The following is a 55,625-nucleotide window of genomic DNA, read 5'->3' as shown; positions in this document are numbered from 1 at the left end:
GCGGGATGGCAATCGCCGTCTCGATGCGATATCCACCGCTCACATTCATTCGGCCATTCATGACGGTTAATTCATGTCACGCGACACATTCTACATCACAACACCGATTTTCTATCCGAACGGCAAGCCGCATATCGGCCACGCCTATACAGTCATTGCAACCGACGCGCTGGCCCGCTTCCAGCGCCTGGACGGCAAGGACGTGCTCTTCCTCACCGGCACCGACGAACATGGCCTCAAGATGCAGCAGACGGCCGAGAAGGAAGGCATAACGCCACTCGCGCTTGCCGACCGCAACTCGGCGATCTTCCGTTCGATGACAGAGGTCCTGGGCGGCTCGAATGATGACTACATCCGCACGACGGAACCACGCCACTACGAGTCGTGCCAGGCGATCTGGAAGGCTATGGCGGCCAATGGCGACATCTATCTTGACCGCTATAGCGGCTGGTATTCGGTCCGCCAGGAAGCCTATTTCGAAGAGAGCGAAACCACGCTCGGCGACGACGGCGTGCGCCGCGAGCCACTTGGCTCGCCGGTCGAATGGAATGAGGAGGAAAGCTACTTCTTCAGGCTTTCCGCCTATCAGGACAAATTGCTTGCGCTGTACGAAAGCCAGCCCGATTTCGTCGGTCCGGCCGAGCGTCGCAACGAGGTGATGAGCTTCGTCAGGTCCGGCCTCAAGGATATCTCGATCTCGCGCACGACCTTCAATTGGGGCGTGCCGGTGCCGGGCGACGACAAGCATGTGATGTATGTCTGGGTCGATGCCCTGACCAACTACATCACCGCTGCCGGCTATCCCGACACCAAGGCCGAGCAATGGCGCTACTGGCCGGCCACGCACATTATCGGCAAGGACATCGTCCGCTTCCATGCCGTCTACTGGCCGGCTTTCCTGATGTCGGCCGGCATCGAACTGCCGAAGCGCGTCTTCGCGCATGGCTTCCTGTTCAACCGCGGCGAGAAAATGTCGAAGTCGGTCGGCAATGTCGTAGACCCCTTCACCATGGTCGAGCACTACGGCCTCGACCAGGTGCGCTATTTCTTCTTGCGTGAGGTGCCATTCGGCCAGGACGGCAGCTACAGCCATGACGCGATCGTCAACCGCACCAATGCCGATCTCGCCAACGGGCTCGGCAATCTGGCGCAGCGCTCGCTGTCGATGATCGCCAAGAACTGCGGCGGCGTGGTGCCGCATCGCGGCGAGCTGACCGAAGCCGACAGCGCGATCCTCGACCAGGCGGTGGAAGCGCTGGGTACCGCGCGCCAGGCGATGGCGGAACAGGGCATCCATCTCGCGTTGGCGGCGATCTTCGGCGTTGTGGCGGAAGCGGATCGCTACTTCGCCTCGCAGGCACCCTGGGCGCTGAAGAAGACCGATCCGGCGCGCATGGAAACGGTGCTGTGGACGACCGCCGAACTGGTGCGGCGCGTGGCATTGCTGTGCCAGCCCTACATTCCGGGGTCGGCCGGCAAGCTGCTCGATCTGCTGGCGGTGCCGGCGGACACGCGCGACTTCGCGCATGTCCATGCCGACTATGCGCTGGTGCCCGGCACGGCGCTGCCCGCGCCGGAGGGCGTGTTTCCGCGTTATGTCGAAAACCCTGAGGCGAGCGCCTGATGCTGGTCGACAGCCATTGCCATCTCGAGTTTCCGGATTTCACCGAGGAGCGGGCGGCCATCGTCGCCCGCGCCAAGGCTGCCGGTATAGGTCACATGGTGACCATCTCGACACGCGTGAAGCGGTTTGCGCAAGTGCTTGAGATTGCCGAGAGTTTCGACGAAATCTATTGCTCGGTCGGCACTCATCCTCACAATGCCGGCGAAGAGCTGGATGTGACGGCTGAGGACCTTGTGCGCCTGTCCGCGCACCCGAAGGTGGTGGCGATCGGCGAGGCCGGGCTCGACTATTTTTACGACAAGGCGCCACGCGATGCGCAGGCGCAGGGCTTTCGTACTCACATAGCGGCCGCGCGCGAGACCGGCTTGCCGCTGGTGATCCATTCGCGCGATGCCGATGACGACATGGCTGCCATCCTCGAAGACGAAACAGGGAAGGGCGCCTTCCCCTTCATCCTGCATTGTTTTTCGTCGGGGCGACGGCTGGCCGACGTGGGCGTCAAGCTTGGTGGCTATGTGTCCTTCTCGGGCATACTGACCTTCAAGAACTCAGCCGATTTACGCGCCATCGCAGCCGATGTGCCGCATGACCGGCTGCTGGTCGAGACCGACGCACCGTATCTGGCGCCGGTGCCGTTCCGCGGCAAACGCAACGAGCCGGCCTATGTCGCGCATACAGCCAAGGTGCTGGCGGAGACGGTCGGCGTTGGCGAAGCCGAGATCGCGACGCTGACGACGGCGAACTTCTTCCGGCTGTTCGGCAAGATGCCGCGGCCCGCCGGGCTCTGACGCATGAGCGACCGGCTGCGCCTCACCATCCTCGGCTGCGGCTCGTCACCTGGCACGCCGCGCATCACCGGCGATTGGGGCAATTGCGACCCGGCCAATCCGAAAAACCGGCGTACACGCTCAGCCGCGCTCGTCGAGCGGATAGCAGCCAACGGCGCCAGAACCACGGTCGTCATCGACACCGGGCCTGATTTCCGTGAGCAGATGCTGATGGCGGCCGTCCGGCGCATCGACGCCGTCGTCTATACGCATCCGCACGCCGACCACATCCACGGCATCGACGATCTGCGCGGCTACGTGCTGGAGCAGCGCCATTTGATCGATGTCCATGCCGACCAGCCGACCATGCTCAGGCTGCGCGAAGCGTTCGGCTATTGCTTCGAGACGCCGTTTGGCAGTTCCTATCCGCCGATCGTCAGGCCGCACATCATCGATCACGCAAGGGCGGTGACGATCGAAGGCGAGGGCGGTGCCCTCACCCTCGAGCCGCTGCCGCAGATCCATGGCGACATCATTTCGCTCGGCTTCCGCATCGGCGGGCTGGCCTACTGCCCCGATATAAGCGACTTCCCGGATGCCACCGCCGAGCGGCTGCGCGGCCTGGAAATGCTGGTCATCGATGCCTTGCAGTACCATACCCATCCCAGTCATCTGTCGCTCGTTCAGGCGCTTGGCTGGATTGAAAAACTGGCGCCGAAACAGGCCGTGCTGACGCATATGCATGTGCCGCTCGACTATGCCACGGTGAAGGCCGAGGTGCCGGCCAACGTCACTCCGGCCTATGACGGCATGGTGATCGAAATTCCTTTATGAGACAGCATGATACGAGCAGATCTTTATAAGGACGTTCGGTTCTTCGGCGCGAAGATCAACAGCGTTCCAATCCGCTCATACCCCATGCGGGGATAAAGCAGCGCTCCGGCACGCGTCGCCAACAGCATCGAGCACCGCGACCCATGCGCTTTGTCGTCATGCAGCATTTTGGCCATCAGCGCCTGGCCGATGCCTCGACGCCGGTGCGAAGGCTCGACAAACATTGCCGAGCACCATGTGGCGCCGACGGCGTCTATGCTGCGCACACGCCCGACGATGGCGTCGCCATCGAGCGCCACATACTGGCGAAACGGCGCATCGTCGCCGAGTTGATCGTCTGGAAGTGGCCGCCTGCGTATGACCTTTCCCAGTTGTGCAGCGCGTTCAGCCGTCCTCACGCGTTCGATAGAGACGATTGCTGGCGGGTCTGGAATTTGGCGCAGCGACTGGATGAAAAAGCCTTCCGTCCGCAGCAGCCGGTAGCCGAGCGCCTTGTAGGCCGTTCGCGTTGGTTCGTCCGGGCCGTCATTCGCGATCACGACCGAAACGGCAAAGCCCGGCCGCGCATGCTGCCGCACGATGGCATCGGCTTCCTCGGCGGCGACGTCATGGACGATCCATTCTTCGCCACGGTAGTCGCGTGCATTCTTGCGCTCGGCATCGCGCATCAGCCACAAGGGTCCGACGCGGCTGGCTTCGTATGGAAAGGTGCGGCTCTTGTCGGTGCTGAAGCCGTGCACGAACACTTCGATCGCCGCTTCGATGTCACGCTTTCCTGTCGTCATCGACACAGCGTAGCGTTGGCCAACGGCTCATGCCAAGTCATCTGATGCTGGCCTCCGATCCAGCCAGCATCTTGAATCACAAAACCACTCTCACGCTTCTGTCAAAATCTGAAACGCTCTATGAAAGTCCGCGTCCTTTCCCAGCTGCGGCCTGATGCATAAGTTCCATAATCTATCTTATGCGACTTTCATATGTGGCTGCTGCTTCCATTAGCGGCGTGCCAATATACGCCCTGCTGACTGAGATGCAGGCCGGCGCTCACTGGGCGGTCACCATCCCACCATCCCATGGTTGCGATACAACGCATGATTTGCCGACAACGTCCCAACGGGTACCCTCAGGGGCATCCATCTGCCAGCGATCTGGCCTGCTGACGCGCGGTTCGTATAGCTTCCCCGAATGGAATCGTTCCCCGAGGTCATCACTCACAACTACGATCCCCGTCGAGGACCGTGCAGAAATATTTGCGAGCTGTCCGAAGAGCAGGCAGAACGGGTTCTTGACGAGATCAGAGCGTCTGGGCTGCGCGCTATCAAAGCAAACTACTTGGAGAGGCGACGATTAACGGAGGAATGGCTCATTCGAGAACGGCGCCGACTGCTTGGGCCCACGAAGCTAGAGCGTCCGGTCTATTTCTTAGCTTGGCGACTTTGCCGACGGCAAAGACCCGTCACGGCCAAGCTCACTCGTTATGCGACTGCGAGAGTTCCCACCGGAGACGCTCACTTTCACCTATCCAGACAGCATGGCAAGTCTTCCGATCGCGACGCGTGACGATCTTCGCCCCCAACGAAAGCGATACCACGGGCAAGTGTTTACTCTTGGTGAGATCGAAGCCGTCGTGGCCGAATTTGGGATGCCCGGTGAGCGCTGGAAGACCGATCCAACGATGAAGTATGACAAGTTCATCGAGGTGCAGGTATGGGATGATCGCCTCATTAACGAGCGGCTGCTTCAGGTCGATTCCCCCCTCTCCCCTTAGCGATTGGGATGGCGCCTTTCGCAAAGGCCTCGACTTCCTGCTCGACGGGCTGGCACCAGGATAACGAACAGGAGCGTCATCCCGAGAAGCTTTCCAGGAGGCCGCTGAAGGCTGCTGCGATTGCAACAAGATGGAAGACGCCAAGGGCCAGCCATCTGGAGCCGCCGGCGCCCGCAACAAATGCCCCATAGGCAGGAAACTGCAGCGCAGCCAATCCGATGGAAAGGCCGGTGATCGTTGTGTTGGTCAACAGCGTTGCCAGCATGGGGACCGGATAGAGAAGTCGCGCCAGCCCATAGTCGCCATGCCCGGCTCCGGCCGAATAGAGCGCCAGGAAAAAGGCGACGGGCGTGATGCCGAGGCCGACAAGGAACCCTGCCCGCGAGGAGAATTTTGGCGACGTCATCTGGCCATGGCCATGGCAGCGGACGGGTCGCGGTCGTCAGGCGCGAGCTTGGACGAAGTGACAAGCAGCTTCTCCTGATCAGCCCGCGACTTCGGCTCGATCGCGATTTGCAGCAGAGGCCAGGGCGCGGCAGACTTTTCCATCATGACGCCATGGTTGCAGATCGATCCGATGACCGCAACGGAGGGGTCTACGCCCGGCCGGCCGCCCTGCCCGTCCCTTTCGCTTCCTGACTGTGGACGCGCGCCAGAAAATCGCGCACCAGCGGAAGCGCCTCATCGAAATGGGTTTCGAGCAACCAGTGGCCGGCGCCGCCGATGAGATGAAGTTCTGCTTCCGGCAAATCGCGCTGGTAGGCATGCGCCGATTGCGCCGGCATGTAACCATCCTCGGGACCCCAAACGATGAGCGTCGGAGGTTGGTGCTCGCGCAGAAAGCTCTGATAGCGGGGGAACCAGCCGAGGTTCGCCTCCAACTTCTCCATCAGGTTGACCGCGAGCCGCCGGCGGATCGGCGTGTCCATCAAAGGCCAGTGGAGTTTCCAAAGATCGGGAGGCACGCGCTCGGCTACAGCGTCATCCACCTCTCCGACAAACTCGTGCCGGAAGCCCTCCTCGCTTACCGCCTCTTCCAACGGCCGATGCTTTTCGGGCGTCTTCTCATTCCAATAGGCTTTTATGGCGGCGTATTTCGGCCCGAGAACGTCCTCGTAGATGTCACCGTTCTGGATAATGAGTGCGGCGATGCGCTCGGGATGTGCGATGGCGTGGCGCAGTCCGATCTGAGAGCCATAATCGTGCAGCCAGAGCGCATAGCGCGACGTGCCGAGCGCATCGGCGAAAGCTGTCAGAAGCCCGGCATAGGCATCGAAATCATAGCCAAAGTCCGACATTTCGGGCGTGCCGCTGTAGCCAAAGCCGGGAAAGTCCGGCGCGAATGTATGCCAGCGATCGGCAAGTGCCGGCATCAACCTTCGGAATTGATAGGACGAGCACGGATAGCCGTGCGGCAGCAGGAGGACGGGAGCATCAGGCGGGCCGTCTTCGCGATAGAAGATGCTGTTTCCGTCAATGTCGATCCGGCGATGTTGCAATTATACCTCCTTGCTCAAAGCTTGCCCGCCACTTTGTTTACGGCGCTCGGGCAAGAAGGTTCCCTTGAAGTCAGGGCGTGACGGCTTCCGGCTCTCCATTGCCCGACAGGATCTGCAGCGTTCCGCGCGTGGCGTTGCGGAACGCATCGTCGAAACTGACGCCACGTACCTGCCAGCGATACTCATTATCCTTGAAGCTGAGCCGCCAGTCGCCGACCCAGCCCAGCGCTTCCTGGCGCCATACCAAAGTGCCGGCAAGCAGGGCGTCCCCATCCAGCGTGTTGGCCACGTCGGCGAGCGCGACGTCGGACGGCCGAGGCAACTCCAGCGGCAAACCGGTCCGGTGCGCCGCGTCCGCCAGCGCAACGCGCATATCCGCCGCAAGCTCGCCGCCGCCATCGCGCACCAGCGTGAAGCCGTCGCCTTTCATCGGCCTTACATCCAGCAGTGCGACCATTTTTGGCCGCGGCACCGCCCACGGTTTGCGCCCGAGCGACGCCAGCAAGGCATCGATCTTGTCCGGGTCGAAATCGGCGGTGATGTAATGCGGCCGGTCGTGGGTGCCCTGCTCGTCATGCGGCGGGCGGTTGTTGAGCAGGTCGCGGTAGCCGACACCAGTGACATAGTCGGCCGCGTGCCGGCTCATGTCCGCAACACGCGGGTCGCCGATCAGCCGCGGGTCGCCGGAAACCTTGACCAGCACCTCTTCAAGGCACGGCGCCAGGCCCCAGGCCCGGTTCTCCTCGCCAGTGCCGCTGGTCACCGATTGCGCGCGGTAGAGGCTGGCGCGGTCGATGTCGGCGGCAGCGACCGGAAAGACAATCAGCACAGCCAGCGCCGCTGCCACAAAGCCCAATTTCAAGCATCCAGGCACCCGCCGACCCTCCCGAACGGTCCGGAACATCCGTTGGAGCCATACTCCTGATCATCAGGGAATTTCAAGGTACCGCCCATCAAGGCGTATCGCCGACGATGCGCCGGTGTACGCCGTCCAGGCTCTCGGTGAGCGCCTCGAACATGTTTCGCGCCGTGAGTTCGCGAAGAACCTGTTCGTTGATGCCGCCGCGCGTCGCATAGTCCTGCGCCAGATGCATGAAGTCGGCATCCGGCGACATATCAGGAGCGCATCCCAAGGCTTTGAAAAGCGAGGCGATGTAATCGCGCCCCTTCCCTTCCTCCACGCCATTCCTCTTGAGCCAGCTGTTAATCGTATCGAGATATCTAAAGTAGCTGGCATAGGTTGCGGTGGCCACGCTCAACGCGTTGAATTCGGCTGGGTTCTCGACCTCGATCACTTTCCCCAGATTGCCGAACAAGGCAGCGACAGTGGCATCCGGCGGGCAGATGATCGTTGCCCCCAGCCGGTGGGCGATCATCGGCATGGGCAGCGCTTTCGTCACCTGGTGCGCGGGTGCGGTCAAGCGGGCAATCTCCTCGCGCGGCAGCGTGGCGATCAAGCTGATGAGGTGATGCTCGCGCCGAAACCGCAAACCCGGCAGGACGTCATGCGCAATTTGCGGCCGGACAGCCAGCATGACCAGGTCGCATTGATCGAGAACCGCCTGATTGTCATCAGCGATACGCACATCCGGATAACGGGCTGCCAGCTCTGCGGCGATCTCTTCATTGCGCGGCGACAGCAGCACGGAGACGGAGTTATCCGCGACGGATTTGAGCCCGCTGACAATGGCCGCTGTAAGGGCACCCGTGCCGATGAAGCCAAGTTTCATCGCGCCTGTCTCTGGTTCATCGGTCACAGCGGCGCATGCTCGAGCCGTACCTGATAGCTCAGCACGCGCTTTTCACCGGGCGCGATCAGCATCACGCCCGGCTTGTCCGCGAACTCGCCATCGAAATCCACGGGGCTGGCAAGCCCGTGCCAGGGTTCGATACACAGGAACGGAGCGCCGCCCGGCTTCGACCAGATGCCCAATTCCTTAAAACCCTGCCACGACATCTCGATCGCCGCACCGTTCGCGGCGGCATAGCGCACGCTGGTGCTGGCCGGCCGGTCGAGGATCACGGCGTCTGCCTCGAACAGCTGTTCGGAAAGCGCCAGCGTTTTGCCTTCGATGGGCGTCGGCCGCGGTGCAGCCAGCACCAGGCCATCCTTCAGCCGGCGGATCGGCGCCGGCTCGTCCTGGGCAAAGGTCAGGTGGTAGTCGGTCTTGGCGAGCCCCGGCTGCAATGGCCAATTGAAAGCCGGATGTGCACCGATGGAGGCTGGCAGCGTCTCGTCGCCGGTGTTGGCAATCTCGAAGCTCACACCAAGTTCGCGACGCTCGAGCGTGTAGGTGATGGCAAGGCGAAAGGCGAACGGATAGCGCGTGCGTGTATCGGCATCGTCGGTCAACACCAGCGTGCAGGATCGGGGACTCGTCTCAGCAGCCCACACAAACGGCTTGTCGCGGGCAAATCCGTGCTGCGTCAGGGGATAGACCTGGCCCCCATGGCGGAGCTGGTCGCCCTTCAGCCGGCCGACGATCGGAAACAGCACCGGCGAATGCCGCCGCCATTCCGGCCCGGCCTGCCACAAAAACTCCAGACCCTCGGCATTGCGCAAGGAGATGAGCTCGGCCCCCTGCCCGACAATGGTTGCCGAGATGCCGTCGCCGTGAAGCGTCACTTGTTCCATGCGTTCTCGCGGAAAGCTGCGTGCGAGCGGCAGGTTAGCAAAAGCCCGCGTGGACTCAAGGGCGCGACATCGCGCTGATAGAGGAGCGATGTCTCCACGCCAAAACGACAGTGGCCGGAGATTCACCTCCGGCCACTGCGAGATCGAGATTGTTGCCTTGCTACGGTTCGACTATTCGCGCTCGCCGGTGAAATTCAGCAACAGCTGGAAGATGTTGACGAAGTTCAGGTACAGCGACAGCGCGCCGAAAACGGCAAGCTTCTGCTGCGATTCCGCGTCGAAATTCTCCGCATACTGTTCCTTGATCGTCTGCGTGTCCCAGGCGGTCAGGCCGACAAAGACGGCAATGCCGATCACCGAGATGGCGAACTGCAGCGCGGTCGAGCCAAGGAAGATGTTGACGACGCTGGCGATCACCACACCGATCAGGCCCATGATCAGGAAGGACGAGAACTGGGTCAGGTCGCGCTTGGTCGTGTAGCCGTAGAGGCTGGTGGCGCCGAACATGGTGGCGGTGATGAAGAAGGTGCGCGCGATGCTGGTGCCTGTGAAGACCAGGAACACCGAAGCCAGCGACAGGCCCATCACCGCGCAAAAGGCCCAGAACATCAACTGGGCGCTCGCCGCCGACATCGTCTGCATCTTGAACGAGAACAGCAGCACGAAGGCGAGCGGCGCCAGCATCACCACCCATTTCAGCGGGCTGGAAAAGATCGGCACGTAGAGGGCCGGCGTCGAAGCGACCACCATGGCGACGATGCCGGTGACGACGAGGCCGATGCCCATGTAGTTATAGACACGCAGCATGTGGCTGCGCAGGCCCTCGTCATAGATGGCGCCGCCGCGTGCGCCAGTGCCCATGCGGTATCCGAGGTCAGGGGTATTCATTGCGGGTTCTCCTTAAGTGGTCTCAGTAAAGTGTCCTGATCAGTAAAGTGTCTTGGCAAGCGTCTCGGCGGCGCGGTCGAGGTCGTGGACATCGCTGCGCGCGACGACCGCGTACGCGACCTCGCCGATCTGGAAATAGGCAGAGGAGATGTCGCCGGAGGGCGCGATGGCAGGCTTGACCACGTCGAAGGTTCCGGGGCGGATCGCAAACAGCGAGACCAGCCCCATATCCTTCGTCTCCAGCGCCACCTCGACGCTCGGCCCGAAGCGCGACGGATAGATCTGCACGTCGCGGACCTTCCAGTCCTTGGGCAGCGATGGCATGACGATTGCGGTGGCGGCGCGGATTTCGTCGCCATTGTAGTTGGGCGCCTCCAGCTGCGAGGGCATCGCCTCGCGCATGAGCGTCGTCTTGTGCGCCCGGATCGCTTCTTCGACATAGGCGGGCGGCGGCGGCGAAGCCACGACCTTGGTCACCAGCAGCGGCCCGAAGAGGCCGTTCGCCAGCCAGCCGGCAGCGACAAAGACGGCGACCGCGGCCGCCCGCTGCAGCACGGCGAGGACGCGGCGACTGGCCAGCCCCCTGCCCAGCCGGCGCGCGACTTCAGTCGTCGCCGGCCGCGCCATTCCTGTGGAAGCAGCCAGCGCCAGGCGCAGTTCGTCGCGCGTCCTCAAGTCGGACATCACCCGCGCCGCAGCCTCCGGACGAACCGAGAGGAACGCCTCGACCTCGATGCGGCGCGCGACATCCAGCTGGTCGTCGACATAAGAATCGAGATCGGTATCGGTCACCGGGTCCCGCAACAGGTCGGTCATGACGGGTCTCCCACGATCCTCAGATGGCTTTTGGCCGGCGAAGGTGCAGCGTTTTCCATCTCGCGCAGTGCTGCGCGCGCCCTGCCGATGCGCGACATCAGCGTGCCCAGCGGCACCCCGCTGGCGTCGGCGGCCTGCTGGTAGGAAAGGCCCTCGATGGCGACCAGATGCAGCGCCGAACGCTGCTCCTCCGGCAGACTGAAAAAGGCCTCGCGCACCTGCGCCAGTCGCACGGAATGTTCCTGAGGCGCCGGCGTGCTGGCATCGGTGAGATAGCCGGCCTGCTCGACACGCGCTGCTTCCGACCGGCGCGAGCGCATCTTGTCGATGAAAGCGTTGTGGACGATCGACAGCAACCATGCCCGCAGATTGCCGCCCGAGCGGAATGTGTCGCGCCGCTCGTAGGCGCGCACCAGCGCATCGTGCACCAGATCCTCGGCGTCAGTGCTGTCGCGCGTCAGCGAGCGTGCGTAGCGCCTGAGCGAACCCAGCTGTCCGACAATATCGAAGCGTGGCATCGACCGTTTCATGCCCCGTTTACGAAACAGGCGGGGATCTTAATCCATCGCCACCAAAACTTTTTTGCGTCGCCACAATAGGCATCATGCAATCAGAAGTCCGCTGCGCACTTACCCATCTCCCGTGCGGCAGATGTTTGCTTTATGGATGAAGTCTAGCCTTATCCGTCTGTCCCAGGAGCAAAAGATGGCCAATGGTAGTCGTGTAACGGGTTTTGCAGCGTTGCCGATCGTCGGCAGGGTGTTCATCATCTTTGGCATTGTCGGAATGATCGCTTCCGGCGTGCTGGCCATCGTCGAGATGTACGGCCCTCGTACCGCTTCGGCGACAGGCAGGATTGTCGCCGCCGAATACAATCCCCGCATCGAGTTCTCGACCGCCGACGGCACCGTTATCCGCTTCAACAATGCCGTCCACAGCTCGTTCTGGGGTGATGGCGACAGCGTCCCTGTCGCTTACGACCCAACCAATCCGCAAAATGCCTCCGTCGACAGCTTCGCCGGACGCTGGTTCCTTGCCGGGCTGGCCGGCATGCTCGGCGGTTTCTCCCTGCTGACCGGCATCGGTCTCGCCGTGATTGGACGGGTGCTTATCCGGCGGATTGGAATGAACCCGTCGCCATAGCCGCCGACCCCTGCCGTACAGACAAAGCTTGGCGTAACGGTCCAGTACGCTAGCGGACTGGCGCAGATGGAAGCACTGGCGAAACGCGGCCGCTTTGCGTATTACTCCGCCGCCATTGGAGCCGTATTGATGTTCGAGACCCTGCAACCTGCCCCGGCCGACAAGATCATCGCCTTGATCGGCCTCTATCGCGCCGATCCGCGCCCCGGCAAGATCGATCTCGGCGTCGGCGTCTACAAGGACCGCGACGGCAGGACGCCGGTCATGCGCGCCCTGCGCGAGGCCGAGAAGCGGTTGCTGCAGGACCAGGACACCAAGACCTATCTCGGCCTTGCCGGCGACACCGGCTTCAACACGGCGATGGTCAAGCTGGCCTTCGGCCCCGCTGCCGACATGACGCGCATCCGCGCCGCGCAAGCGCCTGGCGGTTCCGGCGCGCTGCGGCTGGTGGCGGAGCTGTTGAAGCGGACCCGCCCCGACGCAACCGTCTGGCTGTCGGACCAGACATGGCCGAACCACCCGCCGGTGATGCGCGGGGCCGGCCTCAAGGTGCGCGATTATCCCTATTTCGATGCCGTTTCCGGCGCGGTGCGCTTCCACGAGATGCTGGCAACGCTTGGCGCAGCCGAGCCCGGCGATATCGTGCTGCTGCATGGCTGCTGCCATAACCCGACCGGCGCCAATCTCGATATCGCGCAATGGGCCAGCGTCACCGATCTTGTCGTCGAGCGCGGGCTGTTGCCCTTTGTCGACATTGCCTATCAGGGCTTTGGCGAAGGCCTGGACGCCGATGCGGCCGGCTTGCGCCTTCTCGCGGGCAAGGTGCCTGAAATGGTCGTTGCCTCGAGCTGCTCGAAGAACTTTGCCGTCTACCGCGACCGCGTCGGCGCGGCGATGATCCTGGCGAAGGATAGCGCGCAAGCCGATGTCGCGATGAGCCAGATGCTGGCGGCGGCGCGCGCCATGTATTCGATGCCGCCGGACCACGGCGCCGCCGCCGTGCGCACGGTGCTGGAAGATGATGGCCTTCGCGCCGACTGGGAGGCGGAGCTGGAGGAGATGCGGCTGCGCATGCTGAGGCTGCGGGTCCAGTTCGCCGACGCGCTGCGCCGGCAGTCCAACTCCGACCGCTTCGACTTCATCGCCAGCCATCGCGGCATGTTTTCCAGGCTTGGCCTGACCGAGGCGCAAGTCGAGCGGCTGCGTGCCGAGTGTGGCGTCTACATGGTCGGCGACAGCCGCATCAACGTCGCCGGCCTGCCCGAGGACGGCATGGATGACCTCGCCAAGGCGGTTGTGTCGGTACTCGGCTGAAGCTCGCTGTGGACAATCTCCCCTCTCCGGCTGACGCCGTTGGCCGCACGACAGGCAGCGGGATAGCATTCGCCGCATGAAACCTTCGCGCGACATTTCCCGGCTGATCGAGATCATGGCGGCGCTCAGGGCGCCGAAGACCGGCTGTCCCTGGGACATCGAGCAGGATTTCTCGACCATCGCGCCCTATACGATCGAGGAAGCCTATGAGGTGGCGGACGCCATTGCGCGCGGCGATCTCGACGATCTGCGCGACGAACTCGGCGATCTCCTGCTGCAGGTCGTCTACCACGCGCAGATGGCTGAGGAAGCCGGCGATTTTGCCTTCGGTGATGTGGTCGAGGCCATCACCACCAAGATGATCCGGCGCCATCCGCATGTCTTCGGCGACGAGAAGGCGCGCAGCGCCGGCATGGCAAAGGGCATGTGGGAAAAGATCAAGGCTGAGGAAAAAGCCGAAAAGCGAAGTGCGCGCCTCGCCCGCGGCCTCGACCCCGAAGACCATGGCAAGGGTTTCCTGGACAGCGTGCCCGTCGCCCTGCCCGCTTTGACTCGTGCGCTGAAGCTGCAGGAAAAGGCAGCGCGTGTCGGTTTCGACTGGAGCGAGGCAGCACCCATCCTCGACAAGATCGAGGAAGAGATCGGCGAGCTGCGCGAGGCACTGGCTAAGGGCGAAACGGCTGAGATCAAGGACGAATTCGGCGACATGCTGTTTGCCGTCGTCAATCTGGGGCGTCACCTCAAGCTCGATTCGGAAGCGGCGCTTAGCGGCACCAACGAAAAGTTCCGCTCGCGCTTCCACTATGTCGAGCGCGCGATCGATGCATCGGGAAGCACGCTCGAAAAAGCCACGCTGGACGAGATGGAAGTGCTCTGGCAGCAGGCCAAGGGCGTGAAATAATCAGGCTTACTGCCTGTTTTTGCGGTGCAATCGGCTTTCGATCTCTTGCCGGGCGGTGTGCGTGGCCTTGAGTGCGATGGTCGCGCTGCCATCCTCATTGTCTACCCGCGAAACGACGTCGCCATTGCGGTATAGCCAGTCGACAAGGCCGAACTGCGGCGGTTCGATCGTCACCGTCAATTCCTCGAGTTCGCCCGACATCCTGGTCTCGATCAGCGCCTTCAGCGCATCGATGCCTTCGCCGGTGACCGCCGAGATGGCGATCGGCGGCGCCTTGTTGGCGTCAGTGCCGTCGGCGAGCAGGCGCTCCCGGTTGCCGTCGTCGAGAAGGTCGACCTTGTTCCACACCTCGATGACCCGGTTCGCATCGCCAGCGTCGACACCGAGATCGGCAAGGATGCGCTCGACGTCCTCGGCCTGGGCGGCCGTATCCGGATCTGAGATATCACGCAAATGGATGACCAGATCGGCCTCGACGACCTCTTCCAGCGTGGCGCGGAAGGCGGCGACCAGATGCGTCGGCAGGTCCGAAATGAAGCCGACTGTGTCCGACAGGATGATCGGCGTGCCGTGCGGCAGGCGCACGCGGCGCAGCGTCGGGTCGAGCGTTGCAAACAGCATGTCTTCGGCCAGCACGTCGGCCCCGGTCAGCCGGTTGAACAGCGTCGACTTTCCGGCATTGGTGTAGCCGACAATCGCCACCACCGGGAACGGCACCTTCTTGCGCTTGGCGCGGTGCAGGTCGCGGGTGCGGCGCACCGTTTCCAGCTCATGCTTGAGCTTGATGATTTTTTCCTGCAGCTGCCGCCGGTCCGACTCGATCTGGGTTTCGCCGGGGCCGCCGAGGAAGCCGGCTCCGCCGCGCTGGCGTTCAAGGTGGGTCCAGCTCCGCACCAGGCGGCCCTTCTGGTAGTTGAGATGGGCAAGTTCGACCTGCAGCGTGCCCTCCTTGGTCCGCGCGCGCTCGCCAAAAATCTCCAGGATCAATCCGGTGCGGTCGAGCACCTTGGCATTCATTTCTTTTTCGAGATTGCGCTGCTGCACCGGCGTCAGCGGATGGTCGACGATGACCACCTCCGCGTGACCCTCTTTGACGATCTCGGCGAATTCCGCGACCTTGCCGCTGCCGAGCAAGGTTGCCGGGCGTGGATCGTTGACGGTGACCACCGCCGTGTGGATCAGATCCAGGTTGATGGCGCGGGCAAGGCCGACCGCTTCGTCGTGGCGCGCATCCGCCGAACGCGTCAGCCGTGGACGGTTCGTTTCGTCATCGTTGCGCTGATGCCGGGTAAGCACCGGCACAATGACAACCGCCCGGGTCGGACCTGTGGCTTCCGTCCCGGAATTATGTGCTGGTTTCCCGCGGACGCCGCGGTCCGCGTCTTTTTCACGTGCCAATCAGGCGCCCTGGCTTTCCTCGCCATCGAACATCTGAACCGGCTGGCTCGGCATGATCGTGGAAATGGCATGCTTGTAGACGAGCTGGGAGTGGCCGTCACGGCGCAGCAGAACACAAAAATTGTCGAAGGAAGTGACCACGCCGGTCAGCTTGACGCCGTTGATGAGAAAGATGGTGAGTGGATTTTTGCTCTTGCGAACAGAATTCAGGAACAGGTCCTGAAGGTTTTGCGATCGTTCCGCCATTGTTCTTGTCTTTCGCCGATCCCCTTCGGTTTGCAGGCTAATGCGCCAAATTAGCGGGCACATGTCAAGCTTGCAAACACCCCCTTGCCGTCAGTAACGACAAGCAGAACGAGATATATTGATGTGCAGTCCGTCTGTGCGGTTATCAGGCTGGACTTTTTTCCGCAACGTCAAAAAAGGCTTGCCGCAATGAAAGTGTTATCGAACCGGGGTGCCCATTGGCGACCGCGGCACCGTCGATTGCCACGACCGGCATGGCGATTGTCGTTGCCGAACTGATGAAAGCTTCTCGCGCAGCCTTGGCTTCAGTGACTGAAAAACCGCGCTCCTCGATCGTCAACCCGAGCTTTGCCGCCACTTCGAACATGGTCGTGCGGGTGATGCCGCGCAGGATGCCATGCTCCGCCGGCCGGGTGACCAGAACGCCGTCCCTTGTAACGATCCAGGCGTTAGACGAGCCGCCCTCCTTGACGTTGCCATCGGTGTCGACGAACCAGGCTTCCTGGGCGCCGGCCTCCTTGGCTTTCTGCTTGGCCAGCACGTTGGGCAGCAGGCCGGTGCTCTTGATGTCGACCCGGTCCCAACGGTTTTCCGGCACGGTGATGACCTTGATGCCCGCCTCGGCTCGCTTGGCGGCCGCCGCCGGGTCGGCCTTTCTGGCCGTAATCACCAGCGATGACGGTGTATCGGCCGGGAAAACGAAGTCGCGGCTGGCAACACCGCGCGTAACCTGGACATAGACCAGGCCGTTGACGACGTGGTTGCGCCGGACGATTTCGCGCAGAAGAAGCGGCAGCACGCCCTTGGTGACCGGCCAGTCGATCGACAATTCGCTAAGCGAGCGGTTCAGCCGGGCAAGATGGCGCGGCATGTCGACGACAAAGCCCTGCGCCACCTCGCAGACCTCGTAGACGCCGTCGGCGAATTGATAGCCGCGATCCTCGATATGCACGGCAGCGTCGGCATGGGCGACATAGCGCCCGTTCACATAGGCAATGCGCGGCATGGGTCACCCCTCAGAACAGTCTCGCTATTTCTAGGCGATTCCGCCGCTGCCGTAACCGGCAATTGCACGGGCCACGGCCCGCTGGACCAACAACAATGGGGATCAGACCCCCAGCGACTTCAGTTTCCGGTGCAGCGCCGAGCGCTCCATGCCGATAAATTCCGCCGTCTTCGAGATGTTGCCGCCGAAACGGTTGATCTGGGCGATCAGATAGTCCTTCTCGAACTGTTCCCGCGCCTCGCGCAGCGGCAGCGCCATGATGTGCTGGTCGGACTGGTTCGGCGTGCGCGGCATGACATCGCCGATCTCCGACGGCAACAGGTCGGCGGTGATCGGCGCATCGATATCGTCGCCACGCGCCAGGATCATCAGCCGTTCGACATTGTTGCGCAGCTGGCGGACATTGCCCGGCCAGTTGTGCGCCTGCAGCACGGCAAGCGCATCGTCGCCGATGCGGCGCGGCTTGATACCGGCCTGGCGCGCGATCTGCTTCATGAAATTGTCGACGAGGTAGGGAATGTCCTCGCGTCGCTCGGCCAGTCCCGGCACCATGACCGGAACCACCGCCAGGCGGTGATAGAGGTCTTCGCGAAAACGGCCGTCGGCGATCATCGCCTCCAGGTTCTGCGAGGTCGAGGAGATGATGCGGACGTCGACCTTGACCCGCTTCGTGCCGCCGACCCGCTCGAACTGCTGTTCGACCAGCACGCGCAAAATCTTGTTCTGCGTCTCGCGCGGCATGTCGGCCACTTCGTCGATGTAGAGAATGCCGCGGTGCGCCTCTTCAAGCGCGCCGACCTTGCGCTCGGTGCCGTTCGATTCGGTGCCGAACAGCTCGATCTCCATGCGCTCGGGCGTGATGTTGGCCGCGCTCAGCGTCACGAACGGCGCGCCCTTGCGCGTCGACAGCGTGTGGATGGCGCGCGCGGCGAGCTCCTTGCCCGAACCGGACGGACCGATGATCATGACGCGGCTGTTGGTCGGCGCAACGCGCTCGATGGTCTGGCGCAGCTGGCTCATCGCCGACGACATGCCGATCAAGTCGAAAGTTTCGCCGCTGCGCTGCTTGAGGTCGGACACCTCGCGCCGTAATTTCGAGGTTTCGAGCGCCCGCTCGGCGATCAGGATCAGCCTGTCGGCCTTGAACGGCTTCTCGATGAAATCATAGGCGCCGCGGCGGATGGCCGACACCGCTGTCTCGATATTGCCGTGGCCGGAGATCATCACCACCGGCAGGCTCGGATGCATCGTCTTGATCTCGTCGAGCAGCGCCAGCCCGTCGAGGCGCGAGCCCTGCAACCAGATGTCGAGGAAAATCAGCCGCGGCGCCCGGTCGGCGATTGCCGCGAGCGCGCTGTCGGCATCGAATGCCGTGCGGGTTTCATGCCCTTCGTCGCTCAATATGCCCGCGACGAGTTCACGGATGTCTTCCTCGTCATCGACGATGAGAATATCAGACGCCATTACCGACCTTTTCAGTTTCTCGTTCGTGTTCCGTTTCGCCTTGACCGCGTGGCGGCGCTGGCGGCAGGATGATCGAGATCATCGCGCCGCGTCCACCGTGGAAATCCGCGGGCGCATCGTGCAATTCGAGCCGCCCGCCATGGTCCTCCACGATCTTCTTGACGATGGCGAGACCGAGCCCGGTGCCCTTCTCGCGCGTCGTCATGTAGGGCTCGAGCAGCCTTTGGCGATTCTCGCGCGGCAAGCCTTTGCCATTGTCGATGACGTCGATTCTGATCGCGCCATTCTGACGGGCAGCTTGAATCCGGATTATGCCGTGCGAACCGTCCTTTTGTTCCAGCCCGTCAATCGCCTCGGCCGCGTTCTTGATAACGTTGCCGAAAGCCTGCGCCATCAATCGGCTATCGAAAGTGCCCTTGAGCGGCTCGTTGCCGAACACGCGTTCGAAAGCAATGTCGGCGCGGCTGACTTCGACCAGGAACGACGCCTCGCGCAGCGATTCACGCAGATCGATGGCTTTCATCTCGGGCTTGGGCATGCGGGCGAAAGCCGAGAATTCGTCGACCATGCGGCCGATATCCTCGACCTGCCGGATGATCGTGTCGGTGCACTGGTCGAAGATCTCGCGGTCCTCGGTGATGACCTTGCCGAAGCGTCGCCTGATGCGCTCGGCCGAGAGCTGGATCGGCGTCAGCGGGTTCTTGATTTCATGTGCGATACGCCGCGCCACATCCGCCCAGGCCGACGAGCGCTGTGCCTGGACCAGATCGGTGATGTCGTCGACAGTCACGACGTAGGATTTCTCCTCCTCGCCGTCGTCGCCGGCCTCGATGGTGATCTGCACGTTGAAGGTACGCTCGGCGCCGGTGCGATAGAAGGTGACCTGCTCGCGATAGACCGGCTTGCCGGATTTGCGGCCGATCTCGAAGACACGGCCGACATGCGGCAGCACGGCGGACAGGTTCTGCCCCAGCGCCGCCGTGGCCGATATGGCCAGCATCGTTTCGGCCGATTTGTTGACGATGGAGACGATGCCGTAGGGATCGACGCCGATGACGCCGGCGGTGACGCCGGCCAGCACCGCTTCCGAGAAACGACGCCGTTCGTCGATCAAATCCTTGGCCGACAGGATCTCGTTGCGCTGCGATTTAAGCTCCAGCAGCATCTTGTTGAACGTATCGCCAAGCGAGGCGACATCGCCGTCGGAAGGCCGTACCGGCACGGCGACATCGAGATTGCCGGTCGCAACCTCGTCAGCCGCGCCGATGAGCTGACGGATGGGCCGCACCAGACGGTCGGCCACCGCTATGCCGGTCCAGATGGCCGACAGGATGATGATCAGCGTCAGTGACAGATAGGGCAGCGCGAACGCCACCTGCGACGTCCGCCTGTTGTCTTCCAGGCCGCGATATTCGGCGGTGTTGGACTGGACGATCGCCCTCGCCTTGATCACTTCGGGGTCGACCAGGCGATTGGTGTAGAGGTAGAGGCCTTCGATCTCCCGCAGCTTGATGATGGCGCCCATGATGTTGCGCGTCTTCGGCTCGATCAGCACCGGTTTGCCGTCGGCCGCGGCGCTGACCGCGCCCTCCGGCGGTGGCGGCATAGAGAAATCCGCATCGGTCTTCGCGCTCATGACAAAGGAGCCGTCTTCCCTGACCAGCGCCGCATGCACCAGGCTCCTGCCGACGGCCTCCTTGTTCATCAGGTCGAGAAAGCCGGTTCGATCGAGGCCGTAAAGCGTGCGCGACGCATCGAGATCGTAGGCCATCGACAGCGTCGTGCCCTGAAGATTGCGAGCGTTTTCCTGCACATAGGCGTCGGCGATCGACAGCGACGAGTTGACGATCGCCTTGGTGCGAATCTCGAACCAGCGGTCGAGGCCGATATCGAGCGTGATCGAGGCGATGATGGCCACCATGATGGCGGGGATGGCCGCGACCAGCGCAAACATCGTCACGATGCGCACATGCAGCCGCGACGCCGCCTTGCCGTGCCGGCGCGCCATGGTGATGCGATGCACCTCGCGGCCGACCAGAGCAATCAGCGCCAGCACAAATAAGGCATTGGCCGCAATCAGCGTCAGCGTTGTGTTTGCGTCTGGCGTGATCGGCGTGGCGCCGACAAGAATCGCAAACGAGATTGCCGCCGTAACCAGCGCGCCGGCAATTGCCACAACGCCGGGCAACGCAAGCAGCCGCCGTCCATCTCTCTGGCCGGGTCTGCTGAAAAGCGGTTCGTTTGATGTCAGAGCTTGCGAAGCCATGTCGCCGTCTAAGAGCCAGTGATTGCGTCGGATGTATGCAACGCATTGTGGCGATTATGCAACAAGTGTGGCCGTGACGGAAATCTTTCGGCCGCCGATCCCCTGAAAAGGGGATGACCTCGCGTCACTTCGGGCGCCAGGCGCTCATGATCTCGACGATTTGTAGACGTTGACGCCCAGCTCGCGAATCTTCTTGCGCAGTGTGTTGCGATTCAAGCCGAGCAATTCGGCCGCCTTGATCTGGTTGCCGCGCGTTGCCGTCATGGAAGCGAGCACCAGCGGATATTCGACCTCGGACAAGATGCGCTGATAGAGACCTGCCGGCGGCAACTCACCGGCGAAAGAGGCAAAATAGCGCTGCAGGAAGTGCTCCACCGCCTGCCCGATGGACAGATCGTCCGGGATCAAATTGCCGCCGCCGGGAACGACCGGTCTTTCGCCTGTCTTCAGCTCGGCTTCAATGATCTCGGCTGATATTTCGTCCTGCGAATAGAGCGCCGCAAGCCGGCGCACCAGGTTTTCCAGCTCGCGCACGTTTCCCGGCCACGGATAGCGCTTCATCAATTCGATGCCGCCGGTCGAAATGCGCTTGGTCTGCAAGCCTTCGCTGGCGCCGATCTTGAAGAAATGCCGCACCAGATCGGGAATGTCTTCCGATCTCTCACGCAAACCCGGCAGCCGAAGCGGCACGACATTCAGGCGATAGAACAGATCCTCGCGGAAAAGCCCCTGGTTGATCAGCGTGCGCAGATCCTTGTTGGTGGCGGCGACGATGCGCACATCGGTCTTGATCGGGGTGCGCCCGCCGACCGTGGTGTATTCGCCCTGCTGCAGCACGCGCAGCAGCCGCGTCTGCGCCTCCATCGGCATGTCGCCGATCTCGTCGAGGAACAGCGTGCCGCCCTCGGCCTGCTCGAAGCGGCCGGTCGAGCGGTTCTGTGCGCCGGTGAAGGCGCCCTTCTCGTGGCCGAACAGCTCCGATTCGATCAAATCGCGCGGGATCGCCGCCATGTTGATGGCGACGAACGGACCGCCGCGGCGACGGCCATATTCGTGCAACGCGCGCGCCACCAATTCCTTGCCGGTGCCGGACTCGCCCGAGATCATCACCGTCAGGTCGGTCTGCATCATGCGCGCCAGCATGCGGTAGATGTCCTGCATGGCGGCCGACCGGCCGACCAGCGGCATCGCGTCAGGCTGTTCTTCCGGTCGCGTATCGATCTTCGGTCGGCGCGGCTCTGACAGCGCCCGGTTGACGATGTTGAGCAGTTCGGTCAGGTCGAACGGCTTCGGCAGATACTCGTAAGCACCTGTTTCGGAAGCACGAATCGCCGTCATGAAAGTGTTTTGCGCGCTCATCACGATGACCGGCAGCTCGGGGCGCGCCTTCTTGATGCGCGGCAGCATGTCGAAGGCGTTCTCGTCCGGCATGACAACGTCGGTGATCACCAGATCGCCCTCGCCCGCCGCCACCCAGCGCCACAGCGTCGAGGCGTTGGAGGTCACGCGCACCTCATGGCCGACGCGCGACAGCGCCTGATTGAGCACGGTGCGGATGGCCGCATCGTCGTCGGCGACGAGAATATTGCCGCGAACCGTCATTTGCGGTCTCCTTCGCCTTCATCATCGGCAGTGTCGATGGGTGTTTCTTTCCAGGCCGGCATCAGGATTCGGAAGGTGGTGCCGCGCGGCGTCGAATCGCATTCGATGATGCCGCCATGCTCGCCGACGATTTTCGCCACCAGCGCCAGGCCGAGCCCCGACCCGTTCGGCTTGGTGGTGATGAACGGATCGAACAGGATCGGCAGAATGTCTTCCGAAACGCCGGACCCATTGTCGCGCACGCAGAATTCAAGCGGTAGCGACACGCGGTCCTGGGTTCCGGGAACGGAAACGCGGATGCCCGGCCTGAACGCGGTCGACAGCACGATCTCGCCCTGCGGGTCGCCGCCGATCGCCTCGGCAGCGTTCTTGACCAGGTTGAGAAACACCTGGATCAGTTGGTCGCGGTTGGCGAAAACCGGAGGCAATGATGGATCATAGTCCTCCAATATCCTGATTCTCTTGGCAAAACCGTTCTTCGCGATTGCCTTCACATGGTCCAGCACGACATGGATGTTGACAGGATAGCGGTCGATTGGTCGCTCGTCGGAAAACACTTCCATGCGGTCGACGAGGGAGACGATACGATCGGTCTCGTCGGTGATGAGGCGGGTCAGCGCGCGATCCTCGTCGGACGCCGAGAGTTCGAGCAGCTGTGCGGCGCCACGTATGCCGGACAGCGGGTTCTTGATCTCATGTGCCAGCATGGCGGCAAGGCCGGTGACCGAACGCGCGGCACCCCTGTGTGTCATCTGCCGGTCGATCTTGTCGGCCATCGAGCGTTCCTGGAACATCACCACGATCGAGCCTGGGAATTCCGGCACCGGCGCGACATAGAGATCGACGACCTTCTCGATGCCGAGACGCGGCGACGACACGTCGACACGGTATTCGTTGACCGGCGCACGGCGCTCGCGCACCTGGTCGACCAGTTGCAACAGCGGGCTGCCGAACGGGATCAGTTTGGACAGTGTGTTGCGTGCCAGCATGTTGGCGCTGGAGCGGAAGAAGTCTTCCGCGTCGGCATTGGCGTAGGTGATGAACCCATCGGGATCGACCATGATCACCGGACGGCGGATGGTGTTGAGCACGATATGGGCAGCATTTGCCATCTCGGTGCCCGGTGCAGCAGGCGCGTTCATGCAGCGCTCCGCATGGATGCGGCCTCGCCCCCGCCGGAAAACACCTCACGCAGCACGGCCATGACGCGGGCGGGCTCGAACGAGGTGAGGATGGCTTTGCGCCCTTCATTGGTGACGCCCACAGCGTGGCGATCGAGATACCAGCCGAGATGCTTGCGCGCCTGGCGCAAGCCGCTTTCGACGCCGTAAAGCGTCAGCATGTCCTCGTAGTGGGAAACGATGTAGTCGGCCATGGCTTGCGGGCTTTCCGGCACGCCGGAGAGCGCGTCGCCCGCAGCCGTCGCCGCAATGCGGCCCGCCGTCCATGGCGCGCCATAATGCGCGCGGCCGATCATCACCGCGTCGGCGCCCGACTGTTCAAGGATTTCGGCGGCCTCCGCGGGCGAGCACACATCGCCGTTGGCGACCACCGGGATCGAGACGGCGTCCTTGATGCGGGCGATGGCGCCCCAATCGGCCTTGCCTTGATAAAACTGGCAGCGCGTGCGCCCATGCACGGTCACCATTTTAACACCGGCCTCTTCGGCGCGGCGCGCCAAGACGGGTGCATTGAGCGCATTGTCGTCCCAGCCGAGCCGCATCTTGACCGTGACCGGCACCTGGACCGCGCCGATCACCGCTTCGATCAGCGACAGCGCGTGGTCGAGATCGCGCATCAGCGCCGAGCCGGCATAGCCGCCGGTCACCTTCTTGGCCGGGCAGCCCATATTGATGTCGATGATGTCGGCGCCCTCGCCGGCAGCGATGCGCGCGCCCTCGGCCATGTGCTCGGCCTCGCGGCCGGCAAGCTGGACCATATGGACGGGCAGCCCGGAATGACGGATGCGCAGGTCGCAGCCGGCCCTGCCCTTGGCAAGCTCGCCGCTCGCCACCATTTCCGACACGACCAGGCCCGCGCCATGCGCGTAGGCGCGCTGCCGGAACGGCTCGTCCGTTATTCCCGACATGGGCGCGAGGAAGACGCGGTTGCGGATCGTCACGCCGCCAATGTCGAGCGGCGAAGCCAATTTTGTCACTTCAGGCATGCACAAAAACCAAGCATATCGGATTGCTGCACATTCTCTAGCCATAAGAAAGGCATTGTGCAACGCGCAATGACGTCACATTGCGGCGCATTTGGGAAAATGCTGGCCTTCGCCATAAGCCGCGACTAAGCCTCTCGGCATGACAGACGCAAGCGAAAAACCGGCCGAGGCGACGACCGACAAGGTCGGCGTGGTCATCGTTGCAGCCGGCCGCGGCGCGCGCGCCGGACAGGCCGACGGGCCGAAGCAATATCAGCGCGTCGGTGGCCGTGCCGTCATCGCGCGCACGCTGGAGACGTTCCTGGCGCATCCCGAAATTGGTCCCGTCGTCGTCGCCATCCATGCCGATGACCGCGCGCTTTTCGACAAGGCAGCCGGCGTATATGCCGAGCGGGTTACCGCCGTGGTCGGTGGCGAGTCGCGCCAGGCCTCGGTCCGGCTCGGCCTGCTGGCGCTGAGGGAACGTACGCCCGGCCGTGTCCTTGTCCATGACGCGGTGCGGCCGTTTGTCGACACGGCCCTGATCGACCGTATCATCGCCGCCATTGGCGAGCGCCAGGGCGCGCTGCCCGCTTTGCCCGTCGCCGATACGCTGAAGCGCGAGTCGGCCACCGGCATGATCGAGGAGACGGTGCCAAGGGCCGGCCTTCATGCCGCGCAGACGCCGCAAGGCTTTCCGTTCTGGCCGTTGCTCGCCGCGCACGAAAAAGCCCATCATCTCGGCAAGACGGATTTCACCGACGATGCCGCGATCGCCGAATGGGCGCATATTCCGGTGAAAATCGTTCAGGGGTCGCCGGACAACGTCAAACTGACCTGGGCAAGGGATATTGCGATGGCGGATCAGCGGCTTACTGGCGAGCGTTTTCCAGACATTCGCACCGGCAATGGCTATGACGTGCACGCCTTCGAGGCAGGCGACCATGTCACTCTGTGCGGCGTCGCCATTCCGCACGGCAAGAAGCTTTCGGGACATTCGGATGCCGATGTCGGCCTGCACGCGCTGACCGATGCGCTGCTCGCCACTTGCGGCGCCGGCGACATCGGCACGCATTTCCCGCCTTCCGATCCGCAATGGAAGGGCGCGGCGTCGAAGATCTTCGTCGAGCATGCGGCCAGGTTGGTGCGCGAACGCGGCGGCCGCATCGCCAATGCCGACATCACGCTGATCTGCGAGGCTCCGCGCGTCGGCCCGCATCGCGAGGCCATGACCAACGCGTTGTCGGCGATGCTGGGCATTTCCAGCGATCGCATCTCCATCAAGGCGACTACCAACGAAAAACTCGGCTTTGTCGGCCGCGAGGAAGGCGTCGCCGCCATCGCCACAGCCAGTGTCGTCTTCCCCGGGGAGGTTCCCGCATGAACAACAGCGATCTTGCCAACGCCCTGCTCCAGGTCTGCCAGCAGCGCGGCATCATGCTGGCGACGGCCGAGAGCTGCACCGGCGGCATGATCATCTCGGCACTGACCGACATTGCCGGCTCGTCCGCTGTCGTCGATCGCGGCCTCATCACCTATTCCGATGAAGCAAAGATGGAGATGCTCGGCGTCTCGCCCGCCACACTCGAGGCGCATGGCGCCGTCTCGCGCGAAACGGTTCTGGAGATGGCGGCGGGCGCTCTGGCGCGCTCGCGCGCCGGGCTGGCGCTTGCCGTCACCGGCATTGCCGGCCCAGGCGGCGGTTCGCCGGAAAAACCGGTCGGCCTCGTCTGGTTCGGAGTTGCCCTAAGACGTGGGCCGGTGGCTGCCGAGCTCAATATGTTTGCCGACAATGGCCGCGACTTCATCCGCCGCGAGACGGTCAAGCATGCGCTGGAGATCGGGCTGCGCGCGCTCGGCGACACTCATGAGATGGGCGTCGTTCCGTAGATGACGTCCGCACGTTTTTCGAAGGCTTCGGAAAACATGCGGAAGGCGCGATCGAACATGGTGCCCATCACCACGCCGAGGATGCGGCTCTTGAACTCGTAGTCGATGAAGAAGCGGACGTTGCAGCCGCCGCCGTCGGCCGGCTCGAAGCGCCAGATATTGCTGAGATATTTGAACGGTCCATCGATGTATTTGACATCGATTGTGTTCTCGTCCGGCTTCAAAAGCACCTGCGTCGTAAAGGTCTCGCGGATCGCCTTGTAGCCGATGCTCATATCGGCGAGGAGAATGGTGCGGCCGTCACGCTCCTTGCGCGAGCGCACCGTCAGCGCCTCGCAAAGCGGCAGAAATTGCGGATAGGTCTCGATATCGGCGACCAGAGCAAACATCTGCTCCGGCGTGTGGGCAACGCGGCGTGTGGCTTCGAATTTCGGCATTGAAGCAGGATTTAACTGGCTTTTTTGAGCTGCGCCTCACGCGCGGCCCGCAGCCTGGCGAAATCGTCGCCGGCGTGGTGCGAGGAGCGCGTCAGCGGGTTCGACGCCACCAGCAGGAAACCCTTGGTCTTGCCGATCGTCGCGAAGGAGTTGAACTCCTCCGGCGTGACGAAGCGGATCACGGGGTGGTGTTTCTTTGACGGCTGCAGATACTGGCCAATGGTCATGAAGTCGACATTGGCCGAGCGCAGGTCGTCCATCAGCTGCAGGATCTCGTTGCGCTCTTCGCCGAGGCCGACCATGATGCCGGACTTCGTGAAGATCGACGGGTCGAGCTCCTTGACCCGCTGCAACAGCCGGATCGAGTGGAAATAGCGGGCACCCGGCCGCACCGTCAGGTAGTTCGACGGCACGGTTTCGAGATTGTGGTTGAAGACATCGGGCTTGGCCGCCACGACGATCTCCAGCGCGCCTTCCTTGCGCAGGAAATCGGGCGTCAGGATTTCGATCGTGGTCAAGGGCGTCGCTGCTCGGATCGCCCGGATAACCTCGGCGAAATGCTGCGCGCCGCCATCGGCGAGATCGTCGCGGTCGACCGAGGTGATGACGACATGGGTCAGCCCCATCTGCTTGACGGCGTGCGCGACGCGTGCCGGCTCATCGGCATCGAGCGCGGTCGGAATGCCGGTGGCGACGTTGCAGAAGGCGCAGGCGCGCGTGCAGATCTCGCCCATGATCATGAAGGTGGCGTGCTTTTTCTCCCAGCACTCGCCGATATTGGGGCAGCCGGCCTCTTCGCAAACCGTGACCAGCTTGTGCGACTTCACGATCTCGCGGGTTTCGGCATAGCCCTTCGACATCGGCGCCTTGACGCGGATCCAGTCGGGTTTGCGCAGCACGTCCTGATCAGGCTTGTGTGCCTTCTCGGGGTGCCGCAGGCGCGGCGCGTTGGCGATCGTGTCGAGAACAGTGACCATCTCAAACCTGACTTGTTGGCGTCTGCCCGTCGGCATTCGCCCTTCTGGCGTCATCTAGGACTTTTCGGTGCAAAGAAAAAGGCTGCGGCGGCGCATGCCGCCACAGCCTTTTTCGCATAGCGGTAGTCTAGCGGCGTATCAGCCGCCCGGCAAAGATCAGCAGGCAGGCGCCGATGAAGCCGGTGATCAGGTAGGCGAGCCAGCCGACACCGAAGGGTTCGATGTTGAGCGCCCTGAGAATTGCGTTCAGCACCACCGCGCCGACAATGCCCATAATGATGTTCATCAAGACGCCGGTATTGCTCTTCATGACCATCTCGGCCAGCCACCCGGCCAAACCGCCGATGATGATGGCCGCAATCCAGCCCACGCCATTCACGTCCATATGCCAACTCCTCCAGTGTCAGGTGAAAATGCATCCGGAAACGAACTGTCTTGCCGTAAGGTTCCTCCGGCGCATGCGTCTGAGTCTCGCGGCAGCAATTTATCACGCGTTGAGCGCACGGCCATAGGCATCAAGCACGCTTTCCTTCATCATCTCCGACAGCGTCGGATGCGGGAAGATGGTGTGCATCAGTTCTTCCTCGGTGGTCTCCAGGTTCATCGCCACGACAAAGCCCTGGATCAGCTCCGTCACCTCGGCGCCGACCATATGCGCGCCGAGCAGCTGGCCGGTCTTCTTGTCGAAGATGGTCTTGATGAAGCCCTGGTCCTCGCCAAGCGCGATCGCCTTGCCGTTGGCGCCGAACTGGAAGCGGCCGACACGAATGTCCTTGCCTTCGGCCTTGGCCTTGGCTTCGGTGAGCCCGACCGATGCGACCTGGGGGTTGCAATAGGTGCAGCCCGGGATCTTCAGCTTGTCTGTCGCATGCACGCCGGGGAAATTGGCGATCTTTTCGATACACACCACGCCTTCATGCTCGGCCTTGTGGGCAAGCATAGGCGGTCCGGCGACATCGCCGATAGCGTAGATGCCGGGAACGTTGGTCTTGCCATAGCCGTCAATGACGACGCAGCCGCGATCGGTCTCCACGCCGAGCGTCTCGAGGCCGAGATTTTCGATGTTGCCCTGCACGCCGACGGCCGAGATCATGCGGTCGGCGGTGATCTTCTCGACCTTGCCGTCCTTCATCTCGACATGTGCGGTAACCGAGTTGGTGCCCTTCTCGACCTTGGTCACCTTGGCCTCGAGGATGATTTTCATGCCCTGCTTCTCGAACTGCTTCTGCGCGAATTTCGAGACCTCGGCATCCTCGACCGGCATCACCGCCGGCAAAAGCTCGACCACCGTCACCTCGGCGCCCATGGTGCGGTAGAAGGAGGCGAACTCGATGCCGATGGCGCCCGAACCCATGACCAGCAGCGATTTCGGCATCTCCTTCGGCACCATCGCCTCGAAATAGGTCCAGATCAGTTTGCCGTCCGGCTCGATGCCGGGCAGCGCGCGCGGCCGGGCGCCGGTGGCGAGAATGATGTGCTTGGCGGTATAGGTCCCCTCGCCCTTGACGCCCTTCGGCACCGGCGGCTGCGGCTCCATCGGTTTCTTGGCCGTCTTGGAAACGACGATTTCACCTGGCTTTGAAAGCTTGGCCTCGCCCCAGATAACGTCGACCTTGTTCTTCTTCATCAGGAAGGCGACGCCGCCATTGAGCCTCAACGACACTTTGCGCGAGCGGTCGACGACAGCGGCCGTGTCGGCGCTGACCTTGCCGCCTTCGAGCTTCAGGCCGTAGTCCTTCAGATGGTCGGAATAGTGCATGATCTCGGCCGAGCGCAGCAGCGCCTTGGTCGGGATGCAGCCCCAGTTGAGGCAGATGCCGCCGAGATGCTCACGCTCGACGATGGCAGTCTTGAAGCCGAGCTGGGCGGAGCGCACCGCCGTGACATAGCCGCCGGGGCCTGAGCCGATGATGATCACGTCGTAGGATTCAGCCACGGGGTTTCTCCCTGATTTTTCTCTAGAGTTCCAGCATCACGCGCACCAATGGCGCCAGCGCCTGGCCGATATTTCGCGTGTTTTCGGCATCGAGATGGACGCCGTCGATCGGTGTGGTCTCGGCCACCGTGCCGGCATCGAAAAAGCCGCAGCCGGCCTCGTCGGCGAGCGCGGAATATTGCGGCGCCAGCCGCTTCGAGGCCTCGTCGCCGCCGGCAAACATTTCCTTGAATTCGGCATTGTCGGTGCGGCTGACCGCTGGTGGCGCGACGATCAGGATTTGCGGCGCGGCCCAGTCGAACGGATAATCGTGGCCGCGCACGATGTCGATCAGCCGCTGCACCCCCTGCTTGGCCGCGACCGGATTGCCGTGGATCCAGGGCTTCATGTCGTTGGCGCCGAGCATGATGATGATCAGGTCGAGCGGCGCATGGCTGGTCAGGATCGTCGGCAGCACCTTGGCGCCATTGCGGTCGGCACCAGCCAGGTGATCGTCGAAAGCCGTGGTGCGGCCGTTCAGACCTTCGGCAATGACTTCGATATCATCGTCGCCCAACGCCGCCTTGAGCACGCTCGGCCAGCGATCTTCCAGCGCATGACGCCCGAGGCTCGCCGCGTCATAGCCCCAGGTCAGGGAATCGCCGTAGCAGAGGATCGTCTTCATGCACCCGCACCCGCCTCCGCCCTAAGCCCGCGCCGCACGCGCCATCCCACGAACAGCCACTGCACGATAACCGTGGCGATGCTTGGCAAAAACAGACCGGCGACAACGGGGAGATCGCCCGACCACTGGGCTTTGCCAGGCGGCTGCGAGAAGGTCCAGGCAATCAGCCCGATTCCGGCCAGCACGAACAACGAAACCCCAACAAGCCCCGTCAGGTTTATCGCCCTTTGCGGGTTTGGCACGAACTGCGCGATGAAAAACGCCACGGTCGCAACGATGGTGACCAGCGCCGAAACCATGAAGACCAGGATGTATTCGGAATTCGCATTGGTGACGATTGCCAGCCACAGCGCCACCAGCCCGCCGGCCAGGCCGGAAAGGATCAGGGCGAAAAGGCTGGTGACGAATTTCCGCACAGCCTTTTTCCTTCCTAGACCAGCATGCCCATCGGATTTTCGATCATGCGCTTGAAGGCGACCAGAAGTTCGGCGCCGAGCGCACCGTCGACGGCGCGGTGATCGGTCGACAGCGTCACCGACATGATATTGGCGATTCTGATCTCGCCATTCTTGACCACCGGCCGCTGCTCGCCGGCACCCACCGCCAGGATCGTCGCATGCGGCGGGTTGATGACGGCGGCAAAGTCCTTGATGCCGAACATGCCGAGATTGGAGACAGCCGTCGTGCCGCCCTGATATTCCTCAGGCTTCAGCTTGCGGCTGCGGGCACGGCTCGCCAGATCCTTCATCTCGTTGGAGATAGTGGACAGTGTCTTTTCGTCGGCGTGGCGGATGATCGGCGTGATCAGGCCGCCGGGGATCGACACGGCAACGCCGACATCGGCGTGCTTGTGCTTGACCATGGCGCTTTCGGTCCACGACGCATTGGCATCCGGCACCGCCATCAGCGCCATCGCCATCGCCTTGATCACCATGTCGTTGACCGACAGCTTGTAGACGGGCACTTCGCCCTTGTCGGTCTTCTTCATCGGAGCCGCCGCATTGATCTGTGTGCGCAGCGCCAGCAGCGCATCGAGCTCGCAGTCGAGCGTCAGGTAGAAATGCGGGATGGTTGTCTTGGCCTCGACCAGGCGGCGCGCAATGGTCTTGCGCATATTGTCGTGCGGGACGAGCTCATAGGACCCTTCGGCAAACAGCTTCAGCACCTGTTCGTCCGACATCGCCTTGGGTGCCGCAGCCGGAGCCGCAGGTGCCGGAGCGCCGGCAGGTGCGGCTTTCGCGGCCGGTGCAGCCTTGGCGCCACCGCCGGCAATCGCCGCCTCGACATCGGCCTTGACGACTCGGCCATGCGGGCCGGTGCCACTCACAGCGGACACATCGACGCCGGCGTCCTTGGCTATGCGCCGCGCCAGCGGCGAGGCGAAAGTGCGCTCGCCTGACGATTGGCTGATCTCCCCCCTTGTGGGGGAGATGGCCGGCAGGCCAGAGGGGGGCGCGACAGACTGAGAGGTCGGCGGGACAGCGCCCCCCTCTGTCGACTTCGTCGACATCTCCCCCACGGGTGGGGAGATTGACGCCTTATCCTGCTTGGCATCGGCTTTCGCGGGCGCGGCATCGCCACCACCCTTTGCCGCCGCCCCTGCATCCTCGCCTTCGCCGGCGAGAATGGCGATCAGCGCATTGACCTTGACGCCTTCGGTGCCGGCCGGAACGACCAGCTTGGCGACCGTGCCCTCATCGACGGCCTCGACTTCCATCGTCGCCTTGTCGGTCTCGATCTCGGCGATCACGTCGCCCGGCGAAACCTTGTCGCCCTCCTTGACCAGCCACTTGGAAAGATTGCCCTCTTCCATCGTGGGCGAGAGTGCCGGCATGGTGATGTTGATTGGCATAGTTACTCTCCCTGCAAGCCAGCCGGGCTAACCACGGCAAGTTCTAGACGTTTGCCTTTGAATTCCTTGCCAATCGATCGGGCCAAGAAGAAATTCAAACAAAGGAATGATGCTACAAGCCCAAGGCATGCTCCCCCAACAGAGCTCAGTACCTGAATTGCCTCATGGCGAAGTCCAAAAAAACCGCCAATGAACCCAATGACGAACCCAACAATCGCGCCAGCAACAAATCCACAAGCGATACTAGACAGGAAGCTCCGCCAAAATAGAGACCAAGCTATTCTCCTCACATCTGCCATCGTCGCCATTTCTGCCTCCCCCGCAAGAAAGACCGTCAGCGATACGTGACGGCTTTGACCGCCTCTATGACCTCGCCGACATTGGGCAAAGCCAGCTTTTCGAGGTTCGCCGCATAAGGCATCGGCACGTCCTTGCCGGCGATGGTGATGACCGGCGCGTCGAGGAAATCGAAGGCGCGCTGCGAAACCTGGTTGGCGATGTGGTCGCCGACCGAGTTCTGCGGGAAACCTTCTTCCACCACGATCAGGCGGTTGGTCTTTTTCACGGAGGCAATGACGGTGTCGAGGTCGAGCGGGCGGATGGTCCGGAGATCGATGATCTCGGCATCGATGCCCATGCCGCGCAGTTCGGCTTCCGCCTTGATGGCATAGGTCATGCCGATGCCGAACGAGACGATGGTGACGTCCTTGCCCTGCTTGTGAATGCGCGCCTTGCCGATCGGCAGCACGAAATCATCGAGCTTCGGCACGTCGAAGGACTGGCCGTAGAGGATTTCGTTTTCAAGGAAGATGACCGGGTTCGGATCGCGGATCGCCGCCTTGAGCAGGCCCTTGGCGTCGGCAGCCGTGTACGGCATCACCACCTTCAGGCCGGGAATATGGCTATACCAGGCGGCATAGCACTGCGAATGCTGGGCGCCGACGCGGGCGGCCGCACCGTTCGGTCCGCGGAACACGATCGGTGCGCCCATCTGGCCGCCCGACATATAGAGCGTCTTGGCCGCGGAGTTGATGATCTGGTCGATCGCCTGCATGGCGAAGTTGAAGGTCATGAACTCGACGATCGGCTTCAGGCCGGCCATCGCCGCACCGACGCCGACGCCGGCAAAGCCGTGCTCGGTGATCGGCGTGTCGACGACGCGGCGCGGCCCGAATTCCTGCAGCAGCCCTTGCGTGATCTTGTAGGCGCCCTGGTATTCCGCGACCTCCTCGCCCATGACGAAGACATCGCCGTCGCGGCGCATTTCTTCAGCCATGGCATCGCGGAGCGCTTCGCGCACCGTGGTCGAGACCATCTCGGTGCCGGCGGGAATATCCGGATCGGCGGCAGGTTTGGCCGCCGGAGCGGCGGGAACTGCCTTCGGAGCCTCGCCGGCATCCTGGGGAGCCGCTTTTGTACCTTCCTCGGCTGCATCGGTCCGCTGACCGCCAGCGGAAACGGCATCCTGGGTGGAGGCAGGCTTGCCGCTCTTTTCGACATCGCCTGCACTTTCACCGTCCTGCAGCAACACGGCGATCACCGCGTTGACCTTGACGCCTTCGGTGCCGGCGGGAACCACGATCTTGCCGATCGTGCCTTCATCGACGGCTTCGACTTCCATCGTCGCCTTGTCGGTTTCGATCTCGGCGATGACATCGCCGGCGACGACCTTGTCGCCCTCGTTCTTCAACCATTTGGAAAGATTGCCCTCTTCCATGGTCGGCGAGAGAGCGGGCATGAGAATTTCGATCGGCATGTCCTTGCCCTCCCGTTACAATACGATGTCGGTCCAGAGCTCGGACGGATCCGGCTCTGCGTCGTGCTGGGCAAATTCGGCGGCGTCGGCGACGATGTCGCGGACTTCCTTGTCGATGTTCTTGAGTTCGTCCTCGGTCGCCCACTTCTTGGCCGTCAGCCGCGCCTTGACCTGCTCGATCGGATCATGATCCGAGCGCATCTTCTGCACTTCTTCCTTGGAGCGGTATTTCGCGGGATCCGACATCGAGTGACCGCGATAGCGATAGGTCTGCATCTCGAGGATGATCGGACCGTTGCCGGCACGGCACCATTCGGTCGCCTGATCGCCGGCGGATTTGACCGCACGCACATCCATGCCGTCGACCTGAATGCCGGGAATCTTGAACGAGGCGCCGCGATGCGAAAAATTGGTTTCGGCCGACGAGCGCGACACCGAAGTGCCCATGGCGTAGCGGTTGTTCTCGATGATGTAGATCACCGGCAGCTTCCACAGCGAGGCCATGTTGAAGCTTTCATAGACCTGGCCCTGATTGGCAGCGCCATCGCCGAAATAGGTCAGCGACACATTGTTGTTGTCGCGGTAGCGGTTGGCGAAGGCGAGACCGGTGCCGAGCGAGACCTGCGCGCCGACAATGCCGTGGCCGCCGTAAAAATGCTTCTCCTTGGAGAACATGTGCATGGAGCCGCCCTTGCCCCTCGACAGGCCACCACGGCGTCCGGTCAGCTCTGCCATGACGCCCCGCGGTGACAGTTCCATCGCCAGCATGTGGCCATGGTCGCGATAGGCGGTGATCATCTGGTCGCCGTTGATCAGCGACATCTTCATGCCGGTGACGACCGCTTCCTGGCCGATATAGAGATGGCAGAAGCCGCCGATAAAGCCCATGCCGTAGAGCTGGCCGGCCTTTTCCTCGAAGCGGCGGATAAGCAGCATGTGCCGGTAGGCGGCAAGCTCCTCGTCCTTGGTGAAGTCGGCCGGCTTGGGGGCGGAAAGCCCGGTTGATTTGGCGGATGTCGATTTAACGGATTTGGCAGGCGCTTTTTTGGCGGCGGTGGCCATGCATCACTCCCTGTTGGCGTCTCTTTGCGGACACTAAAGCAGACCATGTCTGCTCCGGGGAGGATCAGCTCCTCCCCACCGATTGGAAGGAAGCTAACATGCGAGACCGCGTTTCGCCATGCAGAAAAACGCATGGCTGGCATGCATCTAAATGTCTAGAATCATTGGAAATAAAAGCGATTAACCTAAATTAGGTTATTTCGAATTGGCCGGCAGCATGATGGTGATTTCATCGGGCTGGGACAGATTGAGCGCCCGGCGTGCCTGCTCGTCGAGCATATCCTTTTCAAGCGTGCCCTCATGCATCAGCTGGACGCGCCGCTCCAGATCGACCCGGCGCGCCTTGATGGCATCGTACTTGGCCTGCAATTCGATGCTCTGCGCTTCGAGCTGATATTTGGAATTGATGCCGAACTCGCCATGATAGGCATGGAAGCCGAAATAGGCCAGGAACGCCACGCAAAGCGACGGGATGATCAGCCGGCCGGTGTTTCTCTGCTTGTGCTGGCGTGTCCACATGGTCGCAATCCTCTGACCTGTCTATCTCGCCCGATTGTGCTTAATGGACGGTTACGGACAGGTGCATTAGCCAGCGCCCGCAACGAAAAAGGGCGGGAAAATCCCGCCCTTCGTCGTTTTCGCCAGTTCGGCAGAATTTAAGCTTTGATTACCGACTTGCCGGCGTAGCGCGCCTGCTTGCCGAGCTCTTCCTCGATGCGGATCAGCTGGTTGTACTTGGCCATGCGATCCGAGCGCGACAGCGAACCGGTCTTGATCTGCCCGCAATTGGTGGCGACGGCGAGGTCGGCGATGGTCGAATCCTCGGTTTCGCCCGAACGGTGCGACATGACGGCTGTGTAGCCTGCCTTGTGCGCGGTCTCGACAGCGTCGAGCGTTTCGGTGAGCGAGCCGATCTGGTTGACCTTGACCAGGATCGAATTGGCGACACCCATGCGGATGCCGTCGCGCAGCCGCGCCGTGTTGGTGACGAAGAGGTCGTCGCCAACCAGCTGCGTCTTGTTGCCGATCAAATCGGTCAGGTACTTCCAACCCTCCCAGTCGTCCTCGGCCAGGCCGTCCTCGATCGAGATGATCGGATAGTCGGCGGCGAGCTTGGCCAGGTACTTGGCCTGCGCCTTGGGATCGCGGGTCTTCTTCTCGCCCTCATAGACGTAATTGCCGTCCTTGAAGAATTCGGTCGCCGCACAGTCGAGACCGAGCGCGATCTCTTCGCCCGGCTTGAAGCCGGCCTTCTCGATCGATTCCATGATGAAATCGAGCGCCACCGGCGCACTCTTCAGATTGGGCGCGAAGCCGCCTTCGTCGCCGACATTGGTGTTGTGGCCGGCATCCTTGAGCTTCTTGCGCAGCGTGTGGAAGATTTCCGAGCCCCAGCGCACGCCTTCGCGCAAAGTCGGCGCGCCGACCGGCAGGATCATGAATTCCTGGAAATCGATCGGATTGTCGGCATGCGCTCCGCCATTGATGATGTTCATCATGGGCACCGGCAGTAAATGCGCCTTGGTGCCGCCGACATAGCGGTAGAGTGGCAGGCCGGCGGCTTCCGCTGCTGCCTTGGCGACCGCCAGCGAAACGCCGAGAATGGCGTTGGCGCCGAGCCGGCTCTTGTTGGGCGTGCCGTCGAGCTCGATCATGGTCTGGTCGATGTGGATCTGGTTTTCGGCTTCCATGCCGCCGATCGCCTCGAACAGCTCGCCATTGACGGCCTCGACCGCCTTGAGCACGCCCTTGCCGAGATAGCGGGCGCCACCGTCGCGCAGTTCGACGGCCTCATGCGCGCCGGTCGACGCGCCGGACGGCACCGCGGCGCGGCCCATCGAGCCGTCTTCGAGAACGACGTCGACCTCGACGGTCGGATTTCCACGGCTGTCCAGGATTTCACGCCCGACAATGTCGATGATGGCGGTCATTGCGATGTCCCCGATTGATCGATTGAAAGCGTCGCGCCCCTCTTAGCCAAAGTGCCGCAAAAGGCAATCAGGAATGGCATGAAATAATAGCGACGATCGCCCCATGCGGCCAGGCCCAGGGGCCATGGGCGACGCCATCTGACGCAAACAACAACCCCTACCTGACCTCATATGTCTACGCCCATGGGGCGGATGCCCCTCCCCCTTTTATCGCGGCAATGCCTTTGTCACGAAATACCAGACGGCACACAAACTCCAGCCGATGCTTCAAAAGAGGCTACCGCCAACGTGACAAACTTCACAATGCAGAGAATTCGAAGATGTTAGGGTCACATCTACAACGCGGACTATTTGACGACGACAGTGAAATCAACAAACTTGAACTCTTTGGGGAGGTGGCAATGGCAGCGATTTCAGGTACTGGCTGGGAACTTCTTATTAGCCGCAGAGTCGAGCATATGAGGGGCACCAGACGCAGGACGGTCGGTACCTATAAAGTCTTCCACAACGGCACGGCAGTAACGGGTCTATCGGGGTTCGTGTGTGAATCTCGCGGCCCTGGCGACAATTCCAAAGAAGACAATGGCAGGCGCATCGAGCCCGGAACCTATCCACTGGCGACACAGGCCGGAGGCAAATATGTGACCATCGGCTACACTGGCGCCAAGACGCCACCCAAACCTGGACTCGAACTGCTGAAGACCAACAAGCGCACCGAAATCCTGATCCATCCGGGCGTCAATTTCCTGTCCAGCGTCGGATGCATCAACCCAACGAAGAAGGTGAGCGGTCCTCTTTCCGACATGGATTTCACGGAGAGCCGGACACGCGTAATCGCCCTCATCGACGATCTGAAAACCTTTGCCGGCGGTGGCTTCCCGAAAAGCAACGGCAAGCGAATTCCCAATGCTTCGGTGGTCGTCGAAGGCGAACCGGTGCTGTCGACCGAGAGTGTCGAGAGCGTGCTCGAAGCCGTTGCGGGCGATCCGAACAAGGGTTTGCCAGCAGCGGTCTTCCAGAAAGTCGCGCCGAGACCGGCAAGCGGTTCCAAGCGAACAATCTATGACGGTTACATCGGCGCCTTTACCTCCCACAAAGGCCTCAAGACACTTGGCGATCATGGCGTATGCAACAATTATGATCGGCTGATGCATTTCTTCGCTCAAGCGGCGATGGAAACCGGTGGCTTCACCCTCATTCGCGAATCCCTGTCCTACACGACCGTGGCGGCAATCCGGAAAGCATGGAGGTCGCGAGCCGCGGGCAAGACCGATCAGTGGATCGAGGACAACCTGCTGCGCAAGCCGCAAGCTTTGGGCGACTGGGCCTATGGCGGCCGCATGGGCAATGTGAAAGGAACGTTGGACGGCTTCAATTTCCGCGGCGGCGGCACGTTCCAGACCACCGGGCGCGACGCGTACACGGCCAAGGGCAAGCTCGCCAAGGTTGACCTCGCCAATCATCCTGAACTGATCGAGGATCCGCAGACTTCGCTGCTCGCAGCTTGCGCCGACTGGAAAGGGTCAGGCTGCAATGCCTTTGCCGATGCCGGCCTGATCAAAAAGATCTCGCGCGCGATCAACGTCGGCAACGCCAATTCCGCCACGCAGGCCAATGGCGAAGCGGATCGGATCGCCTGGCACGAAAAGGTTTTCAAGGCGGTGAAGAATGCCGGACTCCTCGGCTGAGCATGCCTCGGATCACGTTCGACAACACCACGTCATCATAATTCAGAGATAACAATCTCTGTGTCGACTAGGATGGTGATGCGCGGGGCGAAACAGGAGGAGTTTCGCCATGTCCGAGTTGAGCGGTATCGTGAGTTTGTTCCTGATCGCGGCGGCGTTCCTGACGTCCTGCGATACGCAGCAGCCGCCAAGGGCGGCGACGCAGCTGTCCACGTTTCATGCGGCAGAATAATTTAGAAACTGTCGGGTTGCACTGAAAAGGCCCCCGTTTCGGAATTCGGGGGCCTTTTCACGTCAGGCGTCAGCGCAGCTGATCAATGCCAATACGGCGTGACCTTGTAGTAATCATAGGAAGCATCACGCGCGGCCTCGCCATCGGCGCCGGCCAGTTCATTGATCGAATAGGCGGGTGCTGCCTTCAGCTGCTCCTTCGAGAACGGCACGACATAGCCGCCCTTGTCCTCGTCATAGTCGAGGCTCGCCCACGGAATGGCGTGATACTTCTCGCCAATGCCGAGAAATCCACCGAACCCGATCACCGCGAACATGATGCCGTTCGACGTCTTGTCGAGCATGATGTCCTCGATGCTGCCGATGCTCGTGCCCTCGGTGTTGTAGACCGACGTGCCGATGACGCGCGAAGCGGCGATTGCTTCGGTGTGGCCTGTTTGGGTGGTCATGGCTGATGCTCCTCATGTCATTGATCTATACTTTGACAATGAGGTGCGCGGGCGAAAGTTCCCGTTTTTTCGAGCGGGCGGTTACTCCGCGAGGATGAACGTCACCTTCATGTTGACGCGATACGCCGCGATCCTGCCGTCCTCGACGACGATCTTCTGGTCCTGGATCCAAGCGCCTTCGACGTTCTTCAGGGTTTTGGATGCGCGCTCAATCCCCTTCTCGATGGCGTCCTGAAAGCTCTTTTTCGACGACGACGTGATTTCGGTGACGCGGGCGACGGACATGGCTTCCTCCTGCCAAGACGCTCATTTGCAGGAGCGAGCCTACAGCCGGCTTATGCCTTCCACAAGCAGGGCAGCGCGCGCGCCATAGCCGAAACCATCAGCCTCGGTTCAGGTCAGCAGCATTCTTGGCGATGCGGTCGAATGCCATCAGTCTTTCGAGCAGCGCCGGCATGTCCTTCAGCGGCAGCATGTTGGGCCCGTCGGAGGAGGTCGAATTGTCGGGATCCTGGTGGGTCTCTATGAACACGCCGGCGACGCCGACGGCGACGGCAGCCCGCGCCAGCGTCTCGACAAAGCGGCGCTCACCACCGGAGGAACCGCCCTGCCCGCCCGGCTGCTGCACCGAATGGGTGGCGTCGAAAATCACCGGCGCGCCGATCTCGGCCATCACAGGCAAAGCCCGCATGTCCGACACTAGCGTGTTGTAGCCGAAAGACGCGCCGCGCTCGGTGGTCAGCACATTGAGGTTGCCCGAACCGGTGATCTTGGCCACCACGTTCTTCATGTCCCAAGGCGCCAGGAATTGCCCCTTCTTGACGTTGATCACCTTGCCGGTCTTGGCGGCGGCGACCAGCATGTCGGTCTGGCGCGACAGGAAGGCCGGAATCTGCAGCACATCGACATGGTGTGCGACGATCGCGCACTGCTCCTCGGTGTGGACATCGGTCAGAATGGGAAGCGAAAACGCCTTGCGCAACTCGTCGAACACCGGAAGCGCCGCGTCCATGCCGGCGCCGCGCGTTGCCGACAGCGAGGTGCGGTTGGCCTTGTCGTAGCTGGTCTTGTAGACGAGGCCGATGCCGAGCTTGCCGGTCAGTTCCTTCAGCGCGCCGGCCATGTCGAAAGCGTGCTGGCGCGATTCGAACTGGCACGGGCCGGCGATCAACGCCAAGGGCCCGCTGTTGTCGAAGACGACGTTGCCGACGGTTACTGACGAATTCGGCGCCAGCGAATTGGGCCCTTGCGGCTTGCTCATGGGGTCTCCCGGAAGATGAAAGCCGCGCCCTGTCCGGATGCCGGCTGCACGACGATTTCGTTGCCCGCTATATCGTGCCCGACGGCGTTGTCTGCAAGCAGCCTCGCGACAGCGCCGACACTGCGGGCCGAAAAGACGATCGCGGCGAAGCGAAGGTCCGTCGGCGCGCCAGCCGACATGCCGAAGCGCTCAGCGAAAGCCGCGGGCTTGAGAACGCTCAAACGCGCGTTCGCCAGGTCGAACGCCGTGCTGCTCCTCTGCCTCGAACCCGTCGCTGTCTCGATCAGGTGGCGCTTTTCGGATGGCACGCCGCTGACCGCGACGATTTCGGCAATGCCGGTCACGCCGTTGGCATGGGCCTGCAGTGCCGTACGGTCGATTTGAGGGGCGTTGATCCGCTCGCAAGCGAACAGAAAGGCGTCCATCGTCTCGGCGCCGGCGGCGAAAGCCAGTTTGAACGAGGCCATGTCGCTCTTTCCGGCCGTGTCGGTGAAGGCGCGGGAAAAGCTCAGTACGTCTCCCGCCGACAGGCCGGCTTTGATAAAGCGCGCATGGTCCGCATCGGCATCGTCGGTGGCCAGCACCACGGCGGAAAAGCCCTCATCGCCCAGCCTGGCGCGATAGAGCCGGTCGCGCGCGACAAAGACATTGCCACCGGCAAATGCCTCGTCTGCAGCCTGTTCATTCCCGACCGCCAGCGGTTCGAGGTAGGTGCCGTCGGCGAAGAAGACGCAGCAATTTTCGGTGCCGAAAGGGTGGATGCCGGTTGGTGCGACGATGAAGCCAAGCGATGTCAGCCGCGCCCGCGCCACGGCGAGGCTCGCCGTCGGCAACACAAGATGGTCAAGCGGATGGATCGTGCTGGTCATGCCGGCGCGGTGTGCATCATTCCGGAAATCGGTTCAAGGCCTCTTGCCAGCCCGATCAGGCCATCGCCACGACATCGGCCGAATAGCGCAATTCGCGCAATGGTTTGACCCGACTGGTCGTCTCGGCATAGAGCGGGTGCGCCTTGTAGGCGGCAAGCGCGGCATCATCCTCGAACTCGGCATAGACGACCACGTCGATCGCATCCGACAGCGGATCGACCTTGGTGTTGAGCGTCACCTCGAAGAGGCTTGAATGCGGGATCTTGCCCAGCGCGAGCAAGCCCGTGCGCACGGCCTCGACATCGTCCTTGCGCCGCGCGCTGAAGAAAACGATATGCCGGATCACACCTGCCTCCACGTTCGATTTGCGGCATGTTTTGTGTGAGCGGGACCGTCGCGTCAACCGCCACGATGTCGCGCCCGGCAATGCCGGCAGGCGACTTTGCAGAGGCGCAAAAGCTAGGCTTTGCCGGTGACGTAGCGCACGACGCGCGACATTTCCCTGACCGTCGTGTCGAGATAGCGGCCCTGATTATAGAGGCCATCCCAGATCAGGAAAAAGGCGATGGCGGTGATGACGATGACGTAACGCATGGCTGAAACTAACGTATGTGGCTGTTCCTAACCATAGCGATTTCACCGGCGGTTGCTCGCCCTCACCGATTCTGGCCCCAGGCACGCCACCTGGGCCAGTGCCGGGCACGGCTTGCCTCTTGAAGTTCCGGTCGATGCGGTGGAAGATTGTGGCGAAAATTTAAGCAGGCTACGGCGTTCGCGCCTGGCGAATGAAAGTGGAGGATGTGGAGGCCGGCAGATCTTGCGCCGCCCCCGCGGAAGTCCAGGGGGGTGTGAGATGGCTGTCAGGGAATACAAAGGCATCGGCGACGCCATCAGGCTGGACGAACTCAATTTCGCCGAGATCGTCAAGGGCCTGCCGGCCAAGGCGCGCATGGTGCTGTCGGCGGCGATGAAATTGCCGCGCGGTTCGCTGAAGGTGAGGATGCCGGATGGCCGGGCGGTGCTTGTCGGCGGCAACGGACCCGGGCCGGATGCCGAGCTGGTGTTGAAGAACTGGCGCCTGCCCGGCCGTGCCTTTTCCGGCGGCACCATCGGCGTTGCCGAATCCTACATGGACGGCGACTGGGAAAGCCCTGATGTAACCAGCTTCCTCGAACTGTTCGTCGTCAACTCGGCCGTTGGGGAACGCATTGCCGGCGGCGCCAACTGGCTCATCAACACGGTCCAGCGCATCCGCCACTGGTTCAACGAAAACACCCGCACCGGCTCGAAGCGCAACATCTCGGCGCATTACGATCTCGGCAACGCCTTCTACAAGCAATGGCTCGATCCCAGCATGACCTATTCGTCGGCGCTCTATGCGACCGGCGCCAACGACCTGGAAAGCGCTCAGGCCGCCAAATACCGCGCGCTGGCCAAGGATACCGGCATCGGCAAGAAGGACCATGTGCTCGAGATCGGCTGCGGCTGGGGCGGTTTTGCCGAATTTGCCGCGCGCGAGATCGGCTGCCGCGTCACCGGCCTGACCATCAGCCGCGAACAGCACGATTTCGCCAAGGCGCGCATCCAGAAGGCGGGACTGTCTGACAAGGTCGACATCAAGCTGCAGGATTACCGAGACGAAACGGGCACTTACGACCGCATCGCCTCGATCGAGATGTTCGAGGCGGTCGGCGAAAAATATTGGCCGGTATTTTTCGGCAAGATGAAGGCGTGCTTGAGGCCCGGCGGCACCGCCGGCCTGCAGATCATCACCATCAACGAGGCCGCCTACGACACCTATCGGGCGAGGCCGGATTTCATCCAGCGCTATGTCTTCCCAGGCGGCATGCTGCCGACGCCGTCGATCCTGAAGACGCTGGGCAGCGACCATGGCCTTGCCCATCTGCGCGAGCGCGTCTTTCCGGACGACTATGCCCGCACGCTTGCCGAATGGCGCAACCGCTTCTGGGCGTCGTGGGAAAAGATCGTCCCGCTCGGCTTCGACGACCGCTTCAAGAAGCTTTGGGAATTTTATCTCCACTATTGCGAAGCCGGCTTTAGAGCCAGCTACATCGACGTGCGCCAAGTGGTCTACAAAGCCTGATCCGAAGCGTGATTGAGCGGGCGTATGCCCGCTCGTTTTCCCTGTTAGCTGCACGTTGCCTCAAAGCAGGATGCGATACTTCGCAAACCCGGATTCGCCCTCGCCGGCCGGCTCGATCTTGAGCGATTTCACCCCAGATATGAAATCCTTCGCTTTGGGGCCGGTCTCGAACACGACGCTGGTGCCGGGCAGCGGCGTGAACGACCAATTGTCGTCGGCCGAGGGGTTGATCGTGCCTTCGCTGACGACGTAGCGCACGATCACGTCGCGGTTGGTGTCCGGCGCCTCGTAGATGATCTTCGAGGCATTGATGTCGGGGAAATTGCCGCCACCGCCGGCGCGGTAATTGTTGGTGGCGACGACGAATTTCGCTGCCGGATCAATCGGCTTGCCGTCGAAGCTGAGGCCGACGATGCGGTTCGAGCCGGCATTGGCGACGCCACCCTTGGCATCGTATTTCGGCAGCTGCGACAGGTCTATTCCGTAGCTGACGCCATCGATCACATCGAAATTGTAGGACGGGAATTCGGTGTCGATGAGCGCCTGGTCGGCTTTGCCCGGCTCGATCTTCCTGAAAATGCCGGCCGACATTTCCAGCCATTCCTTCACTTGCGCGCCGGTGATTTCGACGGCACGAACCGTGTTCGGATAGAGATAGAGGTCGGCGACGTTCTTGATGGCGATGTCGCCCACCGGCACGTCGGTATAGTAGTCGGCGCCGTTGCGCCCGCCGGCCTTGAAGGGCGCCGCCGCCGACAGCAGCGGCACGTCCTTCCACTGCGTGCTTTTTAATATGTCCTTGAGGTACCAGCTCTGCGCCTGGTTGACGATCTGCACCGACGGATCGTCGGCGACCAGCGCGAAATAGGAATAGAGCGGCGCCGAGGTCTTGCCGACCGGTCGGCGGACATAGGCAAGTGTCGCCTCATGGTCCGCCTTCAGCGCATCGACGACGCGCTGGTCGTCCGCCACCGTCGGCTTGTTTGCCTTGTCGACGCGCTCGTAGATCGGCCTTGCCTCAGATGTGGCCGAGGCTACGCGCCATTTCGATCCGTCCCGTTCCAGAAGCAGATCGATCAGTCCCATATGCGAGCCCCAGAAACCGCCCATCACGGCGGGCTTGCCCTGCAGCGTGCCTTTCTCGGTGTCGACGCCATCGAGCGCCTGAAAATCCTTCTTGCCGGGGAAGACCAAATGCTGATGGCCGGTGAACACCGCATCGATGCCTTCGACGCCGGCGACGAAGAAGGAGGCGTTCTCCATGCCGTCGCCCTGCTTGATATCGATGCCGGAATGCGAGAGCGCGATGACGATGTCGGCGCCCTCCTCCTTGATCTGCGGCACCCATGCCCTGGCCGCCTCGACGATGTCGCGCGTCCTGACATTGCCTTCCAGGTTCTTCAGGTCCCAGACCATGATCTGCGGCGGCACGAAGCCGATGATGCCGATCTTGATCGGCTGCTCGACGCCCGACCCGTCCTTGATCTTCTTGTCGAGGATGACATAGGGCTTGAGGTAGAGCTTGTCGTCGCGCGGGTTGGCGGCAAGCTCGGTGCCGCGGATCAGATTGGCGCAGACGAAGGGGAAATTGGCTCCGGCCAGCACCTTGTCGAGGAACGACAGGCCGTAATTGAACTCGTGATTGCCGAGCGTCGAGCATTCATAGCCCAGCAGGTTCATGCCCTTCATGATCGGATGCAGATCGCCTTCCTTGAGGCCCTTCTCATAGGCGATGTAATCGCCCATCGGATTGCCCTGCAAAAGATCGCCATTGTCGATCAGCATCGCATTGGTGGCTTCCTTGCGCACCGCCGCGATCAGTGAGGCCGTCCGCGACAGGCCCATCGTGTCGTTGGCTTTATCGGCGTAGTAGTCGTAAGGCAGCACATTCACATGGATGTCGGTGGTCTCCATGATCCTCAGATGCGCCTGGTTGGCCTGCGCGCGGGCGGAAAACGGATGCAGCATGATCAGCGCCCCGCTGGCGGCCGCACCGGCAAGAAAACTACGGCGGGAGACGGGGTTGAGCAAATGTGACATTGGTTTTCCTTCCCAGCGACGTGACAAGATCCCAGCCCCGGGCGGAAGCTTCGCGCCGAAAACCGGCCATGTCCATCGGGAAGTCAGTCGATCAGCAAAAGGTGACGGCTGGATGAATATCCTTGGCCGCGGTTGAGAACCTCAGCCCTTGTTATCATCGCCCTGGGTGATCAGTCGCGCGCTCCGCTGGCCGGTGAAATAGATCCATAGCCAGCTAAGCGACACCGACAGCCGGTTGCGGAAGCCGATCAGGAAGTAGATATGCGCCACGCCCCACAGCCACCAGGCAAGCCATCCCGTGAGCTTGATCCGGCCGAAATCGATCGCGGCTGCCCACTTGCCGATCGTCGCCAGGTCGCCGGCATGTTTGTAGCGGAAAGGGCGCGGCGCGCCATCGCCGGCCAGCCGCGCCCTGATCGTCGCGGCGACGTGCTTGCCCTCCTGCTTGGCGGAAGGCGCCACGCCTGGCACCGGCTTGCCGTCCGGCCGCAAGACATGCGCGGTGTCGCCGATGACGAAGATTTCAGGACTGTTCGGCACGGTCAGATCGGGCTCGACCATTACCCTGCCCGCCCGGTCCACCGGCGCTCCCAGCCACTCTCCAGCGGGCGAAGCCGCTACGCCGGCGGCCCACAGGATGGTTCGCGCCGGCAGATGCGTATCGCCAAAGACGACGCCTTCGGCATCGAGGCGCGTGACGGCGCGGCCAAGCTCGACCGTGACGCCCCGCCGCTCCAGCGCCTTGCGCGCATAGTCGGACAGCTTTGGCGCGAAATTGGCGAGGATCCTGTCTCCGGCCTCGACCAGCACCACACGCGCCTCACGCGTGTCGATGTTGCGGAATTCGCCGCGCAGCGTTTCGTGCGCGAGTTCGACAATGGTGCCGGCAAGCTCCACGCCGGTCGGGCCGCCGCCGACGATGACCAGTGTCAGCAGTGCCTGGCGCTTGGCCGGATCGGTCTCGCGCTCGGCCTGCTCGAAGGCGAGCAGGATGCGCCGGCGAATGGTGGTTGCGTCTTCAAGCGTCTTCAGCCCAGGCGCGAAAGGCTCCCATTCGTCGTGGCCGAAATAAGCATGACGCGCGCCGGTGGCGAGCACCAGCGTGTCGTAGGGAACAGAACTGCCGTCCTCAAGCAGCACGCGTTTGCCTGGACGGTCGACGCCGGTGACGTTGCCGAGCAGGGTCGTCACGTCCTCGCGCTTGCGCAGCAGATGACGGATCGGCCAGGCAACTTCCGAGGTCGCCAGCGAGGTGGTCGCCACCTGGTAGAGCAGCGGCTGGAAAAGGTGATGGTTGCGCTTGTCGATCATGGTGATGCGCACGGGTGCGCCGGCCAGCGCCCGGGTGAGTTCGAGACCGCCGAACCCTGCGCCGACGACAACGACATGATGGCTGGTTTCACTCATCGCATTCACCCCTGTTTGTCTCTCTTTATCTAGTGATTTTTGTGCACCGCAACAATGTCGCGGCGCGCTAGACTGCCGCGCGTAAGGCTGCCCAGGACTCGTCGCCGGATGTCGCGAATGCCTATGTCGGCAAGCCTGGACGGGTATAGCTTTGCAGGGGCTGGAACCACGGGAGTGAAGCATGGCCAACGACGATGACAAAGATCGCAAAGGGCGGGCGCAATATTCTTCTCCGCCTTGCTTCATGCACGAACTCGATCCGGAATTTCGCGCGCCATTGACCGACTGGACCGATGTGCGCCGTTGGCGCAAGGCCGAGCGCGAGCGTCTGATCGCGGCACGGTTGGCGGTTTCCGCCGATGCGCGGGTGGCGATGTCGCGGGCTATCGCCGAAGGGCTCGACGCGGCAATCGGCGACATTGCCGGCCGCATGGTCAGCCTCTATTGGCCGTTTCGCGGCGAGCCGGACCTGCGGCCGTGGATGGCGTCGATCAACCAGCGCGGCGGCCGCACGGCACTGCCAGTCGTCATCGAGAAGGGCCAGCCGCTGATCTTCCGCGCTTATGTACCCGGCGACCGGCTGGAAAAAGGCGTCTGGAACATCCCTATCCCCGCCGAAGGCGACCCGGTGCTGCCCGACATCGTCATCTCGCCGATCGTCGGCATCGACCCGCAAAACTACCGCCTGGGCTATGGCGGTGGCTTCTTCGACCGCACGCTGGCTGCCATGCCGTTCAAGCCATTGGTCATCGGCGTCGGCTACGAACTGCAGCGCATCCCCACCATCTACCCGCAGCCGCACGACATCCCGATGGATAGGCTGGTGACCGAGACTGCTCAGGGCTAGGCCAGTTCCGGCTTCATGCCCATCGCCGTGCGATCGACGATCTCGCGCAGGGCAAACGACGAATTGATCTTGGTCACGTGCGGCATCGCCGACAGCCATTCCTTGTGGATGCGCTCATAGTCGACCAGGTCCTTGGCGGCGATGCGCAGGATATAGTCATATTCGCCCGACATCAGGTGGCACGACAGCACATTGGGGCAGCGCTTGATCGCCGCCTCGAAATCCGACAGCGTCTTTTCGAATTGCCCCGACAGCGATATGTGCACGATCGCCGTCATCTGGTGGCCGAGCGCGGCATTCGAAAGCCGGGCGTGATAGCCGCGGATGGTGCCGGATTTCTCCAGATTGTCGAGCCGGCGCGAACAGGCCGACTGCGACAGGCCGACCCTTTCGGCGAGCGCCGCATTGGGTATGCGCCCATCCTTCTGCAGAGCCTCGAGAATGGCGATATCGATCCTGTCGAGCGGCATTTCTCGTGATTCCTGCGAAATTTCCTTGATTTCGCGCAACGATTATCGAAACGCGTAACCCCGCGCAAGCGCATTCGCAAACACCTGCGCAACGATTCGTGGTTCACTCGGTTGATACAGGGAACGAGCCCGAAGGGCCGGATCAGGAGAAGACTATGCGCGTCGGCTGCCCCAAGGAAATCAAGAACCACGAATACCGCGTCGGCTTGACGCCGGGCTCCGTCCGCGAATATGTCGCGCATGGCCATGAAGTGCTGGTCGAAAGCGGCGCCGGCGCCGGTATCGGCGCCGATGACAATGCGTATCGCGCCGCCGGCGCCACTATTGCCAAGAGCGCCGCCGACGTGTTCGCCAAGTCCGACATGATCGTCAAGGTCAAGGAGCCGCAGCCCAACGAATGGGCGCAGCTGCGCGACGGCCAGATCCTCTACACCTATCTTCACCTGGCCCCGGATCCGGAGCAGACCAAGGGCCTGCTCGCGTCCGGCGTCACCGCAATCGCCTATGAGACCGTAACCGACGACCGCGGCGGCCTGCCGCTCTTGGCGCCGATGTCGGAAGTTGCCGGCCGCCTGTCGATCCAGGCCGGCGCGACCGCGCTGCAGAAGGCCAATGGTGGCCGCGGCGTGCTGCTCGGCGGCGTGCCCGGCGTACTGCCCGGCAAGGTCACGGTGCTCGGCGGCGGCGTCGTCGGCCTGCATGCCGCCCGCATGGCGGTCGGCCTCGGCGCCGACGTCACCATCATCGACCGCTCGATCCCGCGCCTGCGCCAGCTGGACGACCTCTTTACAGGCCGCGTCCACACCCGCTACTCCACAGTCGAGGCGCTTGAGGAAGAATGCTTCTCGGCCGACATCGTCGTCGGCGCCGTGCTCATCCCGGGTGCTGCTGCACCCAAGCTGGTGACTCGCGAAATGCTGTCGGGCATGAAGAAGGGCTCGGTGCTGGTCGACGTCGCCATCGACCAGGGCGGCTGTTTCGAGACCTCGCACGCCACTACCCATGCCGAGCCGACCTATGAGGTCGACGGCGTGATCCACTACTGCGTCGCCAACATGCCGGGAGCCGTGCCGGTGACCTCGGCGCACGCGCTCAACAACGCGACGCTGCATTATGGCCTGCAGCTGGCCGACAAGGGCCTGAAGGCGCTGGTCGACGACCACCATTTGCGCAACGGCCTCAATGTCCACAGGGGCAAGATCACCAATCGCGCCGTCGCCGAAGCACTCGGCTATGAGCTGGTCGAACCGAAAGTGGTTCTGGCTGCCTGACCAGACGCCTTAATCGACTCAAGCAGTTCTGCCTCCCTCACCCGCCGGTTGCGCCGGCGGGTTTTTTATTGGCCGCGTGCTCACAAATTGCGGGCTCTAAGGCAACATCACGGCGAAACGGCCCGGCTTGGCGGTGCTTTTGCCTGCCGATGTGGCATTTTTGTCATTCCAATATTGGCGAGCGTCCTGTTAGAACACGGACGGGTTTGTTCTTATGCTAAGGGGCTAAAATGTTCATCTCTGCTAAATCCGTTCTTCTCGGGGCCGTTTCGGCAATGGCTTTGATATCGGTAGCGCATGCCGCCGATGTTGTGCAGCCAGTGGAAGAACCTGCCGGTTTCAACTGGAGCGGCGCCTATGTCGGCATCGGCGGCGGCTTCGGCGCCACCGTGCACCGCATCAGCGTCGACCCGTTTCTCGACTTCAATGGCATCGGCGGCAACGGCGTGTTTGGCGAAATCACCGCCGGCTACGACTACATGGTCTCTGAACGCTTCCTGCTCGGCGGCTTCATCGACGCCAACATCGGGAATATCGGTCCGTCGATCAGCCTTCCGGGCGCTGATATCGACCTGACGAACGCTTATGGCTTCGACGTCGGCTTGCGCGCCGGCTATCTCCTGAACCCCGATACGCTCGGCTATGTGCTCGGCGGCTACACTTGGAACCATTTCAAGCTCGAGGGTTCGGGCTTTGCCGACGGTCTTGATTTCACGGAGAACCGTGGCGGCTATGTCGTCGGCGTTGGCATGGAAACCGTGCTGCGCGGCAACTGGACGATTAAGACCGAGTACCGCTACGCCAACTATGGCGACGACTCGGTGGCTGACCTCGGCATTATCGGCGGCCCGGGAACCTCTCTGGATGTCGAGCCGTCCAGCCACACCTTCCACATCGCGGCCAACTACCGCTTCGGCGCCCAGAATGGCGGCGGTGCCTCGTTTGCTGCTCCGACCTACAACTGGACCGGCTTCTATGTCGGCGGCGCGCTTGGCGCCGGCACCGTGGTGCATGACCTGACGCTCGCCAGCGCCCTCGAATTGGATGGCATCGGCGGCGAAGGCGTGTTCGGCGAGGCGAGCATCGGTTACGACCATGATTTCGGCGGCTGGGTCGCCGGCGTTCTGGTCGACGCCCGCTATTCCGGCATACGCTCGAAGTTGGACATTCCGGGTGGGTCGATCAAAGGCGATGCCGACTATGGCTTCGATGCCCTGGCCCGCATCGGCGCCAAGGTCAACGAATCGACGCTGGCCTATGTCCTCGGTGGCTACAGCTGGCAGCATTTCGACCTGCATGCTTCGCCTGGCGGCGACATCACCGACTGGGGCTCAAGCGGCTTCTCGGTCGGCGGCGGCCTGGAAACGGCCGTCTCCAGCAACATGACGCTTGGTCTCGAATACCGCTATTCGCAGTATGAGAAAGAGGATTTCGGTTCGGGCGGCTTCCTGACCGACGAGCCTTCCTTCCAGACCGTTCGCCTCGGCGCGAAGTATAAATTCAACTAAAGCCGCTCCGGCAACGGTCGAAGCCCGTCGGTCAATTCCGGCGGGCTTTTTCTTTGCGCAAAACCTGACATCGGCATTGAACAGGCCGGCGGACAACAAAAAGCGGAGCCAAAGCCCCGCTTCCTCGGTTGTCGAGATCCCCGCCGGTTCATCCGCGGTCGGCAAATCCATCGACACTCGTCTTTTAATGGACGAATGCGACGGGAGTGCGACAGCTCACCGGCAATCGGCGCGCCACCACGCCGGCGACGATCGCGGCGCTTATGTGAAGTGCTTCACATCAGCCATTCGAAAAACATGCGCAGACAGGGATGCCAACTTGACGGATCGAGCCGTCACACGGTTCCCAACTGCCCGCCAGACCACCGGCGGGCATCTTTTTGTCAGAAACGCTCGATGCGGCACTGATAACAATTGTTGCGCGCCGAGCGGACGTGGACATAGGCGATGTCGTCGCGCTCAAACAGCGTCTCTGCCCGCGCCGCAATGCCGCCAGTCGGAATGACGCCGCCGCTGCCATAGACGATGCGGTCGTCCGCACCATAGCCGCGCACGATATAGTCGCTGCTCTCAAGGATCTCTGGAAGCGCTTCCGTCTCGGCTGCGCGTTCGCATTCCTGCGCATGCAGGAAGATCGGCCCTGTCTCGGCGTAAGGCTGCAACGCCGGAAACGGCCGATAGGCCATGATCAGATAGCCATCGCCTTCGGCGACGTTTCTCAGGCAATGCCGGCACGGCACGCCGTCGCCATCGGAAACCTTCCGCTCCGGCGTTTGGCCATAGGCGTCCGCCCCGCCGCGCTGCAGCGCTCTCACATCTTCAGTCGGCAAGGCTTTGAACTGGACGGTCATGGCTAAATCTCCGGTGTGGTTGACCGGAAATTATGCCCCCGCCGAGGTGCTTCCCACCCGATTCCTGTCAACTGTCAGCAGCCCGGCCAGTCTCAGGCCGGACTGCTTCGGCATTGGGCAGGTCCCGCGCCGGCTCAGCGGATGAAATCGTCGAAGCGGCGCAGCGTCACCCGGCGGCTGCGCCAGTTCTCGTCCTGAGTCCGCACGAGCAGGAATTCCTCGCCATGAACGGTCGGTTCGGCCTTCAGTCGGAGAAAGTCACGGCCGCATGACGCTGGCCGAGCGCTCGGCGAACGACAGCGGATGCACGGTCTCCTTCTTTTGCGCCACCGGCGCAAAACCGAGCTTCTGGTAGAGCGGCAAGGCAGCCGGATGGTCGAGCGTGCAGGTCTGCACCGTCACCCGTTTCGGCCCATACGACCATGCTGCGGCGATCGCCGCACCGAGGAACCAACGGCCAATGCCTTGCCCGGTCGCATGTTCCATCATGCCGAAATAAGCGAGTTCGACTTCCTCTGGCAAATGCGGCTTGAGGTCGAAGAACCCGGCCGGCGCGCCGTCGAGATAAAGCACCCTGATGTCGCGGTCCTCGCGGTGGATGCCGGCGGCAAGCTCGTCATCGTCCAGCCTCAGCACATTGACCCAGTGCCATTTGCGTCCGACCCGATCCATCAGATAGCGGTAGAAATGCAGCGGAATGTCCTTGGTCCTGAGCAGCGCGATCTGCCTGTTGTAGGGCAACGGCGGCGAATAGGCCGGCGGCACATGCATTTCCAGAAACGTGACCGTAACCTCGATGTCGTCCAGCGCGCCATTTTCCATCGCCATCATTCCTTGCCCGTCACCACGGGCGTGTCTGCCAGCCCGCCCCATTCCGTCCATGAGCCGTCGTAGAGCCGGTTGTCGGTGTGGCCGAGCGTCTCCAGCGCCAGAGTGACGACAGCCGCCGTGATGCCGGAACCGCAAGAGGTGACGACCGGTTTCGACAGATCGATACCGGCATCCTCAACGGCCTTGCGCAACTGGTCCTTCGACAACAGCGCGCCGTCCTGTGACAGCGCCGAATAAGGCAAATTGTGCGCGCCGGGCATGTGGCCGGAGCGAACACCCGCGCGGGGCTCTGGCTCGGCGCCGGTGAAGCGGCCCGCGCCTCGGGCGTCCGCAATCTGGCTCTCGCCAGTCTCGACGATGCGGCGCATGTCGGCAAGGCTGGCGACGCGAGCGGCATCGAAATCGGCATGAAACACATTCGGCGCGATCTTGGTCAGCTCCGCCGTCACCGGCCGGCCCGCCGCCTTCCAGCGGTCGAAGCCGCCGTCGAGCACATAGACCTGGAACACGCCCATGACGCGGAACATCCACCAGGCGCGCGGCGCCGAGAAGAAACCCGGACCGTCATAGACGACAATGGTGTCGTCGGCCGAAATTCCCATGGCGCCGACATATTGCGCGAAATGCTGTGGCGAGGGCAGCGTGTGCGGCAGCTTGGCATCAGGATCGGAGGCCGCATCATGATCGAAGAATCGCGCACCCGGAATATGCGCAGCCTCATACTCGGCGCGCGCATCGCGCTTCTGCGCCGGCAGATACCAGGATGCATCGACGATCGTCAGGCCGGGCTCGCCAAGACGGCTCTGCAACCAGTCCGCATCGACGGTGAAAGGGCTGTCATCGGCCATTGTTCTTCTCCTGCTCCGCCTTGGCGAAGCATTGCTTCCTGTTGACCATGATCTTCCCCGAAAACCCGCTTCCACTTTTCGGGATCATGGTTCGTTCAAGCTACCGGCATCGGTCCGAAGCGAATGCGAAAACGCCGGTTTTCGCGGCCCTTCTTCTCGATCTTGCCGATATGGATTTCACCGACTTCGCCGGTGCTTTTGACATGGGTGCCGCCGCAGGGCTGGCTGTCGATCGAAGCGTTGTCGCCGATGCAGACCAGGCGGATCTTGCCGGTGCCGGCGGGCGGCCGGACAGTCTTGGATTTCACCAGGCCAGGATTGGCTGCCAGTTCCTCGTCGGTGATCAGCCTGACGAAGATCGGATGATCGGCCCGCACCAGCTCCATCAGCCCGGCGGTGACGTCTTCCCTGGTGAAGCCGGCATCGGGAGCGTCGAAGTCGACGCGGCTGTCATCTTCGGAAACCGCAGCACCGGTAATCGGAAACGGACAGACGACGGTGAGCAAATGGCAAGCTGCGTGCATGCGCATCAGGAGATGCCGCCGCTCCCAGTCGATGGCGAGTTTCACCCGCTCGCCCACCTCGGGTGCCGGCTGCTCCGGCGCCGGCACATGGATGATCTCGTCCTTGGTCTCGCCGGTGATGGTGGCGGCAATGGCGATGCGGCTGCCGTCCGCGCGCTCTAATGTGCCGGTATCGCCAGGCTGGCCGCCCGATGTGGCATAGAAGATGGTCCGGTCGAGAATGATGCCGCCGCGCTCGTTGATGGCGACAACGGTGGCGTCAGCCTCTCTGAGATAGGCGTCGTCGCGAAACAGCGCTTCTGTTCTGTGCGCCATCAGGCGACCTTCTCATACGGCACCGAAATTGTGCTGCGCTCATCCATCCAGCCCGGCACCGGCAGGTTCTTCTCACGCAGGAATTCCGGGTTGAACAGCTTCGACTGGTAGCGCGTGCCATAGTCGGCAAGGATGGTCACGATGGTGTGGCCGGGGCCAAGCTCGCGCGCCAGCCGGATCGCGCCGGCAATGTTGATGCCGGTCGAACCGCCGACGCACAGGCCTTCTTCCTGGATCAGGTCGAAGACGATCGGCAGCGCCTCTTCGTCCGGCACCTGGAACGAGAAGTCCGGCGTGAACCCATCGAGATTTGCCGTGATGCGCCCCTGCCCTATCCCTTCGGTGATCGAGCTGCCGTCGGACTTCAATTCGCCACTGGTGTAGAAGGAATAGAGCGCCGCACCCAGCGGATCGGCGAGCGCGATCTTGACGTTGCTGCTCTTGGCCTTCAGCCCGAAGGCGACGCCGGCCAGCGTTCCGCCCGAACCCACCGCCGAGACGAAACCGTCGACCTTGCCGCCGGTCTGCATCCAGATTTCTTCCGCCGTGGTGCGGATATGGCCGTCGCGATTGGCAACGTTGTCGAACTGGTTGGCCCAGATCGCGCCGTTCGGCTCCGACCTCGCCATCTGCTCGGCCAACCGCCCCGACAGTTTCACGTAATTGTTGGGGTTCTTGTAAGGCACCGCCGGCACTTCGATCAGCTCGGCACCAAGCAGCTTGATCGTGTCCTTCTTTTCCTGGCTCTGGGTGTCGGGAATAACGATCACTGTGCGATAGCCCAGCGCCTTGGCAACCAGCGTCAGGCCAATGCCGGTATTGCCTGCCGTGCCTTCGACGATGACCCCGCCCGGCTTCAACAGCCCGCGCTGTTCGGCGTCGCGGATGATGAACAGGCCGGCGCGATCCTTGACCGACTGGCCGGGGTTCATGAACTCGGCCTTGCCCAGGATCTCGCAGCCGGTCTGCTCCGAGGCCTTGTTGAGGCGGATCAGGGGCGTGTTGCCGATCGCTTCGATCACAGAACGGGGCATCCGGGATTCCTTATGTAGCTGCGGCGAGACCCTAGAAACCCGAAGCGTGCGTTTCAAGGCAAGAATTCGCCTGGTCCAGAGCATGATGCCGAAAAGTGTGAGCGGTTTTCGGCCGACATCATGCTCTATTCCCTTGATTCAGAGTCGGATTTTTGGAAGGGTGGTGTGGAAGGGCAAAAAAAGCGCCGGGGGCGGGTTTGGGGAAGGGAAAAAAACGGATGATATAAAAAAAAGGCGGAGACGCCCGCACGCTAT

58 protein-coding genes and 1 pseudogene are annotated in these 55,625 nt (G+C 62.4%); 15 read left to right on the top strand and 44 right to left on the bottom strand.

Annotated features, from left to right (window positions below; genetic code table 11):
* Nucleotides 1-73 precede the first annotated feature (73 nt).
* From metG to NKI64_RS30465, 3 genes are read left to right on the top strand one after another with little or no spacing between them, the layout of a single operon-like run.
* Nucleotides 74-1,624, top strand: a complete 1,551-nt coding sequence (gene metG / locus NKI64_RS30475) for a methionine--tRNA ligase (protein WP_023824940.1) — start codon at nt 74-76, stop codon at nt 1,622-1,624.
* Entirely contained in the window at nt 1,624-2,412 is a 789-nt protein-coding gene (locus NKI64_RS30470; RefSeq protein ID WP_023805223.1) for a TatD family hydrolase, read from the top strand. Before metG ends, NKI64_RS30470 begins: the two co-directional genes overlap by 1 nt.
* Before the next feature lie 3 nt (nt 2,413-2,415).
* Nucleotides 2,416-3,225 carry an MBL fold metallo-hydrolase gene (locus tag NKI64_RS30465; RefSeq protein WP_023805224.1) on the top strand — a complete coding sequence of 270 codons (810 nt, stop codon included), beginning with the start codon at nt 2,416-2,418 and terminating at the stop codon, nt 3,223-3,225.
* 23 nt (nt 3,226-3,248) lie between these two features.
* Here the strand turns inward: NKI64_RS30465 and NKI64_RS30460 are convergent, their stop codons facing one another.
* Nucleotides 3,249-4,010: a GNAT family N-acetyltransferase gene (locus NKI64_RS30460; protein WP_023736650.1), complete on the bottom strand. Its 762-nt coding sequence runs from the start codon at nt 4,008-4,010 to the stop codon at nt 3,249-3,251.
* Between the two features lie 746 nt (nt 4,011-4,756).
* Between NKI64_RS30460 and NKI64_RS30455 the strand changes: the two genes are divergently transcribed.
* The gene (locus tag NKI64_RS30455) at nt 4,757-4,993 is read left to right on the top strand and encodes a hypothetical protein (RefSeq protein ID WP_023805225.1); all 237 of its coding nucleotides are present in this window, start codon (nt 4,757-4,759) and stop codon (nt 4,991-4,993) included.
* Nucleotides 4,994-5,069: 76 nt separating this feature from the next.
* Here NKI64_RS30455 and NKI64_RS30450 read toward each other — a convergent pair whose 3' ends face one another.
* The 8 genes from NKI64_RS30450 to NKI64_RS30415 all read right to left on the bottom strand — a co-directional run bounded on the left by NKI64_RS30450 (nt 5,070) and on the right by NKI64_RS30415 (nt 11,361).
* Nucleotides 5,070-5,399: a hypothetical protein gene (locus NKI64_RS30450; protein WP_023696110.1), complete on the bottom strand. Its 330-nt coding sequence runs from the start codon at nt 5,397-5,399 to the stop codon at nt 5,070-5,072.
* Between the two features lie 190 nt (nt 5,400-5,589).
* Nucleotides 5,590-6,492 (bottom strand): alpha/beta fold hydrolase, encoded by a 903-nt coding sequence (locus NKI64_RS30445; protein WP_352671810.1) that lies wholly within the window; start codon nt 6,490-6,492, stop codon nt 5,590-5,592.
* 70 nt (nt 6,493-6,562) lie between these two features.
* Nucleotides 6,563-7,339 (bottom strand): DUF8605 domain-containing protein, encoded by a 777-nt coding sequence (locus NKI64_RS30440; protein WP_352497507.1) that lies wholly within the window; start codon nt 7,337-7,339, stop codon nt 6,563-6,565.
* Nucleotides 7,340-7,445: 106 nt separating this feature from the next.
* Nucleotides 7,446-8,222, bottom strand: a complete 777-nt coding sequence (locus NKI64_RS30435) for a pyrroline-5-carboxylate reductase (protein WP_023668939.1) — start codon at nt 8,220-8,222, stop codon at nt 7,446-7,448.
* Between the two features lie 23 nt (nt 8,223-8,245).
* Nucleotides 8,246-9,127 carry an aldose 1-epimerase family protein gene (locus tag NKI64_RS30430; protein ID WP_023696105.1) on the bottom strand — a complete coding sequence of 294 codons (882 nt, stop codon included), beginning with the start codon at nt 9,125-9,127 and terminating at the stop codon, nt 8,246-8,248.
* 171 nt (nt 9,128-9,298) lie between these two features.
* The gene (locus NKI64_RS30425) at nt 9,299-10,015 is read right to left on the bottom strand and encodes a Bax inhibitor-1/YccA family protein (protein WP_023696104.1); all 717 of its coding nucleotides are present in this window, start codon (nt 10,013-10,015) and stop codon (nt 9,299-9,301) included.
* A gap of 39 nt (nt 10,016-10,054) precedes the next feature.
* The gene (locus NKI64_RS30420) at nt 10,055-10,831 is read right to left on the bottom strand and encodes an anti-sigma factor family protein (RefSeq protein ID WP_352671806.1); all 777 of its coding nucleotides are present in this window, start codon (nt 10,829-10,831) and stop codon (nt 10,055-10,057) included.
* On the bottom strand, nt 10,828-11,361 hold the full coding sequence (locus NKI64_RS30415) for a sigma-70 family RNA polymerase sigma factor (protein ID WP_023752287.1): 534 nt from the start codon (nt 11,359-11,361) through the stop codon (nt 10,828-10,830). Before NKI64_RS30415 ends, NKI64_RS30420 begins: the two co-directional genes overlap by 4 nt.
* Nucleotides 11,362-11,536: 175 nt before the next feature.
* On the opposite strand from NKI64_RS30415, the gene NKI64_RS30410 reads away from it, so the two are divergent.
* The 3 genes from NKI64_RS30410 (at nt 11,537) to mazG (ending at nt 14,189) form a co-directional block, all read left to right on the top strand.
* Nucleotides 11,537-11,974 (top strand): DUF3592 domain-containing protein, encoded by a 438-nt coding sequence (locus NKI64_RS30410; RefSeq protein WP_352671803.1) that lies wholly within the window; start codon nt 11,537-11,539, stop codon nt 11,972-11,974.
* A gap of 129 nt (nt 11,975-12,103) precedes the next feature.
* Entirely contained in the window at nt 12,104-13,288 is a 1,185-nt protein-coding gene (locus NKI64_RS30405; RefSeq protein WP_352671858.1) for an amino acid aminotransferase, read from the top strand.
* A gap of 76 nt (nt 13,289-13,364) precedes the next feature.
* Nucleotides 13,365-14,189, top strand: coding sequence for a nucleoside triphosphate pyrophosphohydrolase (gene mazG, locus NKI64_RS30400; RefSeq protein ID WP_023688462.1), 825 nt, complete (start codon nt 13,365-13,367; stop codon nt 14,187-14,189).
* Nucleotides 14,190-14,195: 6 nt separating this feature from the next.
* Here mazG and hflX read toward each other — a convergent pair whose 3' ends face one another.
* The 8 genes from hflX to dusB form a co-directional block, all read right to left on the bottom strand.
* The gene (hflX, locus tag NKI64_RS30395) at nt 14,196-15,587 is read right to left on the bottom strand and encodes a GTPase HflX (RefSeq protein ID WP_023708495.1); all 1,392 of its coding nucleotides are present in this window, start codon (nt 15,585-15,587) and stop codon (nt 14,196-14,198) included.
* Complete coding sequence (gene hfq / locus NKI64_RS30390; protein WP_006202172.1) at nt 15,588-15,833, bottom strand: RNA chaperone Hfq; 246 nt, start codon at nt 15,831-15,833, stop codon at nt 15,588-15,590.
* 145 nt (nt 15,834-15,978) lie between these two features.
* Entirely contained in the window at nt 15,979-16,839 is an 861-nt protein-coding gene (locus tag NKI64_RS30385; RefSeq protein ID WP_023736657.1) for a D-amino-acid transaminase, read from the bottom strand.
* A 102-nt stretch (nt 16,840-16,941) separates the two neighbouring features.
* On the bottom strand, nt 16,942-18,303 hold the full coding sequence (gene ntrX, locus NKI64_RS30380) for a nitrogen assimilation response regulator NtrX (RefSeq protein ID WP_023668929.1): 1,362 nt from the start codon (nt 18,301-18,303) through the stop codon (nt 16,942-16,944).
* Nucleotides 18,293-20,569 carry a sensor histidine kinase NtrY-like gene (locus NKI64_RS30375; protein ID WP_023736658.1) on the bottom strand — a complete coding sequence of 759 codons (2,277 nt, stop codon included), beginning with the start codon at nt 20,567-20,569 and terminating at the stop codon, nt 18,293-18,295. Before NKI64_RS30375 ends, ntrX begins: the two co-directional genes overlap by 11 nt.
* Nucleotides 20,570-20,713: 144 nt before the next feature.
* Nucleotides 20,714-22,171 carry a nitrogen regulation protein NR(I) gene (gene ntrC / locus NKI64_RS30370; RefSeq protein WP_023710528.1) on the bottom strand — a complete coding sequence of 486 codons (1,458 nt, stop codon included), beginning with the start codon at nt 22,169-22,171 and terminating at the stop codon, nt 20,714-20,716.
* Nucleotides 22,168-23,313 (bottom strand): two-component system sensor histidine kinase NtrB, encoded by a 1,146-nt coding sequence (locus tag NKI64_RS30365; protein ID WP_023688458.1) that lies wholly within the window; start codon nt 23,311-23,313, stop codon nt 22,168-22,170. Before NKI64_RS30365 ends, ntrC begins: the two co-directional genes overlap by 4 nt.
* Entirely contained in the window at nt 23,310-24,338 is a 1,029-nt protein-coding gene (gene dusB / locus NKI64_RS30360; protein ID WP_286487392.1) for a tRNA dihydrouridine synthase DusB, read from the bottom strand. The genes NKI64_RS30365 and dusB overlap by 4 nt, the downstream gene beginning before the upstream one ends.
* A gap of 139 nt (nt 24,339-24,477) precedes the next feature.
* On the opposite strand from dusB, the gene NKI64_RS30355 reads away from it, so the two are divergent.
* On the top strand, nt 24,478-25,701 hold the full coding sequence (locus NKI64_RS30355) for a bifunctional 2-C-methyl-D-erythritol 4-phosphate cytidylyltransferase/2-C-methyl-D-erythritol 2,4-cyclodiphosphate synthase (RefSeq protein ID WP_023830009.1): 1,224 nt from the start codon (nt 24,478-24,480) through the stop codon (nt 25,699-25,701).
* Complete coding sequence (locus NKI64_RS30350) at nt 25,698-26,207, top strand: CinA family protein (protein ID WP_023682551.1); 510 nt, start codon at nt 25,698-25,700, stop codon at nt 26,205-26,207. The genes NKI64_RS30355 and NKI64_RS30350 overlap by 4 nt, the downstream gene beginning before the upstream one ends.
* Here NKI64_RS30350 and NKI64_RS30345 read toward each other — a convergent pair.
* From NKI64_RS30345 to eno, 12 genes are all read right to left on the bottom strand, one after another.
* On the bottom strand, nt 26,183-26,644 hold the full coding sequence (locus NKI64_RS30345; RefSeq protein WP_023682552.1) for a type II toxin-antitoxin system RatA family toxin: 462 nt from the start codon (nt 26,642-26,644) through the stop codon (nt 26,183-26,185). The two genes, NKI64_RS30350 and NKI64_RS30345, sit on opposite strands and share 25 nt — an antisense overlap.
* 11 nt (nt 26,645-26,655) lie before the next feature.
* Nucleotides 26,656-27,621 carry a lipoyl synthase gene (gene lipA, locus NKI64_RS30340; protein ID WP_023682553.1) on the bottom strand — a complete coding sequence of 322 codons (966 nt, stop codon included), beginning with the start codon at nt 27,619-27,621 and terminating at the stop codon, nt 26,656-26,658.
* A 127-nt stretch (nt 27,622-27,748) separates the two neighbouring features.
* On the bottom strand, nt 27,749-28,006 hold the full coding sequence (locus NKI64_RS30335; RefSeq protein ID WP_023668920.1) for a GlsB/YeaQ/YmgE family stress response membrane protein: 258 nt from the start codon (nt 28,004-28,006) through the stop codon (nt 27,749-27,751).
* Between the two features lie 102 nt (nt 28,007-28,108).
* The gene (gene lpdA / locus NKI64_RS30330) at nt 28,109-29,557 is read right to left on the bottom strand and encodes a dihydrolipoyl dehydrogenase (protein WP_023830008.1); all 1,449 of its coding nucleotides are present in this window, start codon (nt 29,555-29,557) and stop codon (nt 28,109-28,111) included.
* A gap of 22 nt (nt 29,558-29,579) precedes the next feature.
* Nucleotides 29,580-30,221, bottom strand: a complete 642-nt coding sequence (locus NKI64_RS30325; protein ID WP_023755213.1) for an SGNH/GDSL hydrolase family protein — start codon at nt 30,219-30,221, stop codon at nt 29,580-29,582.
* A complete protein-coding gene (locus NKI64_RS30320) occupies nt 30,218-30,637 on the bottom strand; it encodes a hypothetical protein (protein WP_023668917.1) in 420 nt (139 codons plus the stop codon). Before NKI64_RS30320 ends, NKI64_RS30325 begins: the two co-directional genes overlap by 4 nt.
* Before the next feature lie 14 nt (nt 30,638-30,651).
* The gene (locus NKI64_RS30315) at nt 30,652-32,073 is read right to left on the bottom strand and encodes a pyruvate dehydrogenase complex dihydrolipoamide acetyltransferase (RefSeq protein ID WP_023706544.1); all 1,422 of its coding nucleotides are present in this window, start codon (nt 32,071-32,073) and stop codon (nt 30,652-30,654) included.
* Nucleotides 32,074-32,075: 2 nt separating this feature from the next.
* Nucleotides 32,076-32,381 (bottom strand): hypothetical protein, encoded by a 306-nt coding sequence (locus NKI64_RS30310; protein ID WP_023714177.1) that lies wholly within the window; start codon nt 32,379-32,381, stop codon nt 32,076-32,078.
* Between the two features lie 26 nt (nt 32,382-32,407).
* Nucleotides 32,408-33,829, bottom strand: a complete 1,422-nt coding sequence (locus tag NKI64_RS30305) for a pyruvate dehydrogenase complex E1 component subunit beta (protein WP_023682558.1) — start codon at nt 33,827-33,829, stop codon at nt 32,408-32,410.
* 15 nt (nt 33,830-33,844) lie between these two features.
* Complete coding sequence (gene pdhA, locus NKI64_RS30300; protein ID WP_023682559.1) at nt 33,845-34,891, bottom strand: pyruvate dehydrogenase (acetyl-transferring) E1 component subunit alpha; 1,047 nt, start codon at nt 34,889-34,891, stop codon at nt 33,845-33,847.
* 195 nt (nt 34,892-35,086) lie between these two features.
* On the bottom strand, nt 35,087-35,410 hold the full coding sequence (locus tag NKI64_RS30295) for an FtsB family cell division protein (protein ID WP_023748672.1): 324 nt from the start codon (nt 35,408-35,410) through the stop codon (nt 35,087-35,089).
* A gap of 137 nt (nt 35,411-35,547) precedes the next feature.
* Nucleotides 35,548-36,822, bottom strand: a complete 1,275-nt coding sequence (gene eno / locus NKI64_RS30290; protein WP_023688446.1) for a phosphopyruvate hydratase — start codon at nt 36,820-36,822, stop codon at nt 35,548-35,550.
* Between the two features lie 224 nt (nt 36,823-37,046).
* On the opposite strand from eno, the gene NKI64_RS30285 reads away from it, so the two are divergent.
* Nucleotides 37,047-38,510 (top strand): glycoside hydrolase family 19 protein, encoded by a 1,464-nt coding sequence (locus NKI64_RS30285; RefSeq protein ID WP_352671790.1) that lies wholly within the window; start codon nt 37,047-37,049, stop codon nt 38,508-38,510.
* 109 nt (nt 38,511-38,619) lie between these two features.
* Nucleotides 38,620-38,742, top strand: a complete 123-nt coding sequence (locus NKI64_RS30280; RefSeq protein ID WP_023668910.1) for a hypothetical protein — start codon at nt 38,620-38,622, stop codon at nt 38,740-38,742.
* An 82-nt stretch (nt 38,743-38,824) separates the two neighbouring features.
* On the opposite strand, the gene NKI64_RS30275 is transcribed toward NKI64_RS30280, so the two are convergent.
* The 6 genes from NKI64_RS30275 to NKI64_RS30250 form a co-directional block, all read right to left on the bottom strand.
* The gene (locus tag NKI64_RS30275) at nt 38,825-39,190 is read right to left on the bottom strand and encodes a PRC-barrel domain-containing protein (RefSeq protein WP_023668909.1); all 366 of its coding nucleotides are present in this window, start codon (nt 39,188-39,190) and stop codon (nt 38,825-38,827) included.
* Between the two features lie 81 nt (nt 39,191-39,271).
* Nucleotides 39,272-39,475 carry a dodecin family protein gene (locus NKI64_RS30270; protein ID WP_023668908.1) on the bottom strand — a complete coding sequence of 68 codons (204 nt, stop codon included), beginning with the start codon at nt 39,473-39,475 and terminating at the stop codon, nt 39,272-39,274.
* A gap of 97 nt (nt 39,476-39,572) precedes the next feature.
* Nucleotides 39,573-40,451: a 3-deoxy-8-phosphooctulonate synthase gene (gene kdsA, locus NKI64_RS30265; protein ID WP_031196594.1), complete on the bottom strand. Its 879-nt coding sequence runs from the start codon at nt 40,449-40,451 to the stop codon at nt 39,573-39,575.
* Nucleotides 40,448-41,320, bottom strand: a complete 873-nt coding sequence (locus NKI64_RS30260) for a VOC family protein (RefSeq protein ID WP_023714175.1) — start codon at nt 41,318-41,320, stop codon at nt 40,448-40,450. Before NKI64_RS30260 ends, kdsA begins: the two co-directional genes overlap by 4 nt.
* Before the next feature lie 55 nt (nt 41,321-41,375).
* Nucleotides 41,376-41,666, bottom strand: coding sequence for a Dabb family protein (locus NKI64_RS30255; RefSeq protein ID WP_023682566.1), 291 nt, complete (start codon nt 41,664-41,666; stop codon nt 41,376-41,378).
* 113 nt (nt 41,667-41,779) lie between these two features.
* Nucleotides 41,780-41,914, bottom strand: coding sequence for a hypothetical protein (locus NKI64_RS30250; protein ID WP_023668905.1), 135 nt, complete (start codon nt 41,912-41,914; stop codon nt 41,780-41,782).
* A gap of 259 nt (nt 41,915-42,173) precedes the next feature.
* Between NKI64_RS30250 and NKI64_RS30245 the strand changes: the two genes are divergently transcribed.
* Nucleotides 42,174-43,424, top strand: a complete 1,251-nt coding sequence (locus NKI64_RS30245; protein ID WP_023668904.1) for an SAM-dependent methyltransferase — start codon at nt 42,174-42,176, stop codon at nt 43,422-43,424.
* Nucleotides 43,425-43,484: 60 nt separating this feature from the next.
* On the opposite strand, the gene NKI64_RS30240 is transcribed toward NKI64_RS30245, so the two are convergent.
* Together NKI64_RS30240 and NKI64_RS30235 are read right to left on the bottom strand one after the other, a co-directional pair.
* The gene (locus NKI64_RS30240) at nt 43,485-45,464 is read right to left on the bottom strand and encodes a bifunctional 2',3'-cyclic-nucleotide 2'-phosphodiesterase/3'-nucleotidase (RefSeq protein WP_023682567.1); all 1,980 of its coding nucleotides are present in this window, start codon (nt 45,462-45,464) and stop codon (nt 43,485-43,487) included.
* 141 nt (nt 45,465-45,605) lie between these two features.
* Nucleotides 45,606-46,871, bottom strand: a complete 1,266-nt coding sequence (locus NKI64_RS30235) for an NAD(P)/FAD-dependent oxidoreductase (protein ID WP_023682568.1) — start codon at nt 46,869-46,871, stop codon at nt 45,606-45,608.
* 181 nt (nt 46,872-47,052) lie between these two features.
* Here NKI64_RS30235 and NKI64_RS30230 point away from each other — a divergent pair, with 181 nt between their 5' ends.
* Nucleotides 47,053-47,718, top strand: a complete 666-nt coding sequence (locus NKI64_RS30230; RefSeq protein WP_352671784.1) for a 5-formyltetrahydrofolate cyclo-ligase — start codon at nt 47,053-47,055, stop codon at nt 47,716-47,718.
* Here NKI64_RS30230 and NKI64_RS30225 read toward each other — a convergent pair.
* Complete coding sequence (locus NKI64_RS30225) at nt 47,715-48,188, bottom strand: Lrp/AsnC family transcriptional regulator (RefSeq protein WP_023668897.1); 474 nt, start codon at nt 48,186-48,188, stop codon at nt 47,715-47,717. The genes NKI64_RS30230 and NKI64_RS30225 overlap by 4 nt on opposite strands.
* Before the next feature lie 155 nt (nt 48,189-48,343).
* Between NKI64_RS30225 and ald the strand changes: the two genes are divergently transcribed.
* Both ald and NKI64_RS30215 read left to right on the top strand, forming a co-directional pair.
* Complete coding sequence (gene ald / locus NKI64_RS30220; RefSeq protein WP_023713244.1) at nt 48,344-49,459, top strand: alanine dehydrogenase; 1,116 nt, start codon at nt 48,344-48,346, stop codon at nt 49,457-49,459.
* 275 nt (nt 49,460-49,734) lie between these two features.
* Complete coding sequence (locus NKI64_RS30215) at nt 49,735-50,967, top strand: outer membrane protein (RefSeq protein ID WP_352671781.1); 1,233 nt, start codon at nt 49,735-49,737, stop codon at nt 50,965-50,967.
* 383 nt (nt 50,968-51,350) lie between these two features.
* On the opposite strand, the gene NKI64_RS30210 is transcribed toward NKI64_RS30215, so the two are convergent.
* The 6 genes and pseudogenes from NKI64_RS30210 to NKI64_RS30185 all read right to left on the bottom strand — a co-directional run bounded on the left by NKI64_RS30210 (nt 51,351) and on the right by NKI64_RS30185 (nt 55,370).
* Nucleotides 51,351-51,818: a DUF1203 domain-containing protein gene (locus tag NKI64_RS30210; protein ID WP_023824955.1), complete on the bottom strand. Its 468-nt coding sequence runs from the start codon at nt 51,816-51,818 to the stop codon at nt 51,351-51,353.
* 134 nt (nt 51,819-51,952) lie between these two features.
* Nucleotides 51,953-52,057: pseudogene (locus NKI64_RS30205) on the bottom strand (OmpA family protein); the annotation flags it as partial.
* A gap of 19 nt (nt 52,058-52,076) precedes the next feature.
* Nucleotides 52,077-52,640 carry a GNAT family N-acetyltransferase gene (locus NKI64_RS30200; RefSeq protein ID WP_023682574.1) on the bottom strand — a complete coding sequence of 188 codons (564 nt, stop codon included), beginning with the start codon at nt 52,638-52,640 and terminating at the stop codon, nt 52,077-52,079.
* 5 nt (nt 52,641-52,645) lie between these two features.
* Nucleotides 52,646-53,497, bottom strand: coding sequence for a 3-mercaptopyruvate sulfurtransferase (gene sseA, locus NKI64_RS30195; RefSeq protein ID WP_023824957.1), 852 nt, complete (start codon nt 53,495-53,497; stop codon nt 52,646-52,648).
* A gap of 95 nt (nt 53,498-53,592) precedes the next feature.
* Entirely contained in the window at nt 53,593-54,336 is a 744-nt protein-coding gene (locus NKI64_RS30190; protein WP_023691265.1) for an alanyl-tRNA editing protein, read from the bottom strand.
* Complete coding sequence (locus tag NKI64_RS30185; RefSeq protein ID WP_023816020.1) at nt 54,336-55,370, bottom strand: cysteine synthase A; 1,035 nt, start codon at nt 55,368-55,370, stop codon at nt 54,336-54,338. Before NKI64_RS30185 ends, NKI64_RS30190 begins: the two co-directional genes overlap by 1 nt.
* Between the last annotated feature and the right edge of the window lie 255 nt (nt 55,371-55,625).

This window comes from Mesorhizobium sp. M0478 (assembly GCF_040321305.1).
Taxonomy (GTDB): domain Bacteria; phylum Pseudomonadota; class Alphaproteobacteria; order Rhizobiales; family Rhizobiaceae; genus Mesorhizobium.
The sequence above is the reverse complement of the archived record's forward strand: the minus strand, read 5'-3'. Positions and strand labels throughout refer to the sequence as shown.

Bases quoted from the DNA above. Each gene is read 5' to 3' on its own strand.
- NKI64_RS30280 (WP_023668910.1), top strand. From the start codon at position 38,620: ATGTCCGAGTTGAGCGGTATCGTGAGTTTGTTCCTGATCGCGGCGGCG.
- NKI64_RS30295 (WP_023748672.1), bottom strand. From the start codon at position 35,410: ATGTGGACACGCCAGCACAAGCAGAGAAACACCGGCCGGCTGATCATC.
- NKI64_RS30420 (WP_352671806.1), bottom strand. From the start codon at position 10,831: ATGACCGACCTGTTGCGGGACCCGGTGACCGATACCGATCTCGATTCT.
- NKI64_RS30455 (WP_023805225.1), top strand. From the start codon at position 4,757: ATGGCAAGTCTTCCGATCGCGACGCGTGACGATCTTCGCCCCCAACGA.
- mazG (WP_023688462.1), top strand. From the start codon at position 13,365: ATGAAACCTTCGCGCGACATTTCCCGGCTGATCGAGATCATGGCGGCG.
- NKI64_RS30345 (WP_023682552.1), bottom strand. From the start codon at position 26,644: ATGCCGAAATTCGAAGCCACACGCCGCGTTGCCCACACGCCGGAGCAG.
- NKI64_RS30430 (WP_023696105.1), bottom strand. From the start codon at position 9,127: ATGGAACAAGTGACGCTTCACGGCGACGGCATCTCGGCAACCATTGTC.
- NKI64_RS30250 (WP_023668905.1), bottom strand. From the start codon at position 41,914: ATGCGTTACGTCATCGTCATCACCGCCATCGCCTTTTTCCTGATCTGG.
- pdhA (WP_023682559.1), bottom strand. From the start codon at position 34,891: ATGGCCACCGCCGCCAAAAAAGCGCCTGCCAAATCCGTTAAATCGACA.
- NKI64_RS30315 (WP_023706544.1), bottom strand. From the start codon at position 32,073: ATGCCAATCAACATCACCATGCCGGCACTCTCGCCCACGATGGAAGAG.
- ald (WP_023713244.1), top strand. From the start codon at position 48,344: ATGCGCGTCGGCTGCCCCAAGGAAATCAAGAACCACGAATACCGCGTC.
- NKI64_RS30275 (WP_023668909.1), bottom strand. From the start codon at position 39,190: ATGACCACCCAAACAGGCCACACCGAAGCAATCGCCGCTTCGCGCGTC.
- dusB (WP_286487392.1), bottom strand. From the start codon at position 24,338: ATGCCTGAAGTGACAAAATTGGCTTCGCCGCTCGACATTGGCGGCGTG.
- sseA (WP_023824957.1), bottom strand. From the start codon at position 53,497: ATGGCCGATGACAGCCCTTTCACCGTCGATGCGGACTGGTTGCAGAGC.
- NKI64_RS30465 (WP_023805224.1), top strand. From the start codon at position 2,416: ATGAGCGACCGGCTGCGCCTCACCATCCTCGGCTGCGGCTCGTCACCT.
- ntrX (WP_023668929.1), bottom strand. From the start codon at position 18,303: ATGGCGTCTGATATTCTCATCGTCGATGACGAGGAAGACATCCGTGAA.
- NKI64_RS30225 (WP_023668897.1), bottom strand. From the start codon at position 48,188: ATGCCGCTCGACAGGATCGATATCGCCATTCTCGAGGCTCTGCAGAAG.
- kdsA (WP_031196594.1), bottom strand. From the start codon at position 40,451: ATGAGCAAGCCGCAAGGGCCCAATTCGCTGGCGCCGAATTCGTCAGTA.
- NKI64_RS30235 (WP_023682568.1), bottom strand. From the start codon at position 46,871: ATGAGTGAAACCAGCCATCATGTCGTTGTCGTCGGCGCAGGGTTCGGC.
- NKI64_RS30365 (WP_023688458.1), bottom strand. From the start codon at position 23,313: ATGAACGCGCCTGCTGCACCGGGCACCGAGATGGCAAATGCTGCCCAT.
- NKI64_RS30350 (WP_023682551.1), top strand. From the start codon at position 25,698: ATGAACAACAGCGATCTTGCCAACGCCCTGCTCCAGGTCTGCCAGCAG.
- NKI64_RS30185 (WP_023816020.1), bottom strand. From the start codon at position 55,370: ATGCCCCGTTCTGTGATCGAAGCGATCGGCAACACGCCCCTGATCCGC.
- NKI64_RS30410 (WP_352671803.1), top strand. From the start codon at position 11,537: ATGGCCAATGGTAGTCGTGTAACGGGTTTTGCAGCGTTGCCGATCGTC.
- NKI64_RS30460 (WP_023736650.1), bottom strand. From the start codon at position 4,010: ATGACGACAGGAAAGCGTGACATCGAAGCGGCGATCGAAGTGTTCGTG.
- NKI64_RS30435 (WP_023668939.1), bottom strand. From the start codon at position 8,222: ATGAAACTTGGCTTCATCGGCACGGGTGCCCTTACAGCGGCCATTGTC.
- NKI64_RS30210 (WP_023824955.1), bottom strand. From the start codon at position 51,818: ATGACCGTCCAGTTCAAAGCCTTGCCGACTGAAGATGTGAGAGCGCTG.
- lipA (WP_023682553.1), bottom strand. From the start codon at position 27,621: ATGGTCACTGTTCTCGACACGATCGCCAACGCGCCGCGCCTGCGGCAC.
- NKI64_RS30450 (WP_023696110.1), bottom strand. From the start codon at position 5,399: ATGACGTCGCCAAAATTCTCCTCGCGGGCAGGGTTCCTTGTCGGCCTC.
- NKI64_RS30240 (WP_023682567.1), bottom strand. From the start codon at position 45,464: ATGTCACATTTGCTCAACCCCGTCTCCCGCCGTAGTTTTCTTGCCGGT.
- NKI64_RS30335 (WP_023668920.1), bottom strand. From the start codon at position 28,006: ATGGACGTGAATGGCGTGGGCTGGATTGCGGCCATCATCATCGGCGGT.
- NKI64_RS30355 (WP_023830009.1), top strand. From the start codon at position 24,478: ATGACAGACGCAAGCGAAAAACCGGCCGAGGCGACGACCGACAAGGTC.
- eno (WP_023688446.1), bottom strand. From the start codon at position 36,822: ATGACCGCCATCATCGACATTGTCGGGCGTGAAATCCTGGACAGCCGT.
- ntrC (WP_023710528.1), bottom strand. From the start codon at position 22,171: ATGACGGTTCGCGGCAATATTCTCGTCGCCGACGACGATGCGGCCATC.
- NKI64_RS30270 (WP_023668908.1), bottom strand. From the start codon at position 39,475: ATGTCCGTCGCCCGCGTCACCGAAATCACGTCGTCGTCGAAAAAGAGC.
- NKI64_RS30415 (WP_023752287.1), bottom strand. From the start codon at position 11,361: ATGAAACGGTCGATGCCACGCTTCGATATTGTCGGACAGCTGGGTTCG.
- NKI64_RS30325 (WP_023755213.1), bottom strand. From the start codon at position 30,221: ATGAAGACGATCCTCTGCTACGGCGATTCCCTGACCTGGGGCTATGAC.
- NKI64_RS30425 (WP_023696104.1), bottom strand. From the start codon at position 10,015: ATGAATACCCCTGACCTCGGATACCGCATGGGCACTGGCGCACGCGGC.
- NKI64_RS30260 (WP_023714175.1), bottom strand. From the start codon at position 41,320: ATGACCAGCACGATCCATCCGCTTGACCATCTTGTGTTGCCGACGGCG.
- metG (WP_023824940.1), top strand. From the start codon at position 74: ATGTCACGCGACACATTCTACATCACAACACCGATTTTCTATCCGAAC.
- NKI64_RS30405 (WP_352671858.1), top strand. From the start codon at position 12,104: ATGTTCGAGACCCTGCAACCTGCCCCGGCCGACAAGATCATCGCCTTG.
- NKI64_RS30190 (WP_023691265.1), bottom strand. From the start codon at position 54,336: ATGGCGCACAGAACAGAAGCGCTGTTTCGCGACGACGCCTATCTCAGA.
- NKI64_RS30215 (WP_352671781.1), top strand. From the start codon at position 49,735: ATGGCTTTGATATCGGTAGCGCATGCCGCCGATGTTGTGCAGCCAGTG.
- NKI64_RS30375 (WP_023736658.1), bottom strand. From the start codon at position 20,569: ATGGCTTCGCAAGCTCTGACATCAAACGAACCGCTTTTCAGCAGACCC.
- NKI64_RS30245 (WP_023668904.1), top strand. From the start codon at position 42,174: ATGGCTGTCAGGGAATACAAAGGCATCGGCGACGCCATCAGGCTGGAC.
- NKI64_RS30470 (WP_023805223.1), top strand. From the start codon at position 1,624: ATGCTGGTCGACAGCCATTGCCATCTCGAGTTTCCGGATTTCACCGAG.
- NKI64_RS30310 (WP_023714177.1), bottom strand. From the start codon at position 32,381: ATGGCGACGATGGCAGATGTGAGGAGAATAGCTTGGTCTCTATTTTGG.
- NKI64_RS30200 (WP_023682574.1), bottom strand. From the start codon at position 52,640: ATGGAAAATGGCGCGCTGGACGACATCGAGGTTACGGTCACGTTTCTG.
- hfq (WP_006202172.1), bottom strand. From the start codon at position 15,833: ATGGCGGAACGATCGCAAAACCTTCAGGACCTGTTCCTGAATTCTGTT.
- NKI64_RS30230 (WP_352671784.1), top strand. From the start codon at position 47,053: ATGGCCAACGACGATGACAAAGATCGCAAAGGGCGGGCGCAATATTCT.
- NKI64_RS30305 (WP_023682558.1), bottom strand. From the start codon at position 33,829: ATGCCGATCGAAATTCTCATGCCCGCTCTCTCGCCGACCATGGAAGAG.
- NKI64_RS30385 (WP_023736657.1), bottom strand. From the start codon at position 16,839: ATGCCGCGCATTGCCTATGTGAACGGGCGCTATGTCGCCCATGCCGAC.